At 72.5% G+C, this 56,789-nt stretch carries 46 protein-coding genes and 6 pseudogenes; 24 read left to right on the top strand and 28 right to left on the bottom strand.

Annotated features, from left to right (window positions below):
• Positions 1–171 precede the first annotated feature (171 nt).
• Positions 172–870 carry a TerB family tellurite resistance protein gene (locus ABTX62_RS18580; RefSeq protein WP_283971229.1) on the top strand — a complete coding sequence of 233 codons (699 nt, stop codon included), beginning with the start codon at positions 172–174 and terminating at the stop codon, positions 868–870.
• A 130-nt stretch (positions 871–1,000) separates the two neighbouring features.
• Positions 1,001–1,321: pseudogene (locus tag ABTX62_RS18575) on the top strand (sensor histidine kinase); the annotation flags it as partial.
• Here ABTX62_RS18575 and ABTX62_RS18570 read toward each other — a convergent pair.
• Both ABTX62_RS18570 and ABTX62_RS18565 read right to left on the bottom strand, forming a co-directional pair.
• Positions 1,321–2,283 carry a dihydrodipicolinate synthase family protein gene (locus tag ABTX62_RS18570; protein WP_352117160.1) on the bottom strand — a complete coding sequence of 321 codons (963 nt, stop codon included), beginning with the start codon at positions 2,281–2,283 and terminating at the stop codon, positions 1,321–1,323. The pseudogene ABTX62_RS18575 and the gene ABTX62_RS18570 overlap by 1 nt on opposite strands.
• Positions 2,280–2,525, bottom strand: a pseudogene (locus tag ABTX62_RS18565) (ABC transporter ATP-binding protein); the annotation flags it as partial. The gene ABTX62_RS18570 and the pseudogene ABTX62_RS18565, both read right to left, overlap by 4 nt.
• A 134-nt stretch (positions 2,526–2,659) precedes the next feature.
• On the opposite strand from ABTX62_RS18565, the gene ABTX62_RS18560 reads away from it, so the two are divergent.
• Positions 2,660–3,097, top strand: coding sequence for a protein-tyrosine phosphatase family protein (locus tag ABTX62_RS18560; protein WP_352117159.1), 438 nt, complete (start codon positions 2,660–2,662; stop codon positions 3,095–3,097).
• A gap of 276 nt (positions 3,098–3,373) precedes the next feature.
• Here ABTX62_RS18560 and ABTX62_RS18555 read toward each other — a convergent pair whose 3' ends face one another.
• Both ABTX62_RS18555 and ABTX62_RS18550 read right to left on the bottom strand, forming a co-directional pair.
• Complete coding sequence (locus ABTX62_RS18555) at positions 3,374–4,840, bottom strand: alpha/beta hydrolase (protein WP_502997977.1); 1,467 nt, start codon at positions 4,838–4,840, stop codon at positions 3,374–3,376.
• Between the two features lie 138 nt (positions 4,841–4,978).
• Positions 4,979–5,395 (bottom strand): annotated as a pseudogene (locus tag ABTX62_RS18550) (GNAT family N-acetyltransferase); the annotation flags it as partial.
• Positions 5,396–5,847: 452 nt separating this feature from the next.
• Here ABTX62_RS18550 and ABTX62_RS18545 point away from each other — a divergent pair.
• Genes ABTX62_RS18545 through ABTX62_RS18535 form a run of 3 tightly spaced genes read left to right on the top strand, consistent with a single transcriptional unit; the run spans position 5,848 to position 7,729 of the window.
• Positions 5,848–6,063 (top strand): hypothetical protein, encoded by a 216-nt coding sequence (locus ABTX62_RS18545; RefSeq protein WP_086599578.1) that lies wholly within the window; start codon positions 5,848–5,850, stop codon positions 6,061–6,063.
• Between the two features lie 26 nt (positions 6,064–6,089).
• Positions 6,090–6,836 (top strand): DNA repair protein RecO, encoded by a 747-nt coding sequence (gene recO, locus ABTX62_RS18540; protein WP_283971221.1) that lies wholly within the window; start codon positions 6,090–6,092, stop codon positions 6,834–6,836.
• Positions 6,837–6,895: 59 nt separating this feature from the next.
• Positions 6,896–7,729, top strand: coding sequence for an isoprenyl transferase (locus ABTX62_RS18535; RefSeq protein WP_352117158.1), 834 nt, complete (start codon positions 6,896–6,898; stop codon positions 7,727–7,729).
• Positions 7,730–8,114: 385 nt separating this feature from the next.
• On the opposite strand, the gene ABTX62_RS18530 is transcribed toward ABTX62_RS18535, so the two are convergent.
• The 4 genes from ABTX62_RS18530 to ABTX62_RS18515 are packed head-to-tail and all read right to left on the bottom strand — an operon-like array spanning position 8,115 to position 11,266.
• Positions 8,115–8,534: a Fur family transcriptional regulator gene (locus tag ABTX62_RS18530; RefSeq protein ID WP_283971219.1), complete on the bottom strand. Its 420-nt coding sequence runs from the start codon at positions 8,532–8,534 to the stop codon at positions 8,115–8,117.
• A gap of 58 nt (positions 8,535–8,592) precedes the next feature.
• On the bottom strand, positions 8,593–9,495 hold the full coding sequence (locus ABTX62_RS18525) for a metal ABC transporter permease (protein ID WP_283971218.1): 903 nt from the start codon (positions 9,493–9,495) through the stop codon (positions 8,593–8,595).
• A complete protein-coding gene (locus tag ABTX62_RS18520) occupies positions 9,495–10,262 on the bottom strand; it encodes a metal ABC transporter ATP-binding protein (protein ID WP_352117157.1) in 768 nt (255 codons plus the stop codon). The genes ABTX62_RS18525 and ABTX62_RS18520 overlap by 1 nt, the downstream gene beginning before the upstream one ends.
• Positions 10,263–10,282: 20 nt before the next feature.
• Complete coding sequence (locus tag ABTX62_RS18515; protein ID WP_352117156.1) at positions 10,283–11,266, bottom strand: metal ABC transporter substrate-binding protein; 984 nt, start codon at positions 11,264–11,266, stop codon at positions 10,283–10,285.
• Between the two features lie 171 nt (positions 11,267–11,437).
• Here ABTX62_RS18515 and ABTX62_RS18510 point away from each other — a divergent pair, with 171 nt between their 5' ends.
• Positions 11,438–12,820 (top strand): glycine--tRNA ligase, encoded by a 1,383-nt coding sequence (locus ABTX62_RS18510; RefSeq protein ID WP_283971215.1) that lies wholly within the window; start codon positions 11,438–11,440, stop codon positions 12,818–12,820.
• 225 nt (positions 12,821–13,045) lie between these two features.
• On the opposite strand, the gene ABTX62_RS18505 is transcribed toward ABTX62_RS18510, so the two are convergent.
• From ABTX62_RS18505 to ABTX62_RS18495, 3 genes and pseudogenes are all read right to left on the bottom strand, one after another.
• Entirely contained in the window at positions 13,046–13,252 is a 207-nt protein-coding gene (locus tag ABTX62_RS18505; protein WP_053669242.1) for a hypothetical protein, read from the bottom strand.
• Positions 13,253–13,322: 70 nt separating this feature from the next.
• Positions 13,323–13,830, bottom strand: a pseudogene (locus ABTX62_RS18500) (MFS transporter); the annotation flags it as partial.
• 21 nt (positions 13,831–13,851) lie between these two features.
• Complete coding sequence (locus ABTX62_RS18495; protein ID WP_352117155.1) at positions 13,852–15,297, bottom strand: MFS transporter; 1,446 nt, start codon at positions 15,295–15,297, stop codon at positions 13,852–13,854.
• 78 nt (positions 15,298–15,375) lie between these two features.
• Between ABTX62_RS18495 and dusB the strand changes: the two genes are divergently transcribed.
• Complete coding sequence (gene dusB, locus ABTX62_RS18490) at positions 15,376–16,509, top strand: tRNA dihydrouridine synthase DusB (RefSeq protein ID WP_352117154.1); 1,134 nt, start codon at positions 15,376–15,378, stop codon at positions 16,507–16,509.
• A 55-nt stretch (positions 16,510–16,564) separates the two neighbouring features.
• Here dusB and ABTX62_RS18485 read toward each other — a convergent pair whose 3' ends face one another.
• Complete coding sequence (locus tag ABTX62_RS18485) at positions 16,565–17,254, bottom strand: haloacid dehalogenase type II (RefSeq protein ID WP_352117153.1); 690 nt, start codon at positions 17,252–17,254, stop codon at positions 16,565–16,567.
• Positions 17,255–17,461: 207 nt separating this feature from the next.
• Here ABTX62_RS18485 and ABTX62_RS18480 point away from each other — a divergent pair, with 207 nt between their 5' ends.
• Both ABTX62_RS18480 and ABTX62_RS18475 read left to right on the top strand, forming a co-directional pair.
• Positions 17,462–18,148: a GntR family transcriptional regulator gene (locus ABTX62_RS18480; RefSeq protein ID WP_352117152.1), complete on the top strand. Its 687-nt coding sequence runs from the start codon at positions 17,462–17,464 to the stop codon at positions 18,146–18,148.
• Positions 18,141–18,464, top strand: a pseudogene (locus ABTX62_RS18475) (aldehyde dehydrogenase family protein); the annotation flags it as partial. The gene ABTX62_RS18480 and the pseudogene ABTX62_RS18475, both read left to right, overlap by 8 nt.
• Positions 18,465–18,484: 20 nt before the next feature.
• On the opposite strand, the gene ABTX62_RS18470 reads toward ABTX62_RS18475, so the two are convergent.
• From ABTX62_RS18470 to ABTX62_RS18460, 3 genes are all read right to left on the bottom strand, one after another.
• Positions 18,485–20,290 carry an alkaline phosphatase family protein gene (locus ABTX62_RS18470; protein WP_352117151.1) on the bottom strand — a complete coding sequence of 602 codons (1,806 nt, stop codon included), beginning with the start codon at positions 20,288–20,290 and terminating at the stop codon, positions 18,485–18,487.
• Positions 20,291–20,632: 342 nt separating this feature from the next.
• The gene (locus ABTX62_RS18465; RefSeq protein WP_352117150.1) at positions 20,633–22,570 is read right to left on the bottom strand and encodes an amylo-alpha-1,6-glucosidase; all 1,938 of its coding nucleotides are present in this window, start codon (positions 22,568–22,570) and stop codon (positions 20,633–20,635) included.
• Positions 22,567–24,033, bottom strand: a complete 1,467-nt coding sequence (locus tag ABTX62_RS18460) for an MGH1-like glycoside hydrolase domain-containing protein (RefSeq protein ID WP_352117149.1) — start codon at positions 24,031–24,033, stop codon at positions 22,567–22,569. Before ABTX62_RS18460 ends, ABTX62_RS18465 begins: the two co-directional genes overlap by 4 nt.
• A 121-nt stretch (positions 24,034–24,154) precedes the next feature.
• Here ABTX62_RS18460 and ABTX62_RS18455 point away from each other — a divergent pair, with 121 nt between their 5' ends.
• The gene (locus tag ABTX62_RS18455) at positions 24,155–25,357 is read left to right on the top strand and encodes an ROK family protein (protein ID WP_352117148.1); all 1,203 of its coding nucleotides are present in this window, start codon (positions 24,155–24,157) and stop codon (positions 25,355–25,357) included.
• 407 nt (positions 25,358–25,764) lie between these two features.
• Entirely contained in the window at positions 25,765–28,512 is a 2,748-nt protein-coding gene (ppdK, locus tag ABTX62_RS18450; RefSeq protein WP_502997973.1) for a pyruvate, phosphate dikinase, read from the top strand.
• A 259-nt stretch (positions 28,513–28,771) separates the two neighbouring features.
• On the opposite strand, the gene ABTX62_RS18445 is transcribed toward ppdK, so the two are convergent.
• The 4 genes from ABTX62_RS18445 to ABTX62_RS18430 all read right to left on the bottom strand — a co-directional run bounded on the left by ABTX62_RS18445 (position 28,772) and on the right by ABTX62_RS18430 (position 32,084).
• Entirely contained in the window at positions 28,772–29,290 is a 519-nt protein-coding gene (locus ABTX62_RS18445; RefSeq protein ID WP_352117147.1) for an NUDIX hydrolase, read from the bottom strand.
• 92 nt (positions 29,291–29,382) lie between these two features.
• Positions 29,383–29,877: an excalibur calcium-binding domain-containing protein gene (locus ABTX62_RS18440; RefSeq protein ID WP_352117146.1), complete on the bottom strand. Its 495-nt coding sequence runs from the start codon at positions 29,875–29,877 to the stop codon at positions 29,383–29,385.
• A 109-nt stretch (positions 29,878–29,986) separates the two neighbouring features.
• Positions 29,987–31,144, bottom strand: coding sequence for an alkaline phosphatase PhoX (locus ABTX62_RS18435; protein ID WP_352117145.1), 1,158 nt, complete (start codon positions 31,142–31,144; stop codon positions 29,987–29,989).
• Positions 31,145–31,655: 511 nt separating this feature from the next.
• The gene (locus ABTX62_RS18430; RefSeq protein WP_283970081.1) at positions 31,656–32,084 is read right to left on the bottom strand and encodes a peptidase inhibitor family I36 protein; all 429 of its coding nucleotides are present in this window, start codon (positions 32,082–32,084) and stop codon (positions 31,656–31,658) included.
• Positions 32,085–32,318: 234 nt separating this feature from the next.
• On the opposite strand from ABTX62_RS18430, the gene ABTX62_RS18425 reads away from it, so the two are divergent.
• Complete coding sequence (locus ABTX62_RS18425) at positions 32,319–33,650, top strand: helix-turn-helix domain-containing protein (protein ID WP_352117144.1); 1,332 nt, start codon at positions 32,319–32,321, stop codon at positions 33,648–33,650.
• Between the two features lie 213 nt (positions 33,651–33,863).
• On the opposite strand, the gene nirD is transcribed toward ABTX62_RS18425, so the two are convergent.
• The 3 genes from nirD to ABTX62_RS18410 are packed head-to-tail and all read right to left on the bottom strand — an operon-like array spanning position 33,864 to position 38,034.
• Positions 33,864–34,214: a nitrite reductase small subunit NirD gene (gene nirD / locus ABTX62_RS18420; protein WP_352117143.1), complete on the bottom strand. Its 351-nt coding sequence runs from the start codon at positions 34,212–34,214 to the stop codon at positions 33,864–33,866.
• Complete coding sequence (gene nirB, locus ABTX62_RS18415; RefSeq protein WP_352117142.1) at positions 34,211–36,817, bottom strand: nitrite reductase large subunit NirB; 2,607 nt, start codon at positions 36,815–36,817, stop codon at positions 34,211–34,213. The genes nirD and nirB overlap by 4 nt, the downstream gene beginning before the upstream one ends.
• Positions 36,817–38,034, bottom strand: coding sequence for an NAD(P)/FAD-dependent oxidoreductase (locus tag ABTX62_RS18410; protein ID WP_352117141.1), 1,218 nt, complete (start codon positions 38,032–38,034; stop codon positions 36,817–36,819). Before ABTX62_RS18410 ends, nirB begins: the two co-directional genes overlap by 1 nt.
• 172 nt (positions 38,035–38,206) lie before the next feature.
• Between ABTX62_RS18410 and ABTX62_RS18405 the strand changes: the two genes are divergently transcribed.
• Positions 38,207–38,989, top strand: coding sequence for a sulfite exporter TauE/SafE family protein (locus tag ABTX62_RS18405; RefSeq protein ID WP_352117140.1), 783 nt, complete (start codon positions 38,207–38,209; stop codon positions 38,987–38,989).
• On the opposite strand, the pseudogene ABTX62_RS18400 reads toward ABTX62_RS18405, so the two are convergent.
• Positions 38,986–39,264 (bottom strand): annotated as a pseudogene (locus ABTX62_RS18400) (imine reductase family protein); the annotation flags it as partial. The gene ABTX62_RS18405 and the pseudogene ABTX62_RS18400 sit on opposite strands and share 4 nt — an antisense overlap.
• Between ABTX62_RS18400 and ABTX62_RS18395 the strand changes: the two are divergent.
• Positions 39,230–39,586 (top strand): winged helix-turn-helix transcriptional regulator, encoded by a 357-nt coding sequence (locus tag ABTX62_RS18395; protein ID WP_352117217.1) that lies wholly within the window; start codon positions 39,230–39,232, stop codon positions 39,584–39,586. The pseudogene ABTX62_RS18400 and the gene ABTX62_RS18395 sit on opposite strands and share 35 nt — an antisense overlap.
• Here the strand turns inward: ABTX62_RS18395 and ABTX62_RS18390 are convergent.
• Together ABTX62_RS18390 and ABTX62_RS18385 are read right to left on the bottom strand one after the other, a co-directional pair.
• Positions 39,524–40,180, bottom strand: a complete 657-nt coding sequence (locus ABTX62_RS18390; RefSeq protein ID WP_352117139.1) for a class F sortase — start codon at positions 40,178–40,180, stop codon at positions 39,524–39,526. The genes ABTX62_RS18395 and ABTX62_RS18390 overlap by 63 nt on opposite strands.
• Positions 40,181–40,312: 132 nt before the next feature.
• A complete protein-coding gene (locus ABTX62_RS18385) occupies positions 40,313–40,834 on the bottom strand; it encodes a GVDTG sorting domain-containing protein (RefSeq protein ID WP_352117138.1) in 522 nt (173 codons plus the stop codon).
• Positions 40,835–41,343: 509 nt separating this feature from the next.
• Between ABTX62_RS18385 and ABTX62_RS18380 the strand changes: the two genes are divergently transcribed.
• Positions 41,344–41,901 (top strand): NADPH-dependent FMN reductase, encoded by a 558-nt coding sequence (locus ABTX62_RS18380; RefSeq protein WP_352117216.1) that lies wholly within the window; start codon positions 41,344–41,346, stop codon positions 41,899–41,901.
• A gap of 108 nt (positions 41,902–42,009) precedes the next feature.
• On the opposite strand, the gene ABTX62_RS18375 is transcribed toward ABTX62_RS18380, so the two are convergent.
• Positions 42,010–42,426 carry a gamma-glutamylcyclotransferase family protein gene (locus ABTX62_RS18375; RefSeq protein ID WP_352117137.1) on the bottom strand — a complete coding sequence of 139 codons (417 nt, stop codon included), beginning with the start codon at positions 42,424–42,426 and terminating at the stop codon, positions 42,010–42,012.
• A gap of 208 nt (positions 42,427–42,634) precedes the next feature.
• Positions 42,635–44,758: a molybdopterin oxidoreductase family protein gene (locus ABTX62_RS18370; protein ID WP_352117136.1), complete on the bottom strand. Its 2,124-nt coding sequence runs from the start codon at positions 44,756–44,758 to the stop codon at positions 42,635–42,637.
• Positions 44,759–45,151: 393 nt separating this feature from the next.
• On the opposite strand from ABTX62_RS18370, the gene ABTX62_RS18365 reads away from it, so the two are divergent.
• The 3 genes from ABTX62_RS18365 to ABTX62_RS18355 are packed head-to-tail and all read left to right on the top strand — an operon-like array spanning position 45,152 to position 48,706.
• On the top strand, positions 45,152–46,672 hold the full coding sequence (locus tag ABTX62_RS18365) for an amino acid adenylation domain-containing protein (protein WP_352117135.1): 1,521 nt from the start codon (positions 45,152–45,154) through the stop codon (positions 46,670–46,672).
• Positions 46,669–47,925 (top strand): FNR domain-containing protein, encoded by a 1,257-nt coding sequence (locus tag ABTX62_RS18360; RefSeq protein ID WP_352117134.1) that lies wholly within the window; start codon positions 46,669–46,671, stop codon positions 47,923–47,925. Before ABTX62_RS18365 ends, ABTX62_RS18360 begins: the two co-directional genes overlap by 4 nt.
• A gap of 13 nt (positions 47,926–47,938) precedes the next feature.
• Positions 47,939–48,706, top strand: a complete 768-nt coding sequence (locus ABTX62_RS18355) for an enoyl-CoA hydratase-related protein (RefSeq protein WP_352117133.1) — start codon at positions 47,939–47,941, stop codon at positions 48,704–48,706.
• A gap of 11 nt (positions 48,707–48,717) precedes the next feature.
• Here the strand turns inward: ABTX62_RS18355 and ABTX62_RS18350 are convergent, their stop codons facing one another.
• Positions 48,718–49,416 carry a SanA/YdcF family protein gene (locus ABTX62_RS18350; RefSeq protein WP_352117132.1) on the bottom strand — a complete coding sequence of 233 codons (699 nt, stop codon included), beginning with the start codon at positions 49,414–49,416 and terminating at the stop codon, positions 48,718–48,720.
• A gap of 214 nt (positions 49,417–49,630) precedes the next feature.
• Between ABTX62_RS18350 and ABTX62_RS18345 the strand changes: the two genes are divergently transcribed.
• From ABTX62_RS18345 to ABTX62_RS18325, 5 genes are all read left to right on the top strand, one after another.
• A complete protein-coding gene (locus ABTX62_RS18345; RefSeq protein ID WP_352117131.1) occupies positions 49,631–50,401 on the top strand; it encodes a sirohydrochlorin chelatase in 771 nt (256 codons plus the stop codon).
• Positions 50,402–50,533: 132 nt separating this feature from the next.
• Positions 50,534–51,817: a deoxyguanosinetriphosphate triphosphohydrolase gene (locus tag ABTX62_RS18340; protein ID WP_352117130.1), complete on the top strand. Its 1,284-nt coding sequence runs from the start codon at positions 50,534–50,536 to the stop codon at positions 51,815–51,817.
• A 159-nt stretch (positions 51,818–51,976) separates the two neighbouring features.
• A complete protein-coding gene (locus ABTX62_RS18335; protein WP_352117129.1) occupies positions 51,977–53,242 on the top strand; it encodes an NAD(P)/FAD-dependent oxidoreductase in 1,266 nt (421 codons plus the stop codon).
• Between the two features lie 128 nt (positions 53,243–53,370).
• Positions 53,371–55,290, top strand: coding sequence for a DNA primase (dnaG, locus tag ABTX62_RS18330; protein ID WP_352117128.1), 1,920 nt, complete (start codon positions 53,371–53,373; stop codon positions 55,288–55,290).
• Between the two features lie 86 nt (positions 55,291–55,376).
• Complete coding sequence (locus ABTX62_RS18325) at positions 55,377–56,675, top strand: RNA polymerase sigma factor (protein WP_352117127.1); 1,299 nt, start codon at positions 55,377–55,379, stop codon at positions 56,673–56,675.
• Positions 56,676–56,789 lie beyond the last annotated feature (114 nt).

Raw genomic sequence — 56,789 nt, 5'->3', positions numbered from 1 at the left:
GCCACAGGGGCTCCGTCCGCCGACGTACGGCGGCGGAGCCCCGTCGTATACCGGCCATTTGCTGTGGAGGTCACGGAAAGGTCTCCTCCGGGGTGCTGACTCCTCGTCTCCGATGTGGCTAACATCACGCAAGCGCGGCGGCGTTGCCGCGCGGCGTGACGGAGGTGCGACGTGCTGCCAGGACGGGGACGAAACGGTCATGCCGCCAGGTGTTCGCGCATCCTGGGCACCCGCACCGCGTGGACGGCCGCCGGTGACGGGGAGTTCTTCTGCCCCGGCTGCGGCGGCGACCGCAACTACCAGCGGCTGACCGGACAGCGCCGCTTCACCCTGCTCGGCCTGCCCGTGCTGCCGCGCGGCGAGACCGGCCCGGTCGTGGAGTGCGCCGCCTGCCGCCGCCACTTCGGCACGGACGTCCTCGACCACCCCACCACCACGCGCTTCTCCGCGATGCTCCGCGACGCCGTGCACACGGTCGCCCTCGCGGTACTGGCCGCGGGCGGCGCCGGTTCCCGTACGGCACTGGAGGCCGCCGTGCTCGCCGTGCGCGCCGCCGGCTTCGACGACTGCACCGAGGAGCAGCTGGCCGCCCTCGTCGAGGCGCTGGAGGCCGACACCGGCCGGATCACCGGCGGACCCTGCGGCGCCGGGCTCGCCATAGAGCTGCACGAGGCCCTGGACCCGCTCGCCCCGCACCTCGCCACCGTCGGCCGCGAATCGATCCTGCTCCAAGGCGCCCGCATCGCCCTCGCGGACGCGCCGTACACCCCGGCCGAGCGCGATGTGCTGGCGACGGTGGGCGCGGCGCTCACCATCTGCTCCGACGACGTGACCCGGCTGCTGGCAGCGGCGGCGCGCACACCTTCGTAGGGCACGCCCCGCGCACTCCCCGGGGAGTGGCGCGCGGCCGGGGCCGCCCCCGGCTCGACCTCACGCCCGACGAAACGGCCCCCCTGCGGACGGGAGTGCGGAGACCGATCCAGACACCCGACCGGAGGGAGCCGGACCCGACCCGGCCCGGGCCGCGCGGCTCGCCGGAGCCCGGGTCGAGCAGACCGTACGGATACGGCGGGCCCTCCGCCGTCGGCGCCGCCGCCTACCGCTTCGTGCAGGGAGCCCTGACGAACGCCGTACGGCACGCGGGGCCCGAACCGGCCGTCCGGGTCGAGCCGGCGGAACGGGACGGCGCCCTGCGCCTGTCGGTCCGCGACGGCGGCACCGGACCGGCCCCAGGCGCAATCCCCGGCTTCGGGCTCGTCGGCATGCGCGAGCCCGCAGCGTCGGTGGCACACTCGACGCCGGACCGCGGGTCGGGCATGGTCACGCCGGGGAGCGTCCGACGGACGGGCTCTGGAGCAGTCCCGCCGCCGCCAGATACTTCCCCACCCGCTCCACCTCCTCCGGCGACAGCGGGATCTGCGGCCGCGCCGTCGCCGGGCAGCGGATCACGCCCCGCAGGTGCAGGGCGGCCTTGAAGGCGCCGATCGCCGAGGAGTTCGGCCCCATCCGGGCCGGGTCGCCGACGGTCACCATGCCGAACAGCGCGCACAGGCGCTCCTGTTCGGCACGGGCCGCGTCCCAGTCCCCGGCGCGGCACAGGCGGTCCAGGCGGACGTAGCCGTGCGGGTCGACGTTGCCGAGGCCCGGCACCGTGCCGTCCGCGCCGATCGCGAGAGCCGCGTCGACGATCAGCTCCGAGCCGGTCAGCACGCTGAATCCGGTGACGCCCTGGCGTTCCCGGACGCCGGTCACGACCTGGCGGAAGGCGGCCAGGTCACCGCTGGAGTCCTTGAGCCCTGCCACGACACCGTCGGCGGCCAGCTCCAGCACCACGTCGGCCGGCAGCTTGGTGTGGACGGCGACGGGAAGGTCGTAGGCGATCACCGGGACCCGGCTCGCGGCGGCGACCGCGCGGTAGTGGCGGGCGATCTCCGCCGGGTGGGTCCGGGCGTAGAACGGGGCGGTGACGACGACCGCGTCCGCGCCCGCCGCCGTCACCGACGCGACATGGTCCAGGACCCGGGGCGTCGTCATGTCGATCGCCCCGGCCAGCACCGGCAGCTGCCCGCCCACGTGGCCGGTGACCGACTCGACGACCAGCCTGCGCTGACGGTCGGGCAGATACGCGGCCTCCGAGGTCGAGCCGAGCACGAACAGTCCGTGCACCCCGCCGGCCAGCAGATGGTCGACGAGTCGGAGCAGCGAGGGGACGTCCACCTCGCCGTCCGGTGTCAGGGGCGTGCAGACGGGCGGGATGACACCGGTCAGCGGGGCGAAGGTCATGGCGCCTCCATCGGGTCGCGTCGGTGGACGAGGTCGCGGGTCGACTCGTCCTCCCGGACAGGATGGTGGCAGCGGAAGCGGTGCGCTGGGGCCGACGCGGCGGAGAAGCCCGGCATCTCGTCCGCGCACACGCCGTCCGCCTTCCAGCAGCGGGTGCGGAACGGGCAGCCGCTCGGCGGCCGGGTCGCGGACGGGACCGGGCCGGCCAGCGGGATCGGGTCGAGCAGGCCGGGTGTGGCGGAAGGCGGGCTTGCGGGGGCCGTTGCAGCCGTCGAAGGCTTCGAAGGTCGTGTTCCGTGCCGAAACGCTGGTCTGCTCGAAGAAGGCCGAGGGCGATCGCACCCCCCGGCCGGCCGACACGGAGCATGATGGGGGCGTGAGCGAGCTGTGGAGCGAGAGTGACACCGGCGTCCTGCGGCTGCCCTCGGGCCGCTTGATCCGCGGCCGTGGCCTTCGCCGTCCTCTGGACCCCGCCGCGCCCCTTCCCTCCTACGGCCTCTACCTGCTCGGCCGGCAACCGCCCGGGGTTCCCTGGGAGTCGGGCTGGATCCGCTGGCCCGACTTCCGCCTCCCGGCGGACCCGGCGGCCGCCCGCGCGACGCTGGCCGGCGTGTGGGAACGGGCCGCGGCGGAGCGGGTGGAGATCGCCTGCGGCGGAGGGCGCGGCCGCACGGGCACGGCCCTGGCCTGCCTGGCGGTGCTGGACGGGGTGCCCGCGGAGGAGGCGGTGGGGTACGTCCGCCGGCACTACGACCGGCACGCCGTGGAGACGCCCTGGCAACGGCGGTACGTACGCCGGTTCGGCGAGGGCTGAGCCTCTCCTCCGGCCCGGCATCGCATCCCTCACTGGCGAGTTGCCGGACGTCTTCGCGTCGGAGGGCCTGTACACGGCGATGACGTACGAGTTCGCCGGCCCGGACGCCCCGCACCGCCCGGACGAGCCGCGCCCCGACCTCGACTCGCCGGCGTACGCCCTCACCAGGTCGTCAAGGACCGTCCGGACGACCCCGCCTCCGGCCGGCACGGGGAACCGAAGGAGGAGTTTCCGCGCGGTGGCCCACCGGTACGGGGCGGCGGGCCACCGCACTCCTCAGCCGCAGGAGAGGTCGGAGGCGGGCCGTGTGCCGGTGGCCAGGAAACGGGAGACGGTCCGGTCGCCGCAGGCGTTGCCGTTGGCGAGGTAGGCCTCATGGCCGGTGGAGTTCACGGTGACCATGACGGCCCGGTCACCGAGGGCCTGCCGCAGCTTCCGGGCCCCCGCGAGCGGGCTGGCGACATCCCGCTCGTTCTGCACGAGGAGGATGTTGGAGGGCCCGCGGTCGGTGACCCGCACGGCCGGCTCCCTCGGCTCGTACGGCCAGGCCGCACACACCATCGGCCCGCGCGGCATGCCCGCGGTCAGCGGGAAAGCGGCGCGGCTCGCGTCGACGTCCTTCTGGTACGCGGCGGCCGAGTCGGGCCAGTCGACGTCGTTGCAGATCGTGCCGACGCCGACCGCGGCGAGGTTCTGCAGGACCGACTCGGGCGGCGCCTCGGGCACCGGCGGCACGGTGCCCTTGCGGGCGGCCCGGATCGTCCTGGCCAGGGTCGGGTAGTCGTCGGGGTCGTAGAGGCTGGACAGCATGGTCTGGCGCAGTGCGTTGCCGTCCAGCCGCGGCGGGTTGGCGCCGGGCCAGGGCAGAGGCGCGCGGTCCAGCCGGGCGGCGAGGCGCAGGAAGCCGGAGCGCACCTCGGCGGGCGTGCGGGCCACCCGGTGCGGATTGCCCGGCCGCGACGCCCACTGGGCGAACTCGGGGAAGTTGTCCTCGGCCCCGGCCTCGAAGGCGGCGAGCCAGTTGCGGGTCACGCGGGTGTGGTCGGGGTCGTTGTTGCTGTCCAGCACGATGCGGTCGGTGCGGTGCGGGAACAACTGGCTGTAGACGGCGCCGACGTAGGTGCCGTGCGAGACGCCCCACGCGGAGATCCTCTCCTCGCCGAGGGCGGCCCGGACCCGGTCCAGGTCGCGGGCCCCGTTGGCGGTGCTGATGTGCCGGATCAGCTCACCGCCGTTGCGCACGCAGGCCGTTGCCGTACGCCGGGCGGTGGCCATGTTCTCGCCCACGGAACCGTCCGGGCCCGGCCAGGGCAGGAGCTTGGTCGGGCCGATGTCGGCGGGATCCAGCTCGCAGTCGACGGCGGTGGAGGGCGCCATCCCGCGCGGCGCGAACCCGATGAGGTCATAGGCGTCCCGCACCTTCTGCGGCAGTTTCTGCCCCTTGCCGGAAGGATCGGCGAGACTGTCCCCACCGGGACCGCCCGGGATGAGTAACAGCGCGCCTCGCCGGGCGGACGGCTTCTCACCGGGGATCCGGGAGACGGCGATCCGGATCTCGGGGCTGTCGGGGTCGGAGTAGTCCATGGGCACACCGACGGTGGCGCACTGCTGTCGGGGATCGAGTCCTGAGCCCTCGCACGCGCCCCACTCGAGCCGCTCCCCACCGGCCGCGGACGCCCCACCGGGTCCTGCGAACCCGAGGATCATTCCGGCGGCGGCGACCAGTACCGCGCATTTCGACATCTGCTTCATGCGCAGCAGCCTGGCCGAACCCGGCGGCGGACCACATACGGGTAACCGCCTGATGTGTGCGGGGGATTGCCCCAGGACCGGAGCCGGGGTCCGGCGCGAAGGCCCGCCCGTTCCCCCGGACCGGCCCGCCGGCGGCCGCACCATGAAGACGTCGATCGCGTCCTGGGTGTCCACCGTGAAGCCGTGCCGTTCGTAGAGGTGGCGGGCCGGGCTGCCGCGCAGGACGTTCAGGCGGACGAGGTCGCCGGTGGAGTCCGTCCTGTCCAGCAGGTGCGCAGGACCGCCGAGCCGACCCCGCGGCCCTGGAGCGCCGGAACGAGGTAGAAGTGCTCCAGCCAGTGACCGGTCCCGGACGGGCGCAGGGAGACGCTGCCCGCGAAGGCGCCGCCGGTCGTGATGATCGACGTGTGCCGAGCGGCGAAACCGTCCCGCAGGCGCTGCCTGACCCGGTGTTCGTCATAGCGGCCCAGTCGCTCCAGGTCCGGCCGCATCACCACGGCCCGCAGTTCCGATCGCCTCGACATCCGTCGGCCGCGCGGGGCGCATGCCCCAGTCCTGCTCCGAGTGTCCCTTCGGCGTTTCCACGACCGGATTGTCTCAACGGGTCGCCGGCCCGCCTCTTGCCGGCATCCGCCTCTCCGCGAAAAGCCCGCCGACCACGCCGGTTTGCCGCACCGCGGGCCGAACCCCTTCGTCTCGCGCCGCAGTTGTACGGCACAGACCCTTCCCGAGTTTAGACACGGATCGTGACCAGGGAGATGCGAGGAGTGAAACCACGAAAGGAAGGGGAGCACGGTGGAGGCACGACACTCGGCGCTCTGCGCCGAAGAAGCGGAGGACGCGGTGAAAGAATTGCGGGCAGGACTCGCCAAGGCCGGCATGAACCTGCACTCATCGGGGCTCGACCCGGAGAGTCTTGTGCGGGAAGCGCCCTGCCCGCCCCTCGGATCGGGCCGGAATCGCGTGCGGACCGCCGGTCGGCTCGTGGAGGTGCCGCGATGAAGCCTCCGGTCGGCGCGTACGTCGTGGACACCCGCAGCGGTCGCATCGGCATCGTGATGGGGCATGAGGGGCCTTACGTGCAGTTACGGCCGTACGGCGGCGGCAAGGAGTGGGACGCCGACCCCGGTGCCGTCCGGCACGCCACCCCGGCCGAGCGGCTGCGCGCGGCGACCGCGTACGCCAACGCCCGCAGCAGGGGCGAGGTCCCTTGACGTGACGACCCTGCCAGAATGGCTTCATGAGCCTGTTCCGCGACGACGGCATCGTGCTGCGCACCCAGAAGCTGGGTGAGGCGGACCGGATCATCACGCTGCTCACGCGCGGTCACGGACGGGTCCGCGCAGTGGCCCGGGGTGTGCGCCGGACGAAGTCGAAGTTCGGGGCGCGTCTCGAGCCGTTCTCCCACGTCGACGTGCAGTTCTTCGCCAAGGGGAGCGAGCTGGTCGGGCGCGGCCTGCCACTGTGCACCCAGAGCGAGACCATCGCGCCGTACGGCGGCGCCATCGTGAGCGACTACGCACGGTACACGGCCGGGACCGTCATGCTGGAGACCGCCGAGCGGTTCACCGACCACGAGGGGGAGCCGGCCGTGCAGCAGTACCTGCTGCTGGTCGGCGCACTGCGGACCCTGGCCCGGGGGGAGCACGCGCCGCATCTCGTGCTCGACGCGTTCCTGCTCCGCTCCCTCGCCGTCAACGGATACGCCCCGAGCTTCACCGACTGCGCGAAGTGCGGGATGCCCGGGCCCAACCGGTTCTTCTCGGTCGCGTCGGGCGGTTCCGTCTGCGGGGACTGCCGGGTGCCCGGCAGCGTCGTACCCTCGCCCCAGGCCCTGGAACTCCTCGGTGCCCTGCTTACGGGAGACTGGGAGACCGCGGACGCGTGCGAGGCGCGCCACGTCCGGGAGGGCAGCGGGCTGGTGTCCGCGTATCTGCACTGGCACATGGAGCGCGGGCTGCGCTCCCTGCGCTACGTCGAGAAGTAGCGCGAGCAGCCGGCACAGAGCACCAGAGAAGCAAGCGAGCACGAGGAGACGAGAAGCACATGGCCGTACGCGGGATCCTGGGGCGCCAGCGCCGGGAGTACAGGACGCCGGAGCCGCACCCGTCCGGCGCGCGGCCCCCGAGATTCCCCGGGGAACTCGTACCGCGCCATGTGGCCATCGTCATGGACGGCAACGGTCGCTGGGCCAAGGAACGGGGTCTGCCGCGCACCGAGGGGCACAAGGTCGGCGCCGAGCGCGTGCTGGACGTGCTCCAGGGGGCCATCGAGATGGGCGTGGGCGCCATCTCCCTGTACGCCTTCTCCACCGAGAACTGGAAGCGGTCGCCGGACGAGGTGCGCTTCCTGATGAACTTCAACCGGGACTTCATCCGCAAGACCCGCGACCAGCTCGACGAGCTGGGCATCCGGGTGCGCTGGGTGGGCCGTATGCCCAAGCTGTGGCGCTCGGTCGCCAAGGAGCTCCAGATCGCGCAGGAGCAGACCAAGGACAACGACCGGCTGACCCTGTACTTCTGCATGAACTACGGCGGCCGCGCCGAGATCGCCGACGCCGCCCAGGCGATGGCGGAGGACGTGAAGAGCGGAAAGCTCGACCCGTCGAAGGTCAGCGAGAAGACCTTCGCGAAGTACCTGTACTACCCGGACATGCCGGACGTGGACCTGTTCCTGCGCCCCAGCGGCGAGCAGCGCACCTCCAACTACCTGATCTGGCAGAGCGCCTACGCCGAGATGGTCTTCCAGGACGTGCTGTGGCCGGACTTCGACCGGCGTGACCTGTGGCGGGCCTGCCTGGAGTTCGCCTCGCGGGACCGGCGCTTCGGCGGGGCCATCCCGAACGAGGAACTGCTGGCCATGGAGGGCGAGCAGCCGTAGCACACCGAGGCCCGGCGGCCCCTGGGGTGGCAGCCGGGCCACAGCGGCGGCGTCCTGGGAACATGGGTTCCACCGCCGTCAGCGCACCTCGGTGCCCCGACGCCTTCCCAGAGGAGCCCCGGCCCCCGGGCGCCCGGCGAGACGTGCGCCTCCGCCACCCGTCGGGGGCGCGGGGGGACTGAGCGTACGGCTCCTACGCACCCGCAGCGGGGACGACGATGCGCCACTCCCGTCGGGGGTGCGGGGGGACTGAGCGTACGGCTCCTACGCACCCGCAGCGGGGACGACGATGCGCCACTCCCGTCAGGGGCGCGGGGAACTGCGCGAACGCCCCCCACGCACCCGCAGCCGACGACGAATCCCCACCCCCACGGCGAGGATCGGCTCAACCGCCGGAGGCAGCCGCACAATCCGCACACGTGCCGAAGATCTCCACCGTGTGGGCCACGTTCACATAGCCGTGCTCGGCGGCGATGGCCTCGGCCCACTTCTCCACGGCCGGGCCCTCGACCTCGACGGCCTTGCCGCAGCCGCGGCAGACGAGGTGGTGGTGATGGTCGTCGGTGGAGCAACGGCGGTAGACGGACTCGCCGTCCGCGGTGCGCAGCACGTCGACCTCACCGGCGTCGGCCAGGGACTGCAGGGTGCGGTAGACCGTGGTGAGCCCGACCGAGTCGCCCTTGTGCTTGAGCATGTCATGCAGTTCCTGCGCGCTGCGGAACTCGTCGACCTCCTGCAGGGCCGCCGACACAGCGGCCCGCTGCTTGGTGGCGCGGCCCTTCACGGACGGTCCAGCGGTCGTCACCGTTGCCTCCTCACGTCTGCCTTGCCCGGGCCATTGTGCCAGCCCGGGACGGGAGCGGTCAGACGCCGACTTCGTCGGCCGCCTCCCGGCTGCCCGGAATCGCGCACTCGGCCGGGTCGGCCGGGGTGTGCGCGGCCGCCGCCGCACGGGCGCGGCGGCGGGCCAGTGGGGCCGCGAGTGCCGTCAGCACGAGGAACGCGCCGATGGTCAGCAGCACGATCGTCGCACCGGGCGGCACGTCCTGGTAGTACGAGGTCATGGTGCCGCCGATCGTCACGCTCACGCCGATGGCGACGGCGATCGCGAACGTGACGGCGAAGCTGCGGGCGATCTGCTGGGCGGCGGCGACCGGCACCACCATCAGCGCGCTGACCAGCAGCAGGCCGACCACCCGCATCGCCACCGTCACCGTGACGGCCGCGGTGATCGCCGTCAGCAGGTTCAAGGCCCGCACCGGCAGGCCCGTCACACGGGCGAACTCCTCGTCCTGGCTGACCGCGAACAGCTGCCGCCGCAGGCCCAGGGTGACCAGCACCACGAAGGCGGCCAGCACGCAGATCGCCGTGACGTCCGACTCGGACACCGTCGACAGGGAACCGAACAGGTACGACGTCAGGTTGGCGCTGGAGCCCGTCGGCGCGAGGTTGATGAACATCACACCGCCGGCCATGCCGCCGTAGAACAGCATCGCCAGGGCGACGTCGCCGCGGGTCTTGCCGTACCAGCGGATCAGCTCCATGAGGACCGCGCCGAGGACGGAGACGAGCGTCGCCATCCAGACCGGGGACCAGCTCAGCAGGAAGCCGAGGCCGACGCCGGTCATCGCCACGTGGCCGATGCCGTCGCCCATCAGGGCCTGGCGGCGCTGGACCAGGTAGATCCCCACCGCGGGGGCCGTGATGCCGACCAGGACGGCGGCGAGCAGGGCCCGCTGCATGAAGGCGTAGTCGAGGAAGTCCATCAGCTCAGCAGTCCCGTGCGGATCGGTTCGGCGCCCGCCGGTGCGTGCGGGTGCACGTGGTCGTGGCCGGGCAGGGCGTGCTGTCCGACGGCCTTCGGGGGCGGACCGTCGTGCACGACACAGCCGTCGCGCAGGACGACCGCCCGGTCGATGAGGGGCTCCAGCGGGCCCAGTTCGTGCAGCACGAGCAGCACCGTCGTCCCCCGCGAGACCTGCTCGGTGAGGGTGTGCGCGAGGACCTCCTGGCTGGCCAGGTCGACACCGGCCATCGGCTCGTCCATGATCAGCAGCTCGGGTTCGGAGGCGAGGGCGCGGGCGATCAGGACGCGCTGGTGCTGGCCGCCGGAGAGGGCGTCGACCGGATCCTTGGCCCGGTCGGCCATGCCGACGAGCTCCAGGGCGCTCCGTACGGCCTCGTGGTCGGCCTTGCGCAGGACGCCGAAGCGGGCCCGGGACAGGCGGCCGGAGGAGACCACCTCGGTCACCGTGGCGGGCACGCCGCCGGCGGCCGTGGTGCGCTGGGGGACGTAGCCCACGCGGTGCCAGTCGCGGAACCGCCCGCGGTCCGTGCCGAACAGCCGGATCTCACCGGCACCGGTCTGCACCTGGCCGATGACGGTGCGCACGGCCGTGGACTTGCCCGAGCCGTTCGCGCCGAGCAGCGCGACGACCTCGCCGCGGCGCACGGTGAGGTCGATGCCGCGCAGCACGGGGCGTGAGCCCAGGTCGGCGCGGACGCCGCGCAGGGATACGACGGGCTCGGTCATGCCGTCCTCCGATGGATCGGTCACTTGGCTCCCAGGGCCGTGCGCAGGGCCTCGAGATTGGCTTCCATGACCTGGAAGTAGTCGTCGCCGCGGGACTTGTCGGTGATGCCCTCCAGCGGATCGAGGACGTCGGTCTTGAGCTTCGCGTCGCGGGCGAGGGTCTTCGCGGTCTTGTCGGAGACCAGTGTCTCGTAGAAGACGGTGGTGACGCCGTCGGCCTTGGCCTCCTGCTGGAGCTCCCTGATCCGGGCGGCGCTGGGCTCGCTCTCGGGGTCGAGGCCGGCGATGGCCTCCTGGGTGAGGCCGTAGCGCTCGGCGAGGTAGCCGAAGGCGGCGTGGTTGGTGAAGAAGACCTTGGTCTTGGTGTCCTTCAAGCCGTTCTCGAAGTCGGCGTTCAGGTCGTTCAGCTTCTTCACCAGGGCCGCGGTGTTCTTCTTGTAGTCGGCCGCGTGGTCCGGGTCGGCCTTCTCGAAGGCCTTGCCGACGCCCGCGGCGACCTCGGCGTACTTCACCGGGTCCAGCCAGACGTGCGGGTCGCGGGCGTGCTCCTCCTCCTCGGAGTGGCCTTCCTCCTCGGCGTGGCCCTCCTCCTCCGCGTGGCCCTCTTCGCCCTCGTGGCTGTGCTCGGTGTTGCCGTGGTCCTCGAGGGTGGTCAGGCCGGCCGCGTCGATCTTCGTCTTGACGCCGGTCTGGCCGATGGCCTCGTCGACGGCGGGCTGGAGGCCCTTGAGGTAGAGCGCCGCGTCGGCCTCCTCCAGCTGCGCGCGCTGCTTGGTGCTGACCTCCAGGTCGTGCGGCTCCTGGCCGGGCTCGGTCAGGCTGGTGACGTTCGCGTGGTCGCCGCCGATCTGCTCGGCGAGGAACGCCATGGGGTAGAACGACGCGACGACGTCGAACTTCTCCGTGTTGCCCGAGGCCGCGCTGTCGCTGGAGCAGGCGGTCAGGGCGCCGAGGCCGAGAGCGGAGGCCAGGGCGGTGGGTATGAGGTGTCGTCGTACGTTCATGACAGTCATTTTCAACAAATATGGAAACCGTTGTCAACAAACGTCCTGACCGGGGCCTTGAGGGCGCTGGAGGGGGAGCGATTTGATTGAGGGGGCGCCCCCGCCGGTAACCTGAGTCATTCGCTGGAAGCATCTCGCTTCGTCGCCCGTCGTCGTAATGAAGAGAGCACCGTGGCCGCCGACAAGATCGACACCATCGTCAGCCTGAGCAAGCGCCGTGGCTTCGTATTCCCCTGTAGTGAGATCTACGGCGGCCAGCGCGCCGCTTGGGACTACGGCCCCCTCGGTGTCGAGCTCAAGGAGAACCTCAAGCGCCAGTGGTGGCGCTACATGGTGACGTCGCGCGAGGATGTCGTGGGCATCGACTCGTCCGTGATCCTGGCCCCCGAGGTCTGGGTGGCCTCCGGCCACGTCGCCACCTTCACGGACCCGCTGACCGAGTGCACCTCCTGCCACAAGCGGTTCCGCGCGGACCACCTGGAGGAGGCCTACGAGGCCAAGCACAAGCGCCTGCCGGAGAACGGCCTGGCCGACGTCAACTGCCCCAACTGCGGCAACAAGGGCCAGTTCACCGAGCCCAAGCAGTTCTCGGGCCTGCTGTCCACCCACCTCGGCCCGACCCAGGACTCCGGCTCCGTCGCCTACCTGCGGCCCGAGACCGCGCAGGGCATCTTCACCAACTTCTCCCAGGTGCAGACCACCTCGCGCCGCAAGCCGCCGTTCGGCATCGCCCAGATGGGCAAGTCCTTCCGCAACGAGATCACGCCCGGCAACTTCATCTTCCGCACCCGCGAGTTCGAGCAGATGGAGATGGAGTTCTTCGTCAAGCCGGGCGAGGACGAGAAGTGGCAGGAGTACTGGATGGAGCAGCGCTGGAACTGGTACACCGGTCTCGGCCTGCGCGAGGAGAACATGCGGTGGTACGAGCACCCGAAGGAGAAGCTCTCCCACTACTCCAAGCGCACCGCCGACATCGAGTACCGCTTCCAGTTCGGCGGCAGTGAGTGGGGCGAACTGGAGGGTGTGGCCAACCGCACCGACTACGACCTCGGCGCGCACTCCAAGGCCTCCGGCCAGGACCTCACCTACTTCGACCAGGAGGCCGGCGAGCGCTGGACCCCGTACGTCATCGAGCCCGCGGCCGGTGTCGGCCGCGCGATGCTGGCGTTCCTCCTGGACGCCTACGTCGAGGACGAGGCGCCCAACGCCAAGGGCAAGATGGAGAAGCGCACCGTGCTGCGCCTCGACCAGCGCCTCGCCCCGGTGAAGGTCGCGGTGCTGCCGCTGTCCCGCAACCCCGAGCTGTCCCCGAAGGCCAAGGGCCTCGCCCAGGCGCTCCGCCAGAACTGGAACATCGAGTTCGACGACGCCGGCGCCATCGGCCGCCGCTACCGTCGCCAGGACGAGATCGGTACGCCGTTCTGCGTGACCGTCGACTTCGACACGCTCGAGGACAACGCGGTCACCGTCCGGGAGCGCGACACGATGAAGCAGGAGCGCGTCTCCCTCGACCAGATCGAGGGTTACCTGGCGGCCCGCCTGATCGGCTGCTGACCCTCCTTCTCCGTGATGGTGCCGGGTTCCTCCTCGGAGGGGCCCGGCACCGCCGCGTTTCACGGGTCCGGGTCGGCGCGGACCGCCGCGTGGTCCGGGGCGCGGTTCCACGTCGAGGTGACGGTGTCGAAGGGCGTGGCCGTGAACGGCGCCCGGACGCCACGCCGTTCGGACGCATGGGCCGCCGCTCGTGACCGCATCGCCCGCGCTGCGGCGGGCTCTCCTTCACGCCGCCGTCGGGTCCACCGTCGCCTGGTGGGCCTCCAGCAGGTGTTCCTCCGCCTTCAGCCAGGGCAGGAACTGGGCACCTCGGCGCCAGCCGCAGGTGTCGCACCGGATCGTGCGCTGCACGCCCGTGCGCTGCACCCGCACCACATGCTCCCGGCCGTGCTGGTCCCACCGGCTGACCTTGCTCGTGTCGATCTGCGTCATGGCCCCTCCCACGTCGAGACATCCGGCGTTCCGGTCTGCTCGCAGCAAGGAGTGTGCAGCAAGACCGACATCAACGGGGTTTCCCCGGATGCGAGTTATCAGGCCGTGAGAGACCCGGGACGACGGTGCGGGGCGGCCGCAGGCTCGGCAGCCCCGTCGGTACGACGCCGCCGAGGTGCACCGGCGAGGTCGTGACCAGGGCGTCCCGCAGGCCCGTCGCCGGGACCAAGGACAGGAACAGGGTGCCCGGGGTCGCCACACCGCGCGTCGGCGCCGACTGCTGGGTGGTGATCGTCACGCCGCCCGCCCGCACCCACGCTGGCGGGCGGCACCTCGCAGAGGATGGCCCGGTGGGCGACCGGGAGCCGCAGCGCCCGGCCCGGACCGGCGAGCGCCGCGCCCGGGAGCCGCTCGACGAAGCCCGGGTGCGGCCGGAACCGCCAGGCGGCCGGCGCCATCAGGGCCAGGCCCACGCCTTGGAGCGCGGAACCGGCCGTCACCACGCGGGTGCCGTACCGGGCGGCCGGGCGCGGGGCCGGCAGCGAGAACACGAAGAACACCACCCTCGGCGGTGCGAGGAGGCCGCGCCCCGACAGGGCTCAGCCGCCCGTCCCGACGGCCTGTCGTACCTCCGCGGTCTCCAGCCTGGCCGCGGTCCGCTCGGCGGTCCCCCGGGCCCACCGCCCGTTCGTCACCGCCCCCAGGGCCAGCACGGCGAAGCCGCATGCCGCGAGGATCCACCAGCCGGGCCGGGCCGCGGACACGAACGTCTCGCGGTACGAGGAAGAGCCCACGCCCGAGGCGAGCACCGAGCCCAGCACGGCCACGCCCAGGGTCTGGCCCAGTTGCCGGCTCGTCGAGGCGACCGCGGCGGCCACGCCCGCCTGGGCGCGGGGCATGCCGGAGACCGCCGTATGGGTGATGGGCGCGTTGACGAAGCCGAAGCCGATGCCGAACAGGACGTAGCCGGCGAAGAGCGTGACGTTCGAGGTCTCGGCCTCGAACGCGGCGAAGGGGACGCCGCTCGCCGTCATCGCGCAGCCCGCGATCAGCAGGGACGGGCGCGGGCCGCGCGCGCCCACCAGGCGGCCCGACAGCGGCGCGCACACAAACGTCGGAACCGCCATCGGCAGCATCCACAGACCCGCCTCCAGGGCGGTCAGACCACGCACGTTCTGCAGGTACAGCGTGGACAGGAACAGGAAACCCCCGAGTGCCGCGAAGGCGCTGATCGCGATGACCGTCGCCCCGCTGAACGGCGCCGAACGGAAGAAGCGCAGATCGATCAGCGGTTCCTCGCGGCGCGGTGCGTACAGGAGCAGTCCCGCCAGCGCCGCCAGGGCGACGACGGCCAGCGGTGCGATGGAGGTGAACGCGGTGCTCGGCGCCTCGATGATCGCGTACGTCAGCGAGCCGAACAGCGCGATGACCAGCACCTGCCCCACCGGGTCGGGCCGGCGGGCGCGGGGTGCGCGGGACTCGGGGACGAAGCGCAGGGTGAGCAGCAGGGCCGCCAGGCCCACCGGCAGGTTGATCCAGAAGATGGAGCGCCAGCCGACGGAGTCGACCAGGAGGCCTCCCACGAGGGGCCCGGCAGCCATGGAGATGCCGACGACCGCGCCCCAGGCGCCGATGGCCCGGGCCCGCTCGCGCGGGTCGGTGAAGGTGTTGGTGATGATCGACATGGCGACCGGGTTCAGCATCGAGCCGCCCACCGCCTGCACCATCCGGAACGCGACCAGCGCCTGAAGGTTCGGCGCGAGGGAGCACAGCACCGAGCCGGCGGTGAAGACGATCAGGCCCGCCATGAAGACCCGTTTGCGGCCGATCCGGTCGGCCGTGGAGCCCGCCAGCATCAGCAGCGAGGCCAGGACCAGCGTGTACGCGTCGATCGTCCACTGCAGGCCCGACGTGCTCGCGTGCAGGTCCTTCTGCAGGGACGGCAGGGCCACGTTCAGGACCGTGTTGTCGAGGCTCACGATCAGCAGGCTCATGCAGCAGATCGCGAGCACCAGCATCCGGCGGCGGGGGCTGAGCTCGGGCATGCGCGCCATCGTACGCCCACTTCGATAGTGTGGCTAACTAATGAATTTTACCGTCTCATTGCACGGCACAATGGAGGCATGTCCACGCCCCTCCGGATCGGTCCGCACACCGTCCAGCCGCCCGTCGTCCTGGCCCCCATGGCCGGTATCACCAACGCGCCCTTCCGCACCTTGTGCAGGGAGTTCAGTGGCGGCAAGGGCCTGTTCGTGAGCGAGATGATCACCACCCGGGCGCTGGTCGAACGCAACGAGAAGACCATGCAGCTGGTGCACTTCGACGCGAGTGAGCGCCCCCGGTCCATCCAGCTGTACGGCGTGGACCCCGCGACCGTCGGCAAGGCCGTCCGCATGATCGCGGAGGAGGACCTCGCCGACCACATCGACCTGAACTTCGGCTGCCCCGTGCCCAAGGTCACGCGCAAGGGCGGCGGCTCCGCCCTGCCGTACAAGCGCAACCTGCTGCGGGCGATCCTGCGCGAGGCCGTCGGCGGCGCCGGCGAGCTGCCCGTGACGATGAAGATGCGCAAAGGCATCGACGACGACCACATCACCTTCCTCGACGCCGGCCGGATCGCCGTCGAAGAGGGCGTCACCGCCATCGCCCTGCACGGCCGCACCGCCGCCCAGCACTACGGCGGCTCCGCCGACTGGGAGGCCATCGCCCGGCTGAAGGAGCACGTGCCGGAGATCCCGGTGCTCGGCAACGGCGACATCTGGTCGGCCGAGGACGCCCTGCGGATGGTGCGCGAGACCGGCTGCGACGGGGTGGTCGTGGGCCGCGGCTGCCTGGGGCGGCCCTGGCTGTTCGCCGACCTGGTCGCCGCCTTCGAGGGCCGCACCCAGGACATCGCCCGCCCCGCCCTGCGCGAGGTCGCCGACGTCATGGTCCGGCACGCCACCCTGCTCGGGGAGTGGATCGGCGACGAGTCCCGGGGCGTGATCGACTTCCGCAAACACGTGGCCTGGTACTTGAAGGGATTCGCCGTCGGCTCCGAGATGCGCAAGCGCCTCGCCGTCACCTCCTCGCTGGAGGAACTGCGCTCCGGCCTGGACGAGCTGGACCTCGACCAGCCCTGGCCGGTCGGCGCCGACGGGCCCCGGGGCCGTACGTCCGGCAACAACCGGGTGGTGCTGCCGGACGGCTGGCTCAAGGACCCCTATGACTGCGCGGGCGTCGGCGAGGACGCGGAGCTGGACACCTCGGGCGGCTGATCGGCGTCTGGAGACCACGTGCGCGGCTGGTCAGGTGGGAGGACTGGTCTCCGCCTCAGGCGGCAGCGGGACGCGGCAGGCCGAAGAGGACGGGGAGGTCGGCGATGTCGGTGATGCGCTCGTAGCCGAGCCAGTGTTCGTCGTGCTCGAAGCCGCGGTCGACGTACACCTTGTTCTCGATCCCCAGGAGGGCCGCGGAGCGCAGGTCATACATCGGGCTCGCGGAGACGTGCACGAGCTCGTCGGGCGTCACGCCGAGCTTGTCGAACATGTACTCGAACGCGCTGAGTCGCGGCTTGTAGACACCCATCTCCTCGGCGCTGATGACGAGTTCGAACGGGGCCTTGAGGTTCTCCGCGAGGCGCACGGCGTGCGCGGTGTCGCTGTTGGTGATGATGACCAGCGGGACCGCCTCGGCCAGGCGGTTCAGCGCCTCGGTGACACCGGGGTACGGGCCCCAGGTGGGGACGCGCTCGTACACCGCCCGCGCCTCGTCCTCGCGGTACTCCAGACCGACCCGGCGTGAGGCGCGCTCCATGGAGCGCGCGACGACCTGGTGGAACGGCTGGTACGCGCCCGTGCACTCGTCGATCCGGTACGCCTTGCAGATCCGCAGGTACTCATCGGCGACCTCGGCGGGCAGCCGGTCGCCCAGAACCTCACGCATCGCGTCGTTGATGCTGAACTTGATCAGCGTCCCGTTCATGTCGAAGGTCACGAACTTGGGCTTGACGTCGAATCCCATGACTTCTCCTCAGTGCTTCAAGGGGCGATCCGGCAGCCTGGTCGATTGTCGACCATCTGTCCGGTCGAGTGTCGGCCAGCCGCTCGTCGGCTGTCAATCACGCCGGCCTGTGACCCGGGTCATCGCAGTGAGGTGCTGATCCAAAATCAGCGGGGGTACAGTCGACAAACGACCGACTGGTCGGCAAGGGTCAGGGAGGACGTCGGGGTGGACCACAAGTTCGAGTGGCAGCAGCAGCGGACGACGACGCCGGACGGCGTGTACCGCACCCTGCGTGCCGCCATCCTCGACGGGGCGGTACCTCCTGGTGGACAGCTGCGCGAGGCACATATCGCCGGGGATCTCGGGATCAGCCGGTCCCCGCTGCGCGAGGCGCTGACCAAGCTGGAGGAGGAAGGGCTCGTCGTACGGATCCCCTACCGCGGGGCGTTCGTCGTCGAGGTGAGCGCTCGTGAGATCGCCGAGATCGACTCGGTCCGGCTACGGGTCGAGCCGTACGCCGCCGAGCTCTCGGCCGCGGCCCTGCGTGGTCCCGAGCGGCCGAGGTTGCTGCAGACCGTCGAGGATCTCCGCCGGGCGATCGAGGAGAACGACCTCCCCGCCAGTGTCGATGCGCACCTTCGCTTCCACCGGCTCTTCTACGACTTCTCGGGGCACCGCGTTCTGCAGAGCCTCTGGAACGGTTGGGAAACGAAGCTGCGCCTCTACCTCAACGTCGATCACCGCACGTACAGCGAGGACCCGCATCTCCTGGTCCGCGAGCACGAGAGGCTGGCCGCGGTTGCCCTGGAGGGCGACACCGACGCGTTCCTCCAGGAACTGGCTGCCCATTTCCCCGTGGGGCTGGGAGCCCGGACGAGGGATCAAGGGGACGCGCACGCTCCGCGTGCATGAGGTGAACCTGCCGATCGGCTTCAGGCCCGGTGATGCAGCACTTCGCGCCGCTGATGCCCGAGACAGGGGGATCGTTCGTCTGCGTCGGTTCCCGGCTCGGCATGGTCGGCAAGCCCGGGGAAGTCCTGTATTCCTGACCGACCGCCCAAGAGGCGGCCGACCACACCGAGCCGGCCTCGCGTCGTACGTGATGACGTCCCACATCGACCGCGCCCGCCGGGTCGCCGCCCGTCTGCGGGCCGCAAGGGTGGCGTCAACCGCGGCCTGGTCTCCGAAGTCGCCGCACTTCGGCGGGATCAAGCAATCCGGCCTTTGCCGTGCGGGCGCAACGGCGTCTCAGGACGGGCGCGGTGTGGAGCCGAACGCCTTCAGGAAGCGGTCGCGGAAGGAGTCCATCCGCCACACGGGCGCGTCCCGGTCCGGCTTGAGGCCCTGGGTCCAGTTCCAGTCGGCGACCTTGTCCAGAACCTTCGGGTCCTTCGCGACGATCGACACCGGCACGTCCCGGCCGGCGCCGTTCCCGCTGACCCGGGCGATGGGCTGGTGGTCGCCGAGGAAGACCAGCACGGTGTCGTCGGTGCCGTAACGCCGGAGCCACTGGGTGAGGCCGGTGAGCGAGTACTGGATGGACCTGCCGTACTCCTCGCGGGACCTGGTGGTGTCGGTGATGACGTCCGACGCCTTGTTGCCGGCCTTCTCGATCGCGTCGAAGACCGAGCCGTCGCCGAGCTCGTCCCAGTCGACCATCCTCGGCAGGGGCGCCCAGGGCTGGTGGCTGGAGGTCAGGATGACGAACGACATCAGCGGCTTGTCCCGTTTCCTGCCGTGCACCTTCCGCTGGAACGCCTCCAGCGCGTACTGGTCGGGCATGGTCGACCAGCTGAACTTCGGCCCCTGGTAGCCCAGGTCGAAGGCGTCGTAGAGCTGGTCGAGGCCGTACCACTTCTCCTCCGGCCAGCCCTTCTGCACGCCCGGCATGACGCCGACCGTGTCCCAGGCGCCGGTCTTCTGGAACGCCTTGGTCAGGGTGAGGTGGTCGCCGGCGGTGACCGTGCGGTAGCGCCGCTGGTTGTCGATCCACAGGCCGGACATGGTCGTGGAGTGGCCGAGCCAGCTGCTGCCGCCGTACGTCGCCGAGGTCAGCCAGCCGCTGCGGGCCGCGAAACCGGCCTTCTCCAGGGCCCCGGTGCTCGTGTCGAGGGTCCGGACGACGCCGGGTGCCATGGCCGGGTCCTCGATCGCGCTGCGGCCGTAGCTCTCGATGAACGTGAAGATCACGTCCTTGCCCCGCAGGTCCGGCAGGAGTTCGGCGGGCGGGGTGTTGCCGAAGGTGTCCGCCTTCGACTGCTTGACGAACGCGGCCTCGTCCCGCAGCGACTCCACCGTCCGCTGCGCGTGCACCTTGAGCGCCCCGGCCCCGCGCTCGGAGGCGATCGGACCGCCGGACAGCGTGAGCCCCAGCGCGGAGCAGGTGACCCAGACGGTGCCCGCGATCAGGGCGCCCTTGGACGCCCGCACCCGGTGGCGGGCCAGCACGTTCGCGAGCCGGACCGCCGCCGCGACCATCACGGCCGCCACGAGCAGGACGAGCACCACGGCGCCGACGGCGGCCGCGGTCGCGACACCCCCGCCCAGCGTGTCCCTGACGTACGCCTGCGCGTCGGGCAGCAGGTCCCAGTCGAGCGCGGCGTTGAAGCCGCGGCCCAGGTACTCGTTGAACCCCATGTCGAGCAGGTTCACCGTGGTCAGCACGGTGAGGCCGAGCCCGTACAGCACCGCCGCGGCCAGCCGTGGCCGACGCGGCAACGCGAGCACCACGACGGCCCCGAGGACCGCCTCCGCCGGGATGCGCGCGAAGCTGACCGCTTTCAGCGCGGGGAGGGTGTTGGGCAGCAGCAGGGCCCCGAGGACCAGGGCGGCGGCGAGGGCGGTGGTGGTCAGGCGGAGTGTGCGGGCCGCCCGGGGGTGCCGGGTGCGCCAGTCCCGCAGACGGGCGAGGCGGCTCCCGGCGCCGGTACGCTCCGCTTCCTCCGCGGCCGTCGCGGCCTCCGCGTCACGCTCCGGCTCGGGCCCGGCAGCCCCGTCCCCGGGCATGTCGTCGCCCGGCCGCGACGACTGGTGGAAGCGCGTGAAGACAGGCACCCGGAGGTCCTTCCCGTACGAAGACCGGTGAGGGGGGCGGACCCGGATGGGGGGCCGGGTCCGCCACCGTTCCGTACGGGGTGTCCACCGGGTCTGTTCAGCCTGCCGGGCCGACACTCGGCAAACACCCGGCAAACGCCGGGGTTCGCCGTCCGGGTCAGGTCGCGCACGCGGGGTCCGGCGCGCGGGTCCGCGGCGTCGTCGTCGGTTGCCGGCGCTCCGCGTCGACGCCCTCCTCCGCCTCGCCGCGGCCCGCACGCGGACCCCGCTCACCGGCATGGTGAGGATGCCGCCGTCTCCCCGCGACCTGACCCGGACGACAGGCCCCGGCCCCACCGGGCCTCAGACCACGCCGACCGCCGTGAGCAGCGCCAACGGGGCCGACGCCGACCGCGATTCGCGTACGCACGCGTGCGGGTACGGCACCGGCTCCGGGTGCGTGTCGCGGCCGTAGCCCGCGAGGACCTCCGGGAGCCGGTGCCCGGTCGCGCCCGCCGCGTCGACCAGGCCGCGGGCGATCGCGCGTGCCTCGTCGTGCAGTCCGTAGCGGGCCAGGCCCAGTGCGATCAGCGCGTTGTCGTGCGGCCAGACCGAGCCGCGGTGGTAGGAGAGCGGGTGGTAGGCCGGCTGCCCGGCCGCGAGAGTGCGCACGCCCCAGCCGGAGAAGAAGTCCGCTTCGAGGAGCCGCCGGCCGACGAGTTCGCCGTACTCCTTGTCCAGCAGCCCCGACCACAGCAGATGCCCGGCGTCCGAGGCCAGCGCGTCGACCTGACGACCCCGGCCGTCCAGCGCGAGGGCCGGGAAGGAGTGCTCCGGCATCCAGAAGTCCCGCTGGAAACGCTCGCGCAGGTCACCGGCCGCCTGTTCCAGCAGGTGCGCGTAGGTCGTGTCCTGCCACACCGTGCGGGCGAGCCCCGCCGTGCGGCGCAGGGCGTCGTAGGCGTAGCCCTGGGCGCCGGCGGCCGTCACCGGGCCGTGCGGGCGGGTGCCTTCGGCGGAGCAGATGGCACCGGGGGAGTCCTTCCAGTTCTGGTTGGCGAGGCCGCCCTGGTCGGCCCGGTAGACGAGGTAGCCGCGCGAGGTGAGGCCGCCGTGGTCGAGCATCCAGGAGATGGCCGCCCGGGCGTGGGATTCGAGGCGGCGGGCCAGGGCGGTGTCCCCGGTGTGCTCGGTGTAGGCGCCGAGCAGCACGAGGAAGAGCGGAGTGGCGTCGACCGAGCCGTAGTAGCGGCCGTAGGGGACCTGGCCGAAGTGGGCCAGTTCGCCGTGTCGCACCTCGTGCACGATCTTGCCGGGCTGGGCGATGCCGTCGGCACCGGTCCCGGCGGCCTGGGTGGCGGCGAGCGCGGGCAGGGTGGCGGCGGCCGGGCCCGGCCGGTAGGGCAGGGCGAACAGCGAGGTCAGCAGGGCGTCCCGGCCCAGCAGGGTCAGGAACCAGGGGGCGCCGGCCGCCGGGACGCGCAGGTCCTCGCCGTCCGGGCCGGTCGCCGGGACCTGAAGGGCGGCGAGGTCGGCGAGCCCCCGGGTGCAGGCCGCGGCCAGCTCGGGCCAGCCGCTCGGGACCGCCACGTTCCGGACGAACTCACTTTCCCTCAGGCGGAGTTGCTCCTGGGCGGCGGCAGGGGAGCGGGGTACGCGCAGGGCGCGCCGGTCGCCGTGCGGGCGGGCCATGACCCGCAGGGTCAGCTCGGTGGTGCCGTGCGGTTCCAGGTCGAGGGTCCACGCCAGGCGCCGGGCGCCGGTGCCGGTCTCCTCCACGGCGTCCGGCCGGGGGTCGGCCGTCACGGTCGTGACGGAACACCACTCACCGCGCCGGTAGGTGAACTCCACACCGTGGCTGAGCACCTGGCGGGAGCGGACGGCGCCCGCCTTCGTGTAGGTGCGGTGGTCGGAGCGCAGTTCGAACTGGTCGGTGAAGTCGGCGTCGGCGGTGACCGCGAGGTGGACCGTCGTCGGCACCGGGCGGTTGCTGGTGACGCGCAGCGACTCCACGAAAGAGGAGTCTCCGACGGCCTGTTCGCGAAAGAGCGTGTACGCGGGGGGTTCGTCGCGGCCGCCGCGCGGGACGAGCACACAGCGCGCGGTGTCCCCGTCGGCCACCGGTGACAGTGTGTCGGGCACCGCCCCGTCGACGGTGAGCTGCCACCGGCTCAGATGCCGGGCGTCCCGTACGAACATGCCGTCCGGGGCGCTGCCGCCCCGGTAGCCGCTGATGTCGCCGCGGTCGCCGACGGCGGCGAACGTCCGGCCGTGCACGAGCAGATGATGCCGGTCCGTCATTCCCCGTCCCCTCCCTTGGTCGCCGTGAGGCCGTTCCTGCCCCGTGCGGGCCGGTCGTACAGCAGGTCGAGCGTGAGCGCGGCGGTCCAGCCGAAGCCGGTGACGCCGCAGGCCTGTGCCGTGTACGGGTCGACGTACTCCGCGAAACCGGAGGCGCCGGCGGTGTGCAGCATGCCTCTGCGCAGGGCGTCGGCCCGGCCCCGCTCGCCGTGCAGCCGCAGCCCGCGCTCCAGCAGCCAGTTGGTGTTGAACCAGGCCGGGCCGCGCCAGTAGCGGTGCGGGTCGAAGGCCTCGCCGAGCAGGTCGTAGCTCGGGACCATGCGGGTCGTGCCGCCGAGGCCGAAGTGCGGGCCGCAGACCGTGCGGACCAGGGTGGCCACGAGGTCGCGCGGCAGCGCCGGCAGCAGCAGGGGGACCAGCCCGGAGACCCCCCGCCCGGGGATCAGCTCCCCGGCGCGCACGTCCCGGCACAGGAACATCCCCGCCGCCGGCTCCCACAGTCGCTCCGTCAGGGCCGCCGTCAGGCGTTCCGCGCGGGCCTGCCGGGCCGAGCCGGCCACCCCCAGCTCGTGGGCGATGTGGGCCAGGGCGTACTCGGAGGCGATGAGCAGGGCGTTGAACGCCGGGTCCTCCACGGCGAACTCTCCCGCCCGTCTCCCACCGCCGCCCTCAACCGTGGCGCTGCGGGCCGCCCCGCTGATTCCACCGTCGCCGTATCCGCGGTCCCGGTAGTCGGCCGCCAGCCGCACGTACCGCCCGTAGTCCAGATCCGTCGGCCGGTCCTCGGGGGTGCCGTGGCCGAGGTCGGCACGGCGGAAGGAGCGGGCCGGGGCGGGAGTGACCCGGGACAGCGGGCGGTCCCAGCAGGGGCTGTTGTCCATGCCCTGTTCCCAGGGGTGCACCACGGACACCAGTCCGCCTCCGCCGAGGTCGCGCCGGTGCAGGAGGTATCCGTGCCAGGCGGCCAGCCGTGGGTACACCCGGGTGAGGAAGCCGCGCGCCCGGGACAGGCCCGGGTCGGCGAGGTGCACCAGCCACGCGGCCAGCGCGTGCACCGGTGGCTGCACGATCCCGGAGGTCTGTACGGTGCGCGGGGCGCCCGCGGCGCGCCCGGCGGCCGAGGAGCGCCAGAAGTCGGGGCTCGGGAAGTAGGCGTCGTGGGGGACGGAGGGGTTGAAGACGATGTGCGGGACGCGCCCGTCCGCCCACTGGGCCGCCAGCAGCGTCTCCAGTTCCGTCTGGGCCCGTAACGGTGACAGGTGCCGCAGGCCGATCGCGATGAACGCCGAGTCCCACGACCACTGGTGCGGATACAGGCCGCGCGAGGGCACGGTGGACGTGCCCGTCCAGTTGCCCTCCAGGACCTGTGTGGCCCTGGCCTGGAGGGACGGCGGCGCGGCGGCCGGATCGTATGCGATGTCGCGCCCCGCGGGACGCGTGCTGAGCTGGGCGATGCGGTCCACTCGGGGCTCTCCCAAAGACGTACCTCTGGCCGGGATCGGCAGGGGCTACCGTAGGGTTACGTCTATTTAACACGCAAAACCCAATATGTAATGCAGAGTTGGGAAACACAAGGGGGTGCGCATGACGGGACGCGTTCAGGCAAGCGCGGGTGATCTGCTCGAACTGGTGCGCAGTCGCCGCGCCGTGACCCGGGGTGCGCTGCAACAGGTGACCGGACTGTCCCGGGCCACCGTCGGGCAGCGGCTGGACCGGCTCTTCCGCGCGGGCTGGTTGCGCGAGGGCGCCGGCGGGCCGGTGGACTCCCCGCTGGGCGGGCGGCCCTCCATCACCCTGGAGTTCGACGACGAGCACGCGGTGGTCCTCGCCGCGGACCTCGACACCCGGCACGCGCGCGCGGCCGTGCTGTCCCTGAGCGGCGAGATCCTCGCCGAGCACTCCGGCACCCTGGCCGTCGAGGACGGACCCGACGCGGTGCTCGGTGAACTCGGCCGCTGGTGCGCCGAGTTGGTGGAGAAGACCGGGCGCGGGGCCGAGGCGGTCTGCGGGGTCGGGCTGGCGGTGCCCGGCCCGGTCGACACCGAGACCGGCCGTGTCGTCCAGCCGCCGATCATGCCCGGCTGGGACGGCTACGACATAAGGGGCCGGCTGGCCCGGGCGCTCACCGAGCACGCGGGCACCGCCGGGGTGCCCGTACTGGTGGACAACGACGCCAACCTCATGGCGTACGGCGAACAGCGCACCGGTTACCCGGACTGCTCGGCCTTCGTGCTGGTGAAGGTCTCCACCGGCATCGGCGCCGGGGTCGTGGTGGACGGATCGGTGTTCCGGGGCATCGACGGCGGCGCCGGCGACATCGGGCACATCCGGGTGCCGGAGGGCGCCGAGGCGCTGTGCCGGTGCGGTGCGTACGGCTGTCTGGCCGCCGTCGCCAGCGGTGGCGCGGTGGCGCGGCGGCTGGCGGAGGCCGGGGTGCCGGCGGCCTCCGGCTCGGACGTGCGCGATCTGCTGGCGTCCGGGCACCCCGACGCGATCGGACTCGCCCGGGAGGCCGGGCGCCGGGTGGGGGACGTCCTCGCCACCGTCGTGACGCTGCTCAACCCCGGCGTGCTGATGATCGCCGGGGATCTGGCCGGAACTCCCTTCCTGACGGGCGTGCGCGAACTGCTGTACCAGCGGGCCCTGCCCCGCTCCACGGCGCACCTGGACGTCGTGACCGCACGGCTGGGCGAGCGGGCCGCGCTGGTGGGGGCCGGTGCCATGGTCGTGGAGCACCTCTACGCGCCCGAGCGGGTCGAGGAGCGGCTGCGCGCGCTCGGGGTGTGACAACCGGGTTTCGGTCCCTGGGACGCGTCCGCATGGTGAAATTCCGTCGGCTGTGGCAGCGTGATTCTCGCCACCCCTGATAAGGGTTGCGCTCAGATGAGCGGATCATGGGCGACTGCACTTCTCCAAGGGGTGGCACTGAGTGCCACCGTTTGATCGTTCATCGAGCGAAATCAAACGGGCGGAAACCCTGCTCATATGAGCGTTCGGCGAGGGTCGAGGAGGGTATTGCGTTCAAGAAGTGAAAACATATGCCCGTGATCGCTTGCCGAGCTTTGACTTTCGATCCGCTGGCGGACGAGTGGTTACAGGCACATGACGCGCGCATGGACGTACCCAGACGCCTTTGATCTGGGTATGTTCCTCGCCGTCAGGGCAGCCACCGCGTCCTCGAGGAGTCGAGACCCGTGTCGGAAAACAAAGATCCCCACGTAGCTGAGCACGGCACCAGCGTTGAGGGCGTGAAGTTCGTCTACGACTTCACCGAGGGCAACAAGGACCTCAAGGACCTCCTCGGCGGCAAGGGTGCGAACCTCGCGGAGATGACGAACCTGGGCCTTCCGGTCCCTCCCGGCTTCACGATCACCACCGAGGCCTGCAAGGTCTACCTGGACAGCGGCGAGGAGCCGGCGGCACTGCGTGACGAGGTGAGTGCACACCTCGACGCGCTCGAGGCCCGCATGGGCAAGAAGCTCGGCCAGGCCGACGACCCGCTGCTGGTGTCGGTGCGCTCGGGTGCCAAGTTCTCCATGCCCGGCATGATGGACACCGTCCTCAACATCGGCCTCTCCGACAAGTCGGTGCAGGGCCTGGCCAAGCAGGCCGGCGACGACCGCTTCGCGTGGGACTCCTACCGCCGCCTCATCCAGATGTTCGGCAAGACCGTCCTGGGCGTCGACGGCGAGCTGTTCGAGGACGCGCTGGAGGCGGCCAAGGCGGCCAAGAAGGTCACGGTCGACACCGAGCTGGAGGCCGCCGACCTCAAGAAGCTCGTCACCAAGTTCAAGAAGATCGTCAAGACCGAGGCCGGCCGGGACTTCCCGCAGGACCCGCGCGAGCAGATGGACCTCGCCATCCACGCCGTCTTCGACTCCTGGAACACCGACCGGGCCAAGCTCTACCGCCGCCAGGAGCGCATCCCGCACGACCTGGGCACGGCCGTCAACGTCTGCTCCATGGTCTTCGGCAACCTCGGCCCCGATTCCGGCACCGGCGTCGCCTTCACCCGCGACCCCGCCTCCGGCCACCAGGGCGTCTACGGCGACTACCTCCAGAACGCGCAGGGCGAGGACGTCGTCGCGGGCATCCGCAACACCGTGCCGCTCGCCGAGCTGGAGTCGATCGACAAGAACTCGTACGACCAGCTGATGCAGATCATGGAGACGCTGGAGAACCACTACAAGGATCTCTGCGACATCGAGTTCACCATCGAGCGCGGTGTGCTGTGGATGCTCCAGACCCGCGTCGGCAAGCGCACCGCGGGCGCGGCCTTCCGCATCGCGACGCAGCTGGTGGACCAGGGCCTGATCGACGAGGCCGAGGCGCTCACCCGCGTCAACGGCGCCCAGCTCGCCCAGCTGATGTTCCCGCGCTTCGACGAGGACGCGAAGGTCCAGCAGGTCGGCCGGGGCATCGCCGCCTCCCCGGGCGCGGCCGTCGGCAAGGCCGTCTTCGACTCCTACACGGCCGTGAAGTGGTCCCGCTCGGGCGAGAAGGTCATCCTGATCCGCCGCGAGACCAACCCCGACGACCTCGACGGCATGATCGCCGCCGAGGGCATCCTGACCTCCCGCGGCGGCAAGACCTCCCACGCGGCCGTCGTGGCCCGCGGCATGGGCAAGACCTGTGTCTGCGGTGCCGAGGAGCTGGAGGTCGACACCAAGCGCCGCCGGATGACCGTGCCGGGCGGGCACGTCGTCGAGGAGGGCGACGTCGTCTCCATCGACGGCTCCTCGGGCAAGGTCTACCTCGGCGAGGTCCCGGTCGTGCCCTCCCCGGTCGTGGAGTACTTCGAGGGCCGGATGCACCCCGGTGCCGACGACGCCGACGAGCTGGTCGAGGCCGTCCACCGGATGATGGCCTTCGCCGACCGCAAGCGCCGCCTGCGCGTGCGCGCCAACGCCGACAACGCCGAGGACGCGCTGCGCGCCCGCCGCTTCGGCGCCCAGGGCATCGGCCTGTGCCGCACCGAGCACATGTTCCTCGGCGATCGGCGCGAGCTGGTGGAGCGGCTGATCCTGGCCGACACGGACGCCGAGCGCGAGGAGTCCCTCAAGCAGCTGCTCCCGCTCCAGAAGCAGGACTTCGTCCAGCTGTTCGAGTCGATGGACGGCCTGCCGGTCACCGTTCGCCTCCTGGACCCGCCGCTGCACGAGTTCCTGCCCGACATCACCGAGCTGTCCGTCCGCGTCGCGCTCGCCGAGTCCCGCCAGGAGCCGCACGAGAACGAGCTGCGCCTGCTCCAGGCGGTCCACCGCCTGCACGAGCAGAACCCGATGCTGGGTCTGCGCGGTGTCCGTCTCGGTCTGGTCATCCCCGGCCTGTTCACCATGCAGGTGCGGGCCATCGCGGAGGCGGCGGCCGAGCGCAAGGCCGCCAAGGGCGACCCGCGCGCCGAGATCATGATCCCGCTCGTCGGCACGGTCCAGGAGCTGGAGATCGTGCGCGAGGAGGCCGACCAGGTCATCGCGGAGGTCGAGGCGGCCTCGGGCGCCCAGCTGAAGCTGTCCATCGGCACGATGATCGAGCTGCCGCGCGCCGCGCTGACCGCCGGCCAGATCGCCGAGGCCGCGCAGTTCTTCTCCTTCGGCACGAACGACCTGACCCAGACGGTGTGGGGCTTCTCCCGGGACGACGTGGAGGCGAGCTTCTTCACCGCCTACCTGGAGAAGGGCATCTTCGGTGTCTCCCCGTTCGAGACGATCGACAAGGACGGGGTCGGCTCCCTCGTGAAGCTGGCCGCCAAGGCCGGCCGCGAGACCCGCCCCGACCTCAAGCTCGGCGTCTGCGGCGAGCACGGCGGCGACCCCGAGTCGGTCCACTTCTTCCACGAGGTCGGACTCGACTACGTCTCCTGCTCCCCGTTCCGCATCCCGGTCGCCCGACTGGAAGCGGGCCGGGCGGCGGTCCAGTCCCAGGGCAGCGACCACCGGTAGGTCCTGCCGTCCGGGTCGGCCCGGCTGTGCGGCTCGGCTCCCTTTCAGCCGACCCGGTCCCGCGACGCCGGGACGATCCACACGACAGGGCCGGCCCGGGCCGGAGAACCCGGAGCCGTCGACGGTCCCCGACCCTCACCGATCGCGGCGGCTCCGGCGCACGAAGAAGAGCGGGGCGCACCTTGTGCGGAGGTGCCGCCCCGCTCTCGCGCGTTCCGTCCAGGGCCTGGGGAACGCCTGAGGAATGCCTGAGGAACGCTTACCGCGGCAGGCCGTCGCGCAGGCATACGACGGTGCCGGTCCGGGCCGCGGTCAGCAGGGCGCCGAGGGTCGGCAGCCGGGTCGCCAGCGGGGTGGCTTCCAGGTCGGCGAGGGCGAAGAGGCCGTGCTGGTCGTGCTCCGGGCTGCGCTGGACGGGCTGCCCGGCCGGGAGCCGGCCGCCGTGGAAGTAGAAGTCGAGCACCGGCCCGGTGCCCAGCACATCGGCCCGGTGGTCGTACCCGATGAACCGCAGGTCCCCCCGGAGGGCGATGCCGGTCTCCTCGTGCAGCTCCCGGCGCGCGGCACCGACGGGGTCCTCGCCGGGGTCGAGCATGCCGCCCGGCAGTCCCCAGAGCCCCGCCGCGGGCTGGCCCCCGGCGTAGCGCAGCAGCAGGATCCGGTCCTCGGCGTCGAGCAGCAGGACACAGGAGGCGACGATGGTCTGCGGCAGTGTCCTGACCCACTCGGCACGGGGCAGCACACGCGGCGCGTTCGGGGCGGGCACGGTCGTGTCCACGGTGGTGTTCCTTCCGTCGGCCGGGCAGCCCGGAGCGAGCTGCCCGAACGGTGGAACGGCCGGACACGCCGATGGTCACCGGCGCATCGGGCTCAGGTGTCGCACGCGACCCCGTCACCGTCCCGGTCCAGACGGGAGGCGTACCCGGGCTCACCCCGGTAGATGGGGGCGGCGCCCGCGGCGCGCACGGCGCTGCAGTTGGCGTAGTAGACGTCCCCGCCGCCCTCCGAGCCGCTGTCGTCGGCCCCGCCGCCCGCTGCCGGCTGCGCGGTGACCGTGGTGGTGACCTTGACGGTCTTCGTGGCGGTGACGGTGGGAGCGGGCTCAGGCTCCTTCGCGGGCGGCGTCGCGGTGGTGGTCGCCGTCGCGGTGACGGTGACGGTCGGCCGTGGCTCGGCGGACGCGGGCTTCGCGTCGTTCGCGGTCTCCCCGCCGCTCGCGCCCATGCCGATGCCGATGAACAGGGCCAGCCCGAGCGCGGGCAGCGCGTAGCGCTTCCTGGCCCAGCGGGGCGCCGGTCCGCCGGGCCGCTGCGGGGGCGGTGCGGGGTACGGGGTGGTGTGCGGGCCGGTGTGCGGATTGCTCATGGTCATCCCCCCAGGGCTGATACGTGAGGGGATGACCGTAGAGCCGGGCGGCCCCGCGTGCGGGAGAGGTGACCAATCTGTGATGCTGGTGTGAAGCCCGATCGGGTGGCTACGAGCGGAACGGCCCCGTCACCTCGTACGTGATGCCGCCCGAGGACGAACCGCTCGTGCCTCGCTGGCTGGAGAAATACAGGCGGGTGCCGTCCGGGGAGAAGGCCGGGCCCGTGATCTCCGAGCCGGACTGGCCATCGACGCGCAGGAAGGGGGCGACCACGTCGGCGGGGGTGATGACACAGATCTCCATGGTGCCGCCGTCCTCGGCGACGAAGAGGTCGCCGGAGGCGGAGCCGGTGACGTTGTCGACGCCCGTGAGCGGAGCCGTGCCGCTCGTCACCAGGGAGTCGTCGTAGGCGAGTTCGACGGTCTGGGCGGCGGCGTTGTACTGCCAGACGCGGTTGTCGCCCTTGGTGGTGAACCAGCAGGTGTCGTTCGCGTAGTAGCAGCCCTCACCGCCGTTGAAGCGCTTGGCGCCGGAGACCTGGCGGCGGGTGGCGGTCGCGCCGGAGGGGTCGGGGACGCGGGCCCAGGTGACCGGGCCGCTGGTGCCGCTGCCGGCCACAAGGACCTCCAGCGTGCCGGAGGACAGGTCGCCCCAGGTCGTCGGGCGGAAGCGGTAGAAGCAGCCGTCGGTGACGTCCTCGGTCAGGTAGACGACCTGGCGGACCGGGTCGGCCGCCGCCGCCTCGTGCTTGAAGCGGCCCATGGCGTCGCGGCGCACCGCCGCCTTCGCGCCCCAGGGGTCCGTCTCGTAGACGTAGCCCCGGTCCACCTCCTCGCAGGACAGCCAGGTGTTCCACGGCGTCTTGCCGCCGGCGCAGTTCTGCCGCGTGTTGGACAGGATGCGGTACGCGCCGGTGATCGTGCCGGTCGAGGAGAACCGCACCGCGCTCGCGCCGCCCGAGGGGTTGATCTCGGAGTTGGAGACGTAGATCCAGCCCGTGCCGTCGGCGTAGCAGGCGCCGCCGTCCGGGGCGTTGTGCCAGGTGTACGACGTGCTGCCGACCGGTCGGCCGGACCGGGCGATGACCCGGCTCGTGAAGCCGCCGGGGAGTCTGATGCCGTTGGCGTCCGGGGAACCCGGCGGGCCGTAGGGGCCGGTGCCGGGCTGGGCCGGGGCCGCGTACGCGGCCCCGCGCCACAGGGTTCCGCCCAGAGCGGCCGACGTGCCGCCGAGGACGGCCGCACGCAGGAGGCTACGACGTTCCACTCTCACTCCAAGAGGTGCCGTACCGCCCCGCCGCCGGTCGACGGCAGGGTCGTGCGTGGGGGAGGCGGAAAGGACGCTAAGGGGACTGGATTGACGGGGCATGGACAATTCATGGCCGGGGGGCGGCATGCTGTGTGCTGCCTGTGCCGCCTGTGCTGCCTGTGCCGCCTGTGTCGCCTGTGCCGCCTGTGCCGTCCATCCTCCATGGCCCGTCACCGCCCCGCGGGCAGCGCCGGAACCCCCGTCTCGGCTTCCTCGGACGGTCCCCGCCCGGCCCGCGCGGGCCCGCTGCTCCTCCGTCATGCCCGGGCCCTCGTCGGTGACGTGCGGATCGACCCGGCCGGGGGCGGCTGTCGCGCAACGCCGGCAGCCGCAGCTCGATCGTGACGGTGCTGTCCGACGGGGACGCCCGCGAGGCGTTGGAGAGCAGGTGGACGCCCGGCCGGACATGCCGCGGTGGCGTGCGCACCCGAGCGGGTGTGCACGCCACCGCGTTCGTGCGGGGGCCGGGTCAGCCGCAGCTGCCCGAGATCCACCGGTGGGAGCGGACCTTGTACGTACCGGCCAGGTTGCCGCCGTGCTGCTGGCGGGTGCAGCCGACGCGGTCGGAGTAGTCGGCGCCCCGGTAGTACGCGACACCGCTGGAGCTGCTGGTGCCGGCGTTCCACACGGACTTCACGTTGGTCGTGGCGGCCCAGGAGCACCTGATGGCACCGTTCCGCCAGTCGGGGTCGGCCACATCCCACGCGCACTTGCTGCCGGTGAAGTTGGCGCCGGTCCAGAAACAGACGTGCCCGGACGCGCAGTCCACCGCGGCGGGCGCGGCCGGGGCCGCCGACGCGGAGCTCGGCACGGCCAGGGCGGTGACGGCGGCGGCGCTGACGGTGAGAACCGCGAGCAGCGAGTTCGTACGAGAGTTCCGGCGTACGGAAAGGCGCATGGGCTTGGTCTCCTCGGAGGTCGTGGGGACGGTGAAGCGGACGGCCCGACGCTGGCAAGGCACGACCGGGCCGGGCAAGGACGAAAGGGCCTGCTGGGATGCCGGGACGGCGTCGGGGCGCCCGCCTGGCGCGTTCCGACACCGTTGGGACGGCCATGGGACGCCTTTGGTGGCACAGTGTCGGCACAAGACGCCCGACCAGCGTTCTGTTGGGGATTCCGAGGGGGAGAGGCCTTGTCCGCGTGCCCAGAAACGGAGCGGTTCGCCGCGCTCCTGCGTTCGCTGAAGAGCCGGTCCGGGCTGAGCTACGAGGCCCTCGCCAGGAAGTCCGGGCTGGCCGGTTCGACGTTGCACCGCTACTGCCGGGGCACGTCGGTGCCGCAGGACTACGGGAGCGCGCACCGGCTGGCCACGGTCTGCGGCGCGACTCCGGAAGAACTGCGCACCCTGCACCGCCTGTGGGCGCTGGCGGACGCGGCGCGGGCGGCAGCGGCCGGTGCGGGGGAAGCCGAGGAACACACACCGGACGACGAAACGGCGGAGCCGATCGAAGACACGAATCCGGCCGCGAGTCCGGCCGCCGACCCGGCCGGGAATCCGGCGCCCGACCCGGCCGGGAATCCGGGCCCGAACCGGGCGGGGGAGCCAGGCCGGGACCGGGCGGGGAATCCGGCGCCCGACCCGGCCGGGAATCCGGGCCCGAACCGGGCGGGGGAGCCAGGCCGGGACCGGGCGGGGGAGCCGGGTGCGGACCGGGCGGGGGAGCCGGGCCGGGACCGGGCAGGGGAGCCGGGTGCGGACCCGGTCGGGGAGTCGGACGCCGCGCCGCGCCCCCGCCCCGCCGGATGGTCACGCCGACGCCGGCTGCGCACCTCCGTCGTCACGGCCGCGCTCATCGCCGCCGTCAGCGTCTGCGCCTGGGCGCTGTCGAACGGCCGGGCACCCGTCGGCGGCGGGCGGGGCACCGGCGATGACCGGCCGTTGTTCTCGGTCAACTGCCCGCCCGTGATCGCGATGGGTGAGCACGACGGGTGCGTGCGCGAGGTGCAGCGCCTGCTGCACGCCAAGGGCGCGGACATCGGCGTGGACGGGAACTTCGGGCCGCAGACCCTGCGCCGCGTCACCGCCTTCCAGGTGCTCGCCGGACTCCAGCCCAACGGAGTCGTCGGGGAGCCGACGAAGAAGGCGCTGTACACCTCGCGCGTCCGGATGGACGTGTGGTCGCCGCGGAAGGTACGGCAACGGGTCCGGGAGGTGTTCCCCGAGGTGCCGGACAAGGCGGTGGCCATCGCCGACTGCCAGTCCTTCCTCGACCCGCTGCACATCCTCCCCAACACCAACGGCACCCGGAACTGGGGAGTGTTCCAGATCTCCGACGCCCGGCTGCGCGAGCTGGGCGGCACACCGCGCGAGGCGCTGGACCCGGAGTGGAACATCCAGGCGGCCCGGAAGCTGTGGAGCCGTGACCGCGACTTCGGTGACTGGCCGCACTGCGAACGCGCCGCCGACGCGCCCCGCTCCCCGACGCCCCGGCACTCACCCGCGACGACTCGGCCGCCGCGCTGAGCTCGACGACATGGACACCTCCTGTGCGCGCCGACATGGTCCCCGCGCTGAAGGCGCCGACATGGTCACCGCGGAAGGCGAATACACGGTTACCGTGCTGAGGCGACGACCGGCCTCCGCGTTGAACGCCGTCTCCCGAGTTCCGCCCGGCGCACGGCGAAACACCCCTCCGGAGAGGGGTGTTCGCACGCCGGTTTCTCAGGCCCGGTCTCCCTACGCCGCGCGCACCTCGTAGGCCGTCACCCGTACCGTCTCGTCGTCCAGGCACTGGCCGGACATCAGGTCGAAGCGCTGCTTCAGGAGGGGGGAGGCCACGAAGGGGCGGCCCTGGTGGGTGCCGGTCAGGCCGCGGGAGAGGACCGCCGCGCCGGTGAACGGGTCGCGGTTGTCGACGCCGAACAGCTCACCGGAGCGGTCCCGGAAGATCGCCGCCTGCCGGCCGTCCGGCAGCAGTGCCGCCACCCCGCGGCCCGGGAGCAGCATGCTCAGGTCGCAGACCGCGAACCAGTCGCCGTCCAGAGCGAGTTCGACCTTCAGATCAGTGGTCTCGGGTGCCAGGGTCATCGCTGGGCGCTTCCTTCCAGTACGTCAGCGGCGGGTCGCATGCCGATGGACAGCAGCGGCAGGTCGGGCTTCATCTGGTCGCGCTCGGGCACGAAGGCGACGACCGGGTCCGGGGTGTCCGGGGCGTTCACGAAGGACACGAACCGGGCGAGCTTCTCGGGGTCGTTGACGGTCTCGGCCCACTCGTCGCGGTAGTGCGCGACATGCGCCCGCATGAGCTGCTCCAGCTCGTCGCAGATGCCGAGCGAGTCGTGCACGACGACGTCCCGCACGTGGTCCAGGCCGCCGGGGATCCGCTCCAGCCAGGTCGAGGTGCGCTCCAGGCGGTCGGCCGTGCGGATGTAGAACATCAGGAACCGGTCGATCAGCCGCACGAGTTCGGCGTCCGACAGATCCTGCGCGAGCAGATCCGCGTGACGGGGGGTCGCGCCGCCGTTGCCGCCGACGTAGAGGTTCCAGCCGCTCGCGGTGGCGATGACGCCGAAGTCCTTCGACTGGGCCTCGGCGCACTCGCGCTGGCAGCCGGAGACCGCCGACTTCAGCTTGTGCGGGGAACGCAGGCCCCGGTAGCGCAGCTCCAGGTCGATCGCCATCCGGACGGAGTCCTGGACACCGTAGCGGCACCAGGTCTGCCCGACGCAGGACTTCACCGTGCGCAGCGACTTGCCGTAGGCGTGGCCGGACTCGAAACCGGCGTCCACCAGCCGGGCCCAGATCAGCGGCAGCTGCTCGACGCGGGCGCCGAACATATCGATCCGCTGGCCGCCGGTGATCTTGGTGTAGAGGCCGAAGTCGCGGGCGATCTCGCCGATCACGATGAGCTTCTCCGGGGCGATCTCGCCGCCGGGGATGCGCGGCACGACCGAGTAGGAACCGTTCTTCTGCAGGTTGGCCAGGAAGTGGTCGTTGGTGTCCTGCAGCGCCGCCTGCTCGCCGTCCAGGACATAGCCGCTCGCGCCGATCGCAGGGGCGAGGGAGGCGATGATCGAGCCGACGGTGGGCTTGCAGACCTCGCAGCCGTCACCGCCCCGGGCCTGCTCACGGCCGTAGCGGTCCAGCAGGTCCTGGTAGGAGTTGATGCGCAGGGCGAGAACGATCTCGTACAGCTCCTCACGGGTCTGCGAGAAGCAGCCGCACAGGCCCTTGTCGACCTCGACGCCGCTCGCCTCCAGCTCGGCGTTGACGAGCTGGCCGAGGACCTTGACGCAGGAGCCGCAGCCGGTGCCGGCCTTGGTGCACTTCTTCACCTCGGGCACGGTCGTGCACCGGTGGTCGGTGACCGCGCCGCGGATCGCGCCCTTGGAGACGTTGTGGCAGGAGCAGATGATCGCGTCGTCCGGCAGGGCGGAGGGACCGAGCCGGACGGACTCCCCGGCGCCGGCCGGCAGCACGAGCGACTCGGGCGCGACCGGCGGGACCGAGCCCGTGAACGCCTTCAGCGTGCCGTACGCCTCCGCGTCACCGACGAGGATGCCGCCCAGCAGCGTGCCGTCACGGCCGATGACCAGCTTCTTGTACAGGCCCGCGCGGGAGTCGGAGTAGACGACGTCCAGGCAGTCCTCGGCGGTGCCGTGCGCGTCACCGAAGGACGCCACGTCCACGCCGAGCAGCTTCAGCTTGGTGGAGAGGTCGGCGCCGGTGAAGGACGCCTCGTCCGAGGCGATCGTGGCCGCCGCCGTCTCGGCCTGCTCATAGCCGGGGGCGACCAGGCCGTACACCCGGCCGTCCGCCGCCAGCGCGCACTCGCCGATCGCGAAGACGTGCGGGTCGGAGACCGTACGGCACTGCTCGTCGACCGTGATGCCGCCGCGCTCGCCGACCGTCAGACCGCAGTCCCGGGCCAGCTGGTCGCGGGGGCGCACACCGGCGGAGAACACCACCAGGTCGGTGGCGAGTTCGGAACCGTCGGACAGCTTCATGCCGGTGACCGAGCCGTCCTCACCGACCACCACCTCCTGTGTGCCCACACCCGTGTGGACGCTCAGGCCCATCTCCTCGATGGTGCGCAGCAGCGCGGCACCGCCGCCGTCGTCCACCTGGACGGGCATCAGCCGGGGCGCGAACTCCACGATGTGCGAGGTGAGTCCGAGACCCTTGAGGGCGCCGGCCGCCTCCAGGCCGAGCAGACCGCCACCGACCACGGCACCCACCCGGGCCTTCTTCGCGTACTCCTCGATCGCGAGCAGGTCCTCGATCGTGCGGTAGACGAAACAGCCCTCGGCGTCCTTGCCCGGGACCGGCGGCACGAAGGGGTACGAGCCGGTGGCCAGGACCAGCACGTCGTAGTCGACGACGAGACCGGAGCGGGCGGTGACCCGGCGGGCCTCCCGGTCGACGCTGTCCGCCGGGTCGCCCACGTGCAGTTCGATGCCGTGGTCCTTGATGAACTCCATGTCCGTCATGGACAGGTCCTCGGGCGTCCGGCCCGAGAAGTACGACGTCAGCTGGACGCGGTCGTAGGCAGGGCGCGGCTCCTCGCAGAGCACGACCACGCGGTGCGTGGCGGTCAGGCCGCGCTCGGCCAGCGCTTCGAGGAAGCGCTGGCCGACCATGCCGTGGCCGACGAGCACGATCGTGGGGTTCGCCCCCAGGGTGGCCGTCATCAGGAGCCTCCATCGTTGGTGAGCAGGTGGAGCAGCGGACCGCCGTCGGAGGGGAGCGGCTCTGCTCCCTCCCAGGCGCGGGCGAGCGCGCCGACGGTGCCGAGTTCGCCGACGAGGACCCCGCCGACCAGACGGTCGTCGCGGACGACGACCTTGCGGTAGGTGCCGCGGGTGGCGTCGGCGAGCTGGACGACGTCGTCGCCCGGGAGCGCCTCTGTCTCGCCGAACGCGGCGAGGTCGAAGGGACCGTCGTGCCCCGTGAGCGTGAGCCGCGTCAGTGACCGGGTGCCGGTGTACCGGGCGGTCGTGTCACCGGCCAGCAGCGCGGCGAGCGCGTCGGCCTGTTCGAGCGCGGGAGTGGCGAGTCCGTAGAGCACGCCGGCGTGCTGGGCACAGTCGCCGACGGCGTGGATGTACGGGTCGGAGGTGCGCAGCTCGTCGTCGACGACCACGCCCTTGCGGACGTCGAGTCCCGCGGCCTGCGCGAGACCGGCCCGGGGGCGGACACCGCAGGCGACGACCACCAGATCGGCGTCGAGCGCGTAGCCGTCGGCCATCTCCACGGAGCGGACCGCGCCGCCCACGCAGCGCACGTCCCGCACGCGGCACTCGGTGTGCACCTCGACGCCGAGGTCGGTCAGGTGCCGTTTGACGAGCTTCGACGCGGACGGGTCGAGCTGGCGCTCCATCAGTCGTTCGGACTGCTGGGCGAGCACCACCTGGGCGCCGCGCAGTGCGAGCGCCCGGGCCGCGGAGACCCCGAGGAGCCCGCCGCCGACCACGACGGCCCTGGCCCCCGGCCGGACCGCCTTCGACAGGCCCAGGCAGTCGTCCATGGTGCGGAACGCGTGGACGCCCTCGGGCAGTTCGTGATGCTCGGTGAACAGCCCGCGCAGCGGCGGCAGTACGGGGTTGGAGCCGGTCGCGAGAACGAGCCGGTCGTATCCGATCACCGTCCCGTCGGCGCAGGTGACGGTCCGCTGTCCGCGGTCGACACCGACGACCCGGCCGCGCATGATCCGGGCCGGTGCCGGGAGGGCGATCACCTCGGGGCTGTACCGTCCGGCCAGCACCTCGGCGAGCAGTACCCGGTTGTAGGGCCGGTGCTCCTCCTCGCCGATCAGCAGCGCGGGCGTGCCGAGCTCGCCGAGCCGCCGGGCGAGCCGTACGCCCGCGAGGCCGGTGCCGATCACCACCACACGCTCATTCGAGGTCATGTCCTCGACCTTGCGGTGCCGGTGTTACCCGGCAGCATCACCTCTGTTTCCCGCGGGGAACGCTGCCCTCAGCGGGGCGGGGCGGTGGGTGTGAGGGTTCCTGAAGTGCGGTGACGACGGACTGTGAGGTGCGTCGTACCGGCGTCGCGACGGCCCGCGTAGGGTCATGATCATGCCCGACATATCGCTGACCGTGATCGTCCTGCTCTGCGTCGCGGCCCTCGCCGCCGGCTGGATCGACGCCGTGGTCGGCGGGGGCGGCCTCCTGCTGCTGCCGGTGCTGCTGCTCGGACTGCCGGCGAACACACCCGCCGCGCACGCGCTGGGCACCAACAAGGCCGTCGCCATCGTCGGCACCACGGGCGCGGCCGTGACCTACGCCCGCAAGGCGCCCGTGGACGTCCGCACCGCCGTCCGCATCGGGCTGGCCGCCCTCGCCGGATCCTCCGCCGGGGCGTTCTTCGCGGCCGGCATGAGCACCGACGTCCTCAAGCCGGTGATCATGGTGGTGCTGCTCGGGGTCGCCGCCTTCGTGATCCTGCGGCCCGCCTTCGGCACGGCCCCCGCGACCGGACCGGCCACCCGCCGCCGGATCCTCGCCGCGATCGGCCTCGCCGGCCTCGGCATCGGCTTCTACGACGGTCTGATCGGCCCCGGCACCGGCACCTTCCTGGTCCTCGCGCTCACCGCCGTTCTCCACCTCGACCTCGTCACCGCCTCCGCCACCGCGAAGGTCGTCAACTGCTGCACCAACGCCGGTGCGCTGGCCACCTTCGCCTGGCAGGGCGCGGTCCTGTGGCGACTGGCCGCCCTGATGGCCCTCTTCAACCTCGCGGGCGGCACCCTCGGCGCCCACACCGCCCTGAAGCGGGGCAGCGGCTTCGTCCGGATCGTGCTGCTGACGGTCGTCTTCGCCCTGGTGGCGAACCTGGCCTACGAGCAGTGGCTGGCCTAGGCCCTTCGCAGGTCCAGCAGTTCGACCAGGCCCGTCCCGTCCTCGTCCCCGTGCCCCTGCGCGAGCCGCCGCTCCATCAGCTTCGTGTACGGCGTCAGCAGCTCCGGGCTGACCCGCTGCTCCTCGGCCGTGCGCAGCAGGGTGGTGTTGCCCGCGACCTGCATCGCCAGGCTGGAGACGACATCGCGGGTGTAGTCGCCGTTCTGGATCCGATCGGCGCTCTGGTGCACGGCCGGGGCCATCGCCGTCGGCCAGTCCACCAGCAGCGGTGCGAAGTCTTGGAAGGTGCTGATCCTCTGGGCGCTGAACGAGCGGCCGTGCCGCTTCGGGGAGCTGCGCCGCGAGCTGCCGGGCGTCACCGAGAAGGTGCTCGCCGCGCACCTGCGGGAGATGGAGGCCGACGGCCTGGTGCACCGCGAGGCGTACGACGAGGTGCCGCCCCGCGTGGAGTACTCGCTGACGCCGAGGGGCGTGTCCCTGAACGAGGCGCTGGAGCCGCTGGGGGCCTGGGGGAGGGCCAACGTCCTGGGAGCCTCACCGGCTGCCGGTCAGGTGCGCGAAGACGACGACGTTCCCCTGGTACCCGGTGCCGCGTGACCAGCCGCCGCCGCAGGTGATGACCCGCAACTCGGGCCGGGAGGCGGCGCCGTAGACCTTCTCGTCGGGGAAGTCCCTCGCGGCGTACACCTCGACGGCGTCCACGGTGAACACCGCGACGCCGCCGTCCCGCCGGTCCACCTCGATCGTGCTGCCCTTGGCCAGGGCGCCGAGGTGGTAGAAGACGGCGGGCCCGTCGGCGGTGTCGACGTGGCCGGCGACGATCGCGGTGCCCCGCTCGCCGGGGGTGGTGCCGGCTTCGTACCAGCCGGCGAGGTTCTCGTCCGCGGCGGGCGGTACGTCGAGATTGCCGGTCCTCGTCAGGCCGAGTCCGGTCAGCGGCGCGTTCACCCGGATCGCCGGGATGCGGATGCGGTCGGGCGGCGAGGGCGGCAGCGCGGGCGCGGCGGGCCGCTCACCGGCCCGGCCGTCCAGCCCGGCCCGGGCCTGCGCGGCGGACGGCTGCGGCGGGGCGTGCGTCCCGGCCCCGTCGCGCAGCAGCCACGCCCCCGAGCACAGGGCGAACACCGTCACGGCCGCCATGGCGGCGTCGGCCGGGCCGCCGAACCTGATGCCGTGCGGGAACCTGCGCATACCCCACCCCTTTCCTGATCTCCCTCGGTGGTCCGGGAGCCCCACCCCGTGCCCCCTCCGGGCCGCGAGGGGCGTCGGACCCGGAGGGGGAGGGGACATGCGGCACCGGCGACGGACAGCGGAGGGTGTCCGTCAGATCCCGTCGCCTCTCGCCCGGCGATGCAGGAGCCAGGTACCGCCCGCGGCGGCGACGGCGAGAGCCGCCACACCGGCCGCGGTCTGCACGGGGTCGGGTCCCAAGGCGCCGCCGACCCCCGTCTTCACACTCCCCCGGGGATGCACCTGACCGCGCACCGACGTCAGCGTGACCACCAGGTCCCCGGTGATCCTCCGACCGCTGCGAGAGCAGGTCGCGGTGATCTCGTACGTGCCCGGCTGCGCACTCGGCGGCACCCTGAACCGCCCGGTCGCGTCCCGCCCGTGCGCGTCCGGTGCCAGGATGAGGGAACCGGCCCCGACCGCGCGGGCGTCGCCCGTCGCCGGGCCGCCGTCGCCGCAGGCCGCCGTGCGCACCGTGACCTGACCGCCGGGCACGACCGAGGCCGGGGACACCTCCAGGCCATCGGCGGACGCGCCGTGCGCGGGGGCCGCGGCGAGAGCCGCGGCGGCGACGGCGAACGCGGTGGCGGTCAACGGCCGGGCGGTACGTCGCATCGGTGCTCCCCTTCGAGGCGGTTCGGTGGTGCGCCTGCCCTACCGAGGTAACGGGCAGCGACACGGCCGCGCTTGCTGAGGAAGCGTCAGAATTGGGATGAATGGGTGTCAGGGGATGTGGCGCCGGTCCATGCTCCCGCCCGTTTCGGCAGGTCACGGGCGTTCGGCGGGTGGGGTTGCGGAAAAGCGCGGGGAGCGCGTGTGAACGGGTGACCCGGATGTGCGCATCGGCGCTTGACCTCAAGAATGGTTGAGGTACGAGGCTGTGCCGCATGAACACAACCGCTACCGACTCGACCGCCCAGCAGACCACGACCGACTCGACCGACTCGGCGGCCCAGCAGAGCGCGACGGACTCGAGCGACTCGGCGGCCCAGCAGAGCGCGACGGACTCGAGCGACTCGGCGGCCCAGCAGAGCGCGACGGACTCGAGCGACTCGGCCGCCCAGCAGACCACGACGGACTCGAGCGACTCAGCCGCCCAGCAGACCACGACCGGCCCGCTCCGGCTGGCCCTCGTCGTGGGCAGCAACCGGCACGGCCGCTTCGGCCCCGTCGTCGCCGACTGGCTCCTCGGTCGCATCCGGGGCCGGGACGACCTGGTCGCCGAGGTCGTGGACGTCGCCGAGACCGCGCTGCCGATGTCCCTCGAACCGACCCCGGAGGCGACCGCCGCGCTGTCCGGCATCACCCCGAAACTGGCCCGCGCGGACGCCTTCGTGATCCTCACCCCCGAGTACAACCACTCCTTCCCGGCAGGCTTGAAGAACCTCGTCGACTGGCACTTCACCGAGTGGCAGGCCAAGCCTGTCGCCCTCGTCTCCTACGGCGGACTGTCCGGCGGTCTGCGTGCCGCCGAGCACCTCCGGCAGGTCTTCGCCGAGCTCCACGCCGTGACCGTCCGCGACACCGTCTCCTTCCACAACGCCGGCACCGCCTTCGACGACCGGGGCGTCTTGCGCGACCCGTCCGGCCCGAACGCGGCGGCGAAGACCATGCTGGACCAACTGGCTTGGTGGGGGAGGGCGTTGCGGGAGGCCCGGCACAGGCGGCCGTACGGCGGCTGAGCCCGCCTCGGGCATGCCGACCGCCTGCTCGCGCCTCCCTCACACCCGAACGCGCGCGCCTCCCCACCCGCGCGCTTCCACACCCGCGCGCTTCCCAAGGCGCGCACCTCACACCCGCGTCCGCCAGTCCCCGCTCGCGATCGTCCGCCCACGGGCCCGCAGCCGCGTGGCGACGGCGGGCGCGGCCACGTACACCCAGGCCCGGACGGCCACTCCGTCGGCCTCCCGTACGGCCTTCCGCTCGACGCGCACGTACAGACTGCGCGGATCACCCGGCACGTACTCCTCCAGCCGGTCCAGCTCGGCGAGCAGCCCCTCGTACGCCTCCGGCAGGGCGGTGACCAGCTCCCCGCCGACCGGGCCGCCGCCCGGTTCCTCGACCGCGTACGGATAGCCCGGCCCCTGGTAGAGCACCGCGTCCGCGAGCCGGGCCGGTTCCTCGGAGCGGGTGCGGCCGCGCAGCAGGAGGTCGTGATTGACCTCCCCCGGACGGAGGGTGCCGTAGACGAAGAAGGGCAGGGTCACAGGAACGATTCTGCACCCTCGCGCCCCCGCCCCCCTGCACGGCGGGTCAAGGACCTGCCATGTCCCGGGCCGGGTGTCCGCCCGGGAGACGAAGGCCCGGGACGTCGCCGTCGACGAGGACGGCACCCGGTGGCGGCGGCCTGGGAGGCGGTCGCGGTGAGCCGACCCCTGCCGGCCCCTGCCGACGTCTGCCGACCTCTGCCGACTCCTACCTCTCGACGGCCTCCAGCCGCACCGCGCACGCCTTGAACTCCGGCATCCGGGACGTCGGGTCGAGTGCGGGGTTGGTGAGGGTGTTGGCGCGGCCCTCACCCGGCCAGTGGAAGGGCATGAAGACGGTGTCGGGCCGGATGGCGTTCGTGATCCTGGCGGGCGCCACGGCCCGGCCCCGCCGCGACACGACGGCGACCGGATCCCCCTCGGCCGCCCCCAGTCGCGCCGCCAGCCTCGGGTGCAGCTCCACGAACGGCCCCGGCGCGGCGGCGTTCAGCTCCGCCACGCGCCGGGTCTGCGCCCCGGACTGGTACTGCGCCACGACCCGCCCGGTGGTGAGCAGGACGGGGTACTCGTCGTCCGGTTCCTCGGCGATCGGCCGGTGCGAGACGGGCACGAACCGCGCCCGGCCGTCCGGGGTGGCGAAGCGGTCGAGGAAGAGGCGGGGTGTGCCGGGGTGCGCGGTGGGTGTGTCCCGGGCGGGGTCGTCGCCCGCGTCGACCGGCTCCGCGGCGGCCGGGCACGGCCAGAACACCCCGTCCTCCTCCACCAGCCTGCGGTACGTGATCCCCGAGTAGTCGGCCGCCCCGCCCGCCGACGCCCGGCGCAGTTCCTCGAAGACCTCCTCCGGGTCCGTCGGGAAGCCCTTCTCCACACCCAGGCGGGCGGCCAGTTCGTGGAGCACCTCCAGGTCGCTGCGGACGCCGTCGGGCGGGGTGATCGCCCGTCGCCGCAACAGGACCCTGCCCTCCAGGTTGGTCGTCGTGCCCGTCTCCTCGGCCCACTGGGTGACCGGCAGGACCACGTCCGCGAGCGCCGCCGTCTCCGACAGCACCACGTCGCAGACCGCCAGGAAGTCCAGCGACCTGATGCGCTCCTCGATGTGCGCGGCCCGCGGCGCCGACACCACCGGGTTGGACGCCATCAGCAGCAGCGACCGGATGTCGCCGCCCAGCGCGTCCAGCAGTTCGTACGCGCTGCGCCCCGGCCCGGGGAGGCTGTCCGGGTCGACCCCCCACACCTCGGCGACATGCGCCCGCGCGGCCGGGTCGTCGAGCTTGCGGTAGCCCGGCAACTGGTCGGCCTTCTGCCCGTGTTCGCGCCCGCCCTGCCCGTTGCCCTGCCCGGTCAGGCAGCCGTACCCGGACAGCGGGCGGCCCGCCCGGCCGGTCGCCAGGCACAGGTTGATCCACGCGCCCACCGTGTCCGTGCCCTTGGACTGCTGCTCGGGCCCCCGGGCGGTGAGCACCATCGCCGACTCCGGATCGCAGAACAGCCGTACGGTCTGGCGGAGTTGGGGAACGGACACCCCTGTGATCCGCTCCACGTACTCCGGCCAGTGCGCCATCGCCGCCGCCCGCGCGTCCTCCCAGCCGGCCGTGCGCTCGCGTACGTACTCCTCGTCCACCCGCCCCTCGGCGATCACCAGGTGCAACAGACCCAGGGCGAGGGCCAGGTCCGTGCCCGGCCGGGGCGCCAGGTGCAGGTCCGCCTGCTCGGCGGTCTTGGTGCGGCGCGGGTCGATCACGATGAGCGTCCCGCCGTTCTCCTTCAGCTCGGTGAAGAACCGCAGCGACGGCGGCATGGTCTCCGCGAGGTTCGACCCGACGAGGATCACGCAGCCGGACTTCGGGATGTCCTCCAGCGGGAAGGGCAGCCCCCGGTCGAGGCCGAACGCCTTGATGCCGGCGGCCGCCGCCGACGACATGCAGAAACGCCCGTTGTAGTCGATCTGGGACGTGCCGAGCACGACCCGCGCGAACTTGCCGAGCGTGTACGCCTTCTCGTTCGTCAGCCCGCCCCCGCCGAACACCCCGACCGCGTCCGGTCCGTGCTCCGCGCGGGTGCGGCCGATCTCCGCGGCGATCCGGTGCAGCGCCCGGTCCCAGGAGGCGGGCACCAGCGTGCCGCCCTCGTCGCGGACCAGCGGAGAGGTCAGCCGGACGTTCCGGGCGAGCACCGCCGGAGCCGTACGGCCCTTGCCGCACAGCGCGCCCCGGTTCACCGGGAAGTCCGCACGCTCGCTCACCTCGACGGTTCCGTCCGGCGCGGGCGTCAGGTTCATCCCGCACTGCAGTGCGCAGTACGGGCAGTGCGTGGGCGTCGGGGTGCTCTGCATGCCGTTCAGCGTGCGTCGGCCGTGTTACGCCCGGGACGGTTCCCTGTTACGCGGCCGGGACGGCAACCTCCCCGCCACCGCCCCGGCCGCGTGAGGCGCGAGCCCGCCGCCTGGTGAAGGACAGACCCGCCCTCCTTCAGGTCGTCGCCGACCGGCACGGACGTTGCCTCTGGGGCCGGAAACGCCACATGTGGCTCATTGCGTTTCTTTCTTGGCCGGTCCGACCTAGTTGAGGGTTGAAGCAGCCGCACTACGCTCTCGCTACGCGCAGCGCTCGCACGACTCCGCACCGCTTTCGACACCCGGGCATGCCCGCCGCTCACGGCTGCATCCGCCCGCGGCACCGCCGCGGGCGGCCATCCGACCCCGAAACAGCCAGGAGGCCACCCGACCATGCCTCTGCGCCACTTGACCCCCCACGACCAGCGGCTCTTCCGGCACTACGGCCGGGGCCCCACCGTCCCCGTCCCCGACCCGCTCCTGCACCACGCCGTCGCCCGGCACGCCGCGGTCCGCCCGCACGCCGTGGCCGCCGAGCACCAGGGCGCCCGGGTCACCTACGGCGAGCTCGACCGGTACGCCGGCGCCCTCGCCGCCCGGCTGGTCCACGAGGGCGTCCGCCCCGGCGACCACGTCGGCCTGTTCGTCCGCCGCTCGATCCCGATGCTGGTCGGCCTGCTCGGCATCCTCAAGGCCGGCGCCGCCTACGTCCCGCAGGACATCGGCCTCGCGCCCCCGGCCCAGCTCACCCACGTCATCCGCACCGCCCGCACCCGGGTCGTCCTCACGCTCGCCGAGCACGCCCCCCGCGTGCCGCTGCCCGACGGTCATCTGCTGCTCCCGCTCGACGAGCCGCTGCCGTACGCCCCGGCCCCGCGCGTCCGCGTCACCGGCGACGACGGCTGCTACGTGCTGTTCACCTCCGGCACCACCGGCCGCCCCAACGGGGTGAAGGTCACCCACCGCAACGTCGCCAACCTCCTGCTCACCGCCCCGGGCGGTCTCGGCGTCCGGCCCGGCGACCGCGTCGCCCAGCTCCTCAACATCGCCTTCGACATGGCCGCCTGGGAGATCCTCGGCTGCCTCGCCCAGGGCGGCACGCTCGTCATCCGCGGCAGAGACCTCGCCGCGGCGGCCCGCACGGCGGACGTGCTCGTCGCGACCCCGACCGTGCTGTCCGGCCTCGACCCGGCCGCCTGCCCACGGGTGCGCACGGTCGCCGTCGCGGGGGAGCCCTGCCCGCGTCCGCTGGCCGACCGGTGGGCCCGGCAGGCCGCCTTCTTCAACGGCTGCGGCCCGACGGAGACGACGATCGTCAACACGATGAGCCGCCACGACCCGTCCGCCCCCCTGCTCACCATCGGGCGACCCACCCCCAACAACACGGTCTACGTCCTCGACGCCGACCGCCGCCCCCTGCCGATCGGCGAGGTGGGCGAGATGTGGGCCGGCGGCGACTGCGTCTCCGCCGGCTACCTCGGCGACGACGCCCTCAACGCCGAGCGCTACGCCCCCGACCCGTTCCTCGGCGGCGGCCGCCGCATGTTCCGCACCCGCGACCTCGGCCGCTGGACCCCCGGCGGCGAACTGGAGCACCTCGGCCGCACCGACGACCAGGTCAAGGTGCGCGGCTTCCGCGTCGAGCTCGACTCCGTCTCCACGGTCCTGGAGTCGGCAGCCGGCTGCACCCGGGCCGTCACCCTGAAACGCGACGCCCGCACCCTGGTCTCCTTCGTCTGCCCGGCGGACGTCGACCCGGACGCGGCCCGCCGCGCGGTCGCGGAGGCCCTGCCCTACTACTGCGTCCCCGAGCGGGTGCTGCCGCTGGCCTTCCTCCCCGAGACCGACCGCGGCAAGATCGACAAACAGGCGCTGCTGCACCTGATCGAGGAGCGCGTGGCGGTGGCACGATGACCACGTCCCCGCCCCGGCCCCACCCGGCCACCGACGCGCTCCCGCCGCTCCTGCCCGCTCCCCGCCGCCTGCTCAAGCACCCCCGCCTGATGCACTACCACCGCCTGGCGGCCCTGGTCCTGCTCGTCAACGGAGCCTTCGCGGCGACCGCCCGGCCGCTCGACGCGCCCACCCTCGGACACGCGGCCCTCGCCAACCTCGCCCTCGCCGTCGTCGTACGCCAGCAGTACGTCATCAACCTGCTGTTCCGGCTGGCGACTTCGGCGCCGACGAGCTGGCCGCTGCGGGTCCGCTGGACGCTGGGCAAGGTGTACCACTTCGGCGGACTGCACGTCGGCGGGGCGCTGGCGGGCACGGCCTGGTTCCTGGCGCTGACGATCACGACGCCGAACGGCCCGCTCATGGCCGTCGGCTGGACGCTGATCGCCCTGCTCGCGCTCGTCATCGCCACCGCCCTGCCGCCCTTCCGCTCCCGCCACCACGACCACTTCGAGAAGATCCACCGCTTCGGCGGCTGGACGGCCCTGGGCCTGTTCTGGGCGCACACACTGCTGTCGTCGCCGGGCCCCTGGGAGGTCGGCGTGCTCGCCGTGATCACCTTCAGCGTGGCCCTGCCCTGGCTGCGGCTGCGCAAGGTGGACGTCCACCTCGAACGCCCCTCCTCCCACGTGGTGCTGGCCCGCTTCGACCACGGCGAGACCCCCTTCGCCGGGTCCTCCACCGCGATCAGCCGCAGCCCGCTGAGGGAATGGCACTCCTTCGCCAACGTCCCCACCCCCGGCGAGCCCGGCTTCCGGCTCACGGTCTCCCGGGCGGGCGACTGGACCGGCTCGTTCATCGACGACCTGCCCGAGCGGGTGTGGGTCAAGGGCATCACCACGGCCGGCGTCGCCAACATCGAGGTCCTCTTCACGAAGGTGGTCTACGTCGCCACCGGCAGCGGCATCGGCCCCTGCCTGCCCCATCTGCTCGCCGCGCAGGTGCCCTCCCGGCTGGTCTGGGCGACCCGCGACCCGCGCGCGACCTACGGCGACGCCCTGGTCGACGAGATCCTCGCCGTCCAGCCGGACGCCCTGATCTGGGACACCTCCCGGCACGGCAAACCCGACATGGTGCGCCTCGCCCACGAGGCCCACCGGGACTTCGGCGCCGAAGCGGTCATCTGCATCTCCAACAAGAAGCTGACCTGGCAGGTCGTCCACGGCCTGGAACGTCGGGGCATCCCGGCGTACGGCGCGATCTGGGACTCGTAGAAGGGATAGGCCGATGAACAACCTGAAGCTGGAGCGCGACGGCCGGGTGGTGACCGTACGTCTGCACCGCCCGCACGTACGCAACGCGCTCAACTCCGAGCTGCTGTCCGAACTCCTCGACCTCGCACGCCCGTTGGACGCGGACCCCGAAGTCGGCTGTTTCGTCGTCACCGGCTCGGACACCGTCTTCGCGGCGGGCGCCGACATCAAGGAGATGGCCGGAAAGTCGGCCGTCGACATGGCGGCCGAGGACTACTTCGCCGCCTGGGAGGAGTTCGCGGACCTCCGCACCCCGAAGATCGCCGCCGTCAACGGTCATGCACTGGGCGGCGGTTGCGAGCTGGCGATGATGTGCGATCTGATCGTCGCGGGGGAGTCGGCCGTCTTCGGGCAGCCCGAGATCAAACTGGGCGTGATCCCCGGGATCGGCGGCACCCAGCGGCTGACCCGGCTCGTCGGCCGGGCGAAGGCGATGGACCTGGTCCTCACCGGCCGCACCATGGACGCGCGGGAGGCTGGACGCTGCGGTCTCGTCTCCCGCGTGGTCCCGGACGACCGGGTCCTGCCCGAGGCACTCGAAGCGGCGGCGACGATCGCCTCCTACGGCGGCGCGGCGGTCAGGGCGGCCCGAGAATGTGTCGACCGGGCCCTCGAAACCGGCCTGCGCGACGGTGTCCGCTTCGAACGCCGCGTCTTCCACGCCCTGTTCGCCACCGACGACCAGAAGGAGGGAATGACGGCGTTCCTGGACAAACGCCCCCCGCGCTTCCACGGACGCTGACGCCGGCCCGGTCAACGGAGAGGGTCTTGGGCTGTCGCCAAGGCCCTCTCCACCCCCGGCTCCCGGGGACCGAGGAACCGGGGATCCGGCCGGAACACCGCGTCCAGAGCGGCCTTCCCGGCGGCGAGGACCTCCCGGGCGCCCCCGTAATACCAGGTCGCGTCGTGCACGGCGTCCACCCCGACCCCGTACGAGGTGACCCCCGCCGCCTCGCACAGCGCCACCGCACGCCGGATGTGGAAGCCCTGGCTGATCAGCACCGCCTCGTCCACTCCGAAAATCTTCTTCGCGCGCACGCAGGAGTCCCAGGTGTCGAACCCCGCGTAGTCGCTGACGATCCGCCCGTCGGGCACCCCGTGCCGCGTCAGGTACCCGCGCATCGCGTCCGGCTCGTCATAGTCCGCACGGCTGTTGTCCCCGGTGACGAGCACCACCTCGACCCGCCCCTCCCGGTACAGCCTCGCCGCCGCGTCCAGCCGGTGCGCGAGATACGGCGAGGGCTCCCCGTCCCACAGCCCGGCACCGAACACCACGGCCACATCGGTGCGCGGCACATCCGCCGCCGTACGCAGCCGGTCACCCGCCGCGGTGTACATCCACGTCGCCGGAAGCAGCGCGAGCACGCACCCGGCCATCACGGCCTGCACCAGCCTCCGCTGCCCCCGCCGGGAACGCGGCAGCCGCGGTCCGCGGAACGTCATATGACGCATCGGACGGTCCCTCCCCAGGTCGGCCCCTCGACAGTCAGGGACGCCCGCACGGGCCGCCCGGTTCATCCGCACCCGCGTGACCAGGTTCACTCGATTCACGGAAACCGCAGGTGAAACCACCTCACACACCCCCCGCCCCACATCGTGAACCGCCGGAAAACACCCGTGACGCCCACGCAACGGGAAGGCAACGTGGCGCCGCGACCATCGGTGCATGCCCCGTCAGCTCGGCCTCGTCCCGCCGCCCGCCACGCGCCGCCCGGCCCCGCCCGCCCTCGTGGTCGTGGCCCACGGCAGCCGCGACCCCCGCGCGCTGAGCACCGTGAGCGCGCTACTCGACCGCGTCCGGGCCCTGCGCCCCGACGTGCCGGTGCACCTGGGCCACATCGAACTCAACGCCCCTCTGCTCCCCGACACGCTTGCCGCCCTCGGCGACAGGGAGGCGGTCCTCGTCCCCCTCCTCCTCAGCCGCGGCTACCACGTCAAGCAGGACATCCCCGAGATGGCCGCGGCCTCCCCGGCCCGCACCCGCCTGGCAGCGCCCCTGGGCCCCCACACCCTGCTGGTCGACGCGCTCCAGGCCCGTCTGACGGAGGCCGGCTGGGGCAGGACGCCCCGCCGCACCAGCGCGGTGGTCCTCGCCGCGGCGGGCTCCCGCGACCCGCACGCGAGGACGGACACCGCCCGCACGGCCCACCTCCTGGCGGCCCGCCTCGGCGTCCCCGTCATCCCGGCCTACGCCTCGGCGGCCACCCCGACCGTCGAAACGGCCGTCCGCACCCTCCTCGCCCGGGGCCGCCGCCACATCGCCCTGGCGTCCTACTTCACGGCCCCCGGCCGCTTCGCCACGGAGTGCGCCCAGAAGGCCCCGTGGCTGGCCGCGGCCCCCCTCGGCACGCACCCGGCGATGGCCGAACTCCTCCTCCACCGCTACGACGAGGCTCTGACGGCCGCGACCGCTGCACCCGCATTGGCCTCGGCGTAGAACGCGGGGCGGCGCACGTCCCCAGGGGCGCGGGGGACCGCGCGACCAGCCACGGCCGGCCCGCACCCGCCACACCACCGGACCAGGCGAACACTCAGGCGTGCGGCACACCCATGCCCGTACTGTCGACACATGGCAGGCACCGCGACCAACCCCATGGCCTACGACCCGACGTCAGTCGACCGCTGGGCCCCGGAACCCGACAAACGCCCCGGCCGCACGGCCTTTCAGCGCGACCGGGCCAGGGTCCTGCACAGCGCCGCCCTGAGAAGACTGGCCGGCAAGACCCAAGTGGTGACGCCCGGCACCCTGGGCCCCGCCTGGGACGCCAGCCCCCGCACCCGCCTCACCCACTCCCTCGAATGCGCCCAGGTCGGCCGTGAGCTGGGCGCGGCCCTCGGCTGCGACCCCGACCTCGTGGAAGCCGCCTGCCTCTCGCACGACCTGGGCCACCCGCCCTTCGGCCACAACGGCGAACAGGCCCTCAACGAGTTCGCGGCCGACTGCGGCGGCTTCGAGGGCAACGCCCAGTCACTCCGACTCCTCACCCGCATCGAGCCCAAACGGTTCACCCCGGAGGGCTCCGTCGGCCTCAACCTCACCCGCGCCACCCTCGACGCCGCCACCAAGTACCCCTGGCCCCGCGGCGCCCACCCCACCGACCCGGCCTCGAACAAGTTCGGCGTCTACGAGGACGACCGCCCGGTCTTCGACTGGCTCCGCAAGGACGCCCCCGGCACCCGCACCTGCTTCGAGGCGCAGGTCATGGACTGGTCCGACGACGTGGCCTACTCGGTGCACGACGTGGAGGACGGCCTGCACGCCGGCCACGTCGACCCGAACTGCCTGCACGCCGACCCCGAACGCCGCGACGTCTTCCAGGTCGCCCGTGGCCGGTACGTCCCCGCCGACACCGAACCCGCGGAACTCGCCGAGGCCCTGGACCGGCTCCTCGCCCAGGAGTGGTGGCCGCACGGCTACGACGGCACCGCCGCCGCCCAGGCCCGCCTCAAGGACGCCACCAGCCAGCTCATCGGCCGCTTCTGCCTCGCCGCCGAGACCGCGACCCGCTCCGCGTACGGCGCCGGACGGCTCACCCGGTACGCCGCCGAGCTGGTCGTCCCGCGCGAGACCCGCATGGAGTGCGCCGTCCTCAAGGCCGTCGCCGACCTCTACGTCATGCAGCGCGCCGAGCAGGAGCGGCTGCGCGCCGACCAGCGGATCATCGTCGCCGAACTGGCCGAGGCGCTCACCGTCCGCGCCCCGGACGGCCTGGACCCGCAGTTCCGCTCCCTGTTCGGCCGGGCGGCCGACGACAGGGCGCGCAAGCGGGTGATCGTCGACCAGATCGCCTCCCTCACCGACCCCTCCGCCCGTTCGCTGCACGCCCGTCTGACCGGTCGGGGACGAGACTGACGCGACGAGTGGGACGCGCGCACCCCCGAATGTGACCCTGCGTGGCCTGATCGGGTCACTCCCTCTTCCCGCATCACGCTGTGTGCGGGACGCTCGCAAGTGGCGACACCCGCTGTGTTCTCCGGGGAGACACCCCCGGACCCCCGTAGGAGGCATCACGTGGTCGACGCGGATCAGACATTCGTCATCGTCGGAGGCGGACTGGCGGGCGCCAAGGCGGCCGAGACGCTCCGCGCGGAGGGCTTCACCGGCCGCGTGATATTGATCTGCGACGAACGCGACCACCCCTACGAGCGCCCGCCCCTGTCCAAGGGCTACCTCCTCGGCAAGGAGGAACGCGACAGCGTCTTCGTGCACGAGCCCGCCTGGTACGCGGCCCACGACATCGAGCTGCATCTCGGCCAGACCGTCGACGCGATCGACCGGACGGCGAAGACGGTCCGCTTCGGCGAGGACGGCACCGTCGTCCGCTACGACAAGCTGCTCCTGGCCACCGGCGCCGAACCCCGCCGCCTCGACGTCCCGGGCACGGACCTGGCGGGCGTGCACCACCTGCGCCGCCTCGCCCACGCCGAGCGCCTCAAGCACGTCCTGACCAACCTCGGCCGGGACAACGGCCACCTCGTCATCGCCGGCGCCGGCTGGATCGGCCTGGAGGTCGCGGCGGCGGCCCGCGAGTACGGCGCGGAGGTCACGGTCGTCGAACACGGGCCGACCCCGCTGCACGGCGTGCTGGGCCCGGAACTCGGCCAGCTCTTCGCCGAGCTGCACCGTGAGCACGGCGTGCGGTTCCACTTCGGCAGGCGGCTGACGGAGATCGTCGGCCAGGACGGCATGGTCCTCGCGGCCCGCACCGACGACGGCGAGGAGCACCCGGCGCACGACGTGCTGGCCGCGATCGGCGCCGCCCCGCGGGTCGCTCTCGCGGAGGCGGCCGGGCTGGAGATCGCCGACCGGGCGCGGGGCGGTGGCGTGGTGGTCGACGAGCGGCTGCGCACCGCCGACCCCGACATCTACGCGGCCGGCGACGTGGCCTCCTTCCACCACGCCCTCTTCGGGGCCGGGCTGCGGGTGGAGCACTGGGCCAACGCGCTCAACGGCGGCCCGGCCGCCGCCCGCGCCATGCTGGACCAGGACGTGACGTACGACCGGGTGCCCTACTTCTTCTCCGACCAGTACGACCTGGGCATGGAGTACTCAGGCTGGGCGCCCGCGGGCAGCTACGACCAGGTGGTGATCCGCGGGGACGCCGGCAAGCGCCGGTTCATCGCGTTCTGGGTGAGGGAAGGCCGGGTGCTGGCCGGGATGAACGTGAACGTGTGGGACGTCACAGACAAGATCCAGCGCCTGATCCGTTCGGCATCCCGGGTCGACACCGAGGCGCTCGCCGATCCGCACGTGCCGCTGGACGGCCTCGCCCCGTAACCGTCGGGAGTGCCGGTGCGCGCCCCCGCGCCGCGTTTCCCGGGGGCGCCCCCGGACCCGAGGCCGCGAGCCCTCTCGCAGAGCCATCTCGCCCCAGGAGTGTCAGTCCGGCCCCGTAGAATCACCGCGTGGCAGGACGGATCAACGACGAGGACGTGAAGGCGGTACGGGACGCGGTCCCGATCGACGCCGTGGTGTCCGAGTACCTCCAGCTGCGCAACGCGGGCGGCGGCAACCTGAAGGGTCTGTGCCCGTTCCACGACGAGAAGTCGCCCTCCTTCCAGGTCAGCCCGAGCAAGGGGTTCTTCCACTGCTTCGGCTGCCAGGAGGGCGGCGACACCATCACGTTCGTGATGAAGATCGACCACCTCACCTTCTCGGAGGCGGTCGAGCGCCTGGCCGGCCAGGCGGGCATCACCCTGCGCTACGAGGAGGGTGGCTACAACCCCTCCCACCAGCGCGGCGAGCGGATCCGCCTGGTCGAGGCGCACAAGATCGCCGCCGACTGGTACATGGAACAGCTCGCGACCGGTCCGGAGGCCGACACCGGCCGCCAGTTCCTCGCCGAGCGCGGCTTCGACCAGGCCGCCGCCCAGCACTTCTCCGTCGGCTACAGCCCCCAGGGCTGGGACCACCTCACCCGCTACCTGCGCGGCAAGGGCTTCACCGACAAGGAGCTGATCCTCTCCGGCCTCTCCCAGGAGGGCCGCCGCGGTCCCATCGACCGCTTCCGGGGCCGCCTGATGTGGCCCATCCGCGACATCGGCGGCGACGTCGTCGGGTTCGGCGCCCGCAAGCTCTACGAGGCGGACAACGGCCCCAAGTACCTCAACACGCCCGACACGGCGATCTACCGGAAGTCCCAGGTCCTCTACGGCATCGACCTGGCGAAGAAGGACATCGCCAAGGCGTCCCGCGCGGTCGTCGTCGAGGGCTACACGGACGTCATGGCCTGCCACCTCGCCGGCGTCACGACGGCCATCGCCACCTGTGGCACGGCGTTCGGCGGCGACCACATCAAGATCCTCCGCCGCCTCCTCATGGACAACGGCTCGGCCCGCGTCATCTTCACCTTCGACGGCGACGCCGCCGGCCAGAAGGCGGCCCTGCGCGCCTTCGAGGACGACCAGAAGTTCGCCGCCGAGACGTACATCGCCATCGCCCCGGACGGCATGGACCCCTGCGACCTGCGCCTCGCCAAGGGTGACGAGGCCGTCGCCGACCTCGTCGAACCCCGCACCCCGCTCTTCGAGTTCGCCCTGCGCCAGATCGTCGGCCGTTACGATCTCGACACCCCGGCGGGCCGCGCGGCCGCGCTGGACGAGGCCGCCCCGATCGTCGCCCGCATCAAGAACAGCGGCGCCCAGCACGAGGTCGCCGTCCAGCTCGCCGGCATGCTCGGCATCCTCGACACCCAGTTCGTGGTCAAGCGCGTCGCCCAGCTGGCTCGCTGGGCCCGCGACCGCGGCGGCAAGGGCCCGGCCCCGGAGCGGCCCCACCAGGAGCAGCGGTACGCCGGCCCGTCCCAGCCGGCCCGCTCGCGCGGCCCGGCCCTGAACCTGCGCAACCCGGTCTTCGCCACCGAGCGGGAACTCCTCAAACTCGCCCTCCAGCGCCCCGAGTTGGTCTCCCCGGCCTTCGACGCGTACGGCGTGGACGAGTTCACCGCCCCGCCCTACGCCGCTGTCCGCCAGGCCATCCAGGACGCGGGCGGCGCCGAACTGGGCGTCGCCGACCCCCAGGACTACCTGGTCAAGGTCCGCGAGGCCGCCCCGGACGACACGGTCCGCGCGATGGTGACCGAGCTGGCCGTCGAGGCGATCATGCTGCACAAGGGCGTGAAGGGAGTCGACGAGGTGTACGCGGGCGCCCAGTTGGTGACCGTCCGCCGCCGGGCCGTCGAGCGCCGCATCCGCGACATCACGGGCCGGCTCACCCGCCTCGGCGCCCACGGCGACCCGGCCCAGCTCGCCGCCGTACAGAACGAACTCTGGGTCCTCCAGCAGTACGACCAAACCCTCCGGGAACACGGCGCCGCCGCGCTCTGAGGTCACCGCGCGGTCACGGACCGGAAGCAAAAAGTCATCGCACGCCCCTCGTGGCGGTGATGTGTCTTACCCCACACTGGGTTCCGGTGCCTGAGTCCTCGGAGCGCGGCCTGCCCGTCACCGACGGGTCGAAGACCCCCGCGGTTCCGCTCATCGCGTACGGGACGGAAAGCGGCGAGGCCGTCGACTCCGCCCCCGAAGTACCGCTGCCGTCCTCCTTGGCAGCGATCATCCTGGAGGTCGCCCCCGTGCAGACCCAGACCCTCACCCAGACCGACGTCGGTGCCGCCCCCGGCGCCGACGGCACCGCCCCGGACACGGATCCCGACGTCCTGTCCGCGGTTCCGGGGCAGAGCCGCGCCGCGCACCACCCCGAGTCGGAACCGGAGCCGCAGGAGCCGCCCGCCGAGGCCGTCGAGACGGCAGAGCCCTCCGAAGCCGTCGAACCCCCGCCGGTGCGCACGGAGACCGGCGGCCCCTCCTCGGACCTGTTCCGCCAGTACCTGCGGGAGATCGGCCGCATCCCCCTGCTCACCGCCGCCGAGGAGGTCGAACTCGCCCGCCGCGTCGAGGCCGGCCTGTTCGCGGAGGAGAAGCTGCGGCTCACCCCGGACCTGGACAGTCAGCTCGCCCTCGACCTGGACCGGCTCGTCGTGATGGGCCGCATGGCCAAGCGCCGTCTGATCGAGGCGAACCTGCGGCTCGTCGTCTCCGTCGCCAAGCGCTACATCGGCCGCGGCCTGACCATGCTCGACCTCGTCCAGGAGGGCAACCTCGGCCTGATCCGGGCCGTGGAGAAGTTCGACTACGCCCGCGGCTACAAGTTCTCCACGTACGCGACCTGGTGGATCCGGCAGGCCATGTCCCGCGCCCTGGCCGACCAGGCCCGCACGATACGGGTCCCCGTCCACGTCGTGGAGCTCATCAACCGGGTCGTCCGCGTCCAGCGCCGCATGCTCCAGGAGCGGGGCTACGAGCCGACGCCCGAGGAGGTCGCCGCCCACCTGGACCTGGCGCCGGAGCGGGTCGGCGAAGTCCTGCGCCTGGCCCAGGAACCGGTGTCGCTGCACGCGCCCGTCGGCGAGGAGGACGACGTCGCGCTCGGCGACCTCATCGAGGACGGCGATGCCGCGAGCCCTGTCGAGTCGGCCGCGTTCCTTCTGCTCAGGGAGCACCTGGAAGCGGTCCTGTCGACCCTGGGGGAGCGGGAGCGCAAGGTCGTCCAGCTCCGCTACGGCCTCGCCGACGGCCGCCCGCGCACCCTGGAGGAGATCGGCCGCATCTTCGGCGTGACCCGCGAGCGGATACGGCAGATCGAGTCCAAGACCCTCAACAAGCTGCGGGACCACGCCTTCGCGGACCAACTGAGGGGCTATCTGGAGTGAAGGGCGTCAGCCGCACGTAGCTAGTGCCGCAGCAGGCAACGTTCGCCCCGTCGCGACGCCCGGCACGCACTCTCGCCGCACCGGGCGCAAGCCCAAGTACACCCAGTACGAGGG

It is taken from the genome of Streptomyces sp. NPDC096046, assembly GCF_040303285.1.
GTDB lineage: Bacteria > Actinomycetota > Actinomycetes > Streptomycetales > Streptomycetaceae > Streptomyces.
This window is presented reverse-complemented; position numbering and strand designations above follow the sequence as displayed.

Excerpts from the sequence above, each read along its gene's own strand:
- ABTX62_RS18570 (WP_352117160.1), bottom strand. The coding sequence starts at position 2,283 with ATGACCTTCGCCCCGCTGACCGGTGTCATCCCGCCCGTCTGCACGCCC.
- ABTX62_RS18555 (WP_502997977.1), bottom strand. The coding sequence starts at position 4,840 with ATGTCGAAATGCGCGGTACTGGTCGCCGCCGCCGGAATGATCCTCGGG.
- ABTX62_RS18545 (WP_086599578.1), top strand. The coding sequence starts at position 5,848 with ATGAAGCCTCCGGTCGGCGCGTACGTCGTGGACACCCGCAGCGGTCGC.
- recO (WP_283971221.1), top strand. The coding sequence starts at position 6,090 with ATGAGCCTGTTCCGCGACGACGGCATCGTGCTGCGCACCCAGAAGCTG.
- ABTX62_RS18535 (WP_352117158.1), top strand. The coding sequence starts at position 6,896 with ATGGCCGTACGCGGGATCCTGGGGCGCCAGCGCCGGGAGTACAGGACG.
- ABTX62_RS18525 (WP_283971218.1), bottom strand. The coding sequence starts at position 9,495 with ATGGACTTCCTCGACTACGCCTTCATGCAGCGGGCCCTGCTCGCCGCC.
- ABTX62_RS18520 (WP_352117157.1), bottom strand. The coding sequence starts at position 10,262 with ATGACCGAGCCCGTCGTATCCCTGCGCGGCGTCCGCGCCGACCTGGGC.
- ABTX62_RS18515 (WP_352117156.1), bottom strand. The coding sequence starts at position 11,266 with ATGAACGTACGACGACACCTCATACCCACCGCCCTGGCCTCCGCTCTC.
- ABTX62_RS18505 (WP_053669242.1), bottom strand. The coding sequence starts at position 13,252 with ATGACGCAGATCGACACGAGCAAGGTCAGCCGGTGGGACCAGCACGGC.
- ABTX62_RS18495 (WP_352117155.1), bottom strand. The coding sequence starts at position 15,297 with ATGCCCGAGCTCAGCCCCCGCCGCCGGATGCTGGTGCTCGCGATCTGC.
- dusB (WP_352117154.1), top strand. The coding sequence starts at position 15,376 with ATGTCCACGCCCCTCCGGATCGGTCCGCACACCGTCCAGCCGCCCGTC.
- ABTX62_RS18485 (WP_352117153.1), bottom strand. The coding sequence starts at position 17,254 with ATGGGATTCGACGTCAAGCCCAAGTTCGTGACCTTCGACATGAACGGG.
- ABTX62_RS18465 (WP_352117150.1), bottom strand. The coding sequence starts at position 22,570 with ATGACGGACCGGCATCATCTGCTCGTGCACGGCCGGACGTTCGCCGCC.
- ABTX62_RS18455 (WP_352117148.1), top strand. The coding sequence starts at position 24,155 with ATGACGGGACGCGTTCAGGCAAGCGCGGGTGATCTGCTCGAACTGGTG.
- ABTX62_RS18440 (WP_352117146.1), bottom strand. The coding sequence starts at position 29,877 with ATGAGCAATCCGCACACCGGCCCGCACACCACCCCGTACCCCGCACCG.
- ABTX62_RS18430 (WP_283970081.1), bottom strand. The coding sequence starts at position 32,084 with ATGCGCCTTTCCGTACGCCGGAACTCTCGTACGAACTCGCTGCTCGCG.
- nirD (WP_352117143.1), bottom strand. The coding sequence starts at position 34,214 with ATGACCCTGGCACCCGAGACCACTGATCTGAAGGTCGAACTCGCTCTG.
- nirB (WP_352117142.1), bottom strand. The coding sequence starts at position 36,817 with ATGACGGCCACCCTGGGGGCGAACCCCACGATCGTGCTCGTCGGCCAC.
- ABTX62_RS18410 (WP_352117141.1), bottom strand. The coding sequence starts at position 38,034 with ATGACCTCGAATGAGCGTGTGGTGGTGATCGGCACCGGCCTCGCGGGC.
- ABTX62_RS18405 (WP_352117140.1), top strand. The coding sequence starts at position 38,207 with ATGCCCGACATATCGCTGACCGTGATCGTCCTGCTCTGCGTCGCGGCC.
- ABTX62_RS18390 (WP_352117139.1), bottom strand. The coding sequence starts at position 40,180 with ATGCGCAGGTTCCCGCACGGCATCAGGTTCGGCGGCCCGGCCGACGCC.
- ABTX62_RS18385 (WP_352117138.1), bottom strand. The coding sequence starts at position 40,834 with ATGCGACGTACCGCCCGGCCGTTGACCGCCACCGCGTTCGCCGTCGCC.
- ABTX62_RS18370 (WP_352117136.1), bottom strand. The coding sequence starts at position 44,758 with ATGCAGAGCACCCCGACGCCCACGCACTGCCCGTACTGCGCACTGCAG.
- ABTX62_RS18365 (WP_352117135.1), top strand. The coding sequence starts at position 45,152 with ATGCCTCTGCGCCACTTGACCCCCCACGACCAGCGGCTCTTCCGGCAC.
- ABTX62_RS18360 (WP_352117134.1), top strand. The coding sequence starts at position 46,669 with ATGACCACGTCCCCGCCCCGGCCCCACCCGGCCACCGACGCGCTCCCG.
- ABTX62_RS18355 (WP_352117133.1), top strand. The coding sequence starts at position 47,939 with ATGAACAACCTGAAGCTGGAGCGCGACGGCCGGGTGGTGACCGTACGT.
- ABTX62_RS18350 (WP_352117132.1), bottom strand. The coding sequence starts at position 49,416 with ATGCGTCATATGACGTTCCGCGGACCGCGGCTGCCGCGTTCCCGGCGG.
- ABTX62_RS18345 (WP_352117131.1), top strand. The coding sequence starts at position 49,631 with ATGCCCCGTCAGCTCGGCCTCGTCCCGCCGCCCGCCACGCGCCGCCCG.
- ABTX62_RS18340 (WP_352117130.1), top strand. The coding sequence starts at position 50,534 with ATGGCAGGCACCGCGACCAACCCCATGGCCTACGACCCGACGTCAGTC.